General features: G+C 32.6%; 53 protein-coding genes (2 of these 53 cut by a window edge). 24 read left to right on the forward strand and 29 right to left on the reverse strand.

The annotated features are described in order from the left end of the window. The 3 genes in view from fmt to PQF96_RS14020 are tightly spaced (at most 4 nt apart) and all read right to left on the reverse strand, a layout consistent with a single transcriptional unit that may run on beyond the window. Positions 1-620, reverse strand: the 5' portion of a protein-coding gene (fmt, locus tag PQF96_RS14010) for a methionyl-tRNA formyltransferase (RefSeq protein WP_271766903.1). It extends 328 nt beyond the left edge of the window; the window shows 620 of its 948 coding nt (coding positions 1-620); its start codon is at positions 618-620; the stop codon falls past the left edge of the window. 4 nt (positions 621-624) lie between these two features. Further along, positions 625-2,526: a RecQ family ATP-dependent DNA helicase gene (locus PQF96_RS14015; protein ID WP_333924824.1), complete on the reverse strand. Its 1,902-nt coding sequence runs from the start codon at positions 2,524-2,526 to the stop codon at positions 625-627. 1 nt (position 2,527) lies between these two features. Beyond that, on the reverse strand, positions 2,528-3,085 hold the full coding sequence (locus PQF96_RS14020; RefSeq protein ID WP_109437876.1) for an AAA family ATPase: 558 nt from the start codon (positions 3,083-3,085) through the stop codon (positions 2,528-2,530). Positions 3,086-3,361: 276 nt separating this feature from the next. Here PQF96_RS14020 and PQF96_RS14025 point away from each other — a divergent pair, with 276 nt between their 5' ends. The 7 genes from PQF96_RS14025 to murA all read left to right on the forward strand — a co-directional run bounded on the left by PQF96_RS14025 (position 3,362) and on the right by murA (position 10,313). Further along, positions 3,362-3,823, forward strand: coding sequence for a (2Fe-2S)-binding protein (locus PQF96_RS14025; RefSeq protein ID WP_109437760.1), 462 nt, complete (start codon positions 3,362-3,364; stop codon positions 3,821-3,823). 20 nt (positions 3,824-3,843) lie between these two features. Continuing rightward, the gene (locus PQF96_RS14030) at positions 3,844-5,997 is read left to right on the forward strand and encodes a xanthine dehydrogenase family protein molybdopterin-binding subunit (RefSeq protein WP_271766904.1); all 2,154 of its coding nucleotides are present in this window, start codon (positions 3,844-3,846) and stop codon (positions 5,995-5,997) included. 7 nt (positions 5,998-6,004) lie between these two features. Further along, positions 6,005-7,066: an XdhC family protein gene (locus tag PQF96_RS14035; protein WP_271766905.1), complete on the forward strand. Its 1,062-nt coding sequence runs from the start codon at positions 6,005-6,007 to the stop codon at positions 7,064-7,066. Further along, positions 7,044-7,661 carry a nucleotidyltransferase family protein gene (locus PQF96_RS14040; RefSeq protein WP_271766907.1) on the forward strand — a complete coding sequence of 206 codons (618 nt, stop codon included), beginning with the start codon at positions 7,044-7,046 and terminating at the stop codon, positions 7,659-7,661. Before PQF96_RS14035 ends, PQF96_RS14040 begins: the two co-directional genes overlap by 23 nt. Positions 7,662-7,736: 75 nt before the next feature. Next, a complete protein-coding gene (locus tag PQF96_RS14045) occupies positions 7,737-8,021 on the forward strand; it encodes a DUF493 family protein (protein ID WP_109437756.1) in 285 nt (94 codons plus the stop codon). 282 nt (positions 8,022-8,303) lie between these two features. Beyond that, the gene (locus PQF96_RS14050) at positions 8,304-8,954 is read left to right on the forward strand and encodes a DUF4290 domain-containing protein (RefSeq protein ID WP_109437755.1); all 651 of its coding nucleotides are present in this window, start codon (positions 8,304-8,306) and stop codon (positions 8,952-8,954) included. 45 nt (positions 8,955-8,999) lie between these two features. Then, on the forward strand, positions 9,000-10,313 hold the full coding sequence (gene murA / locus PQF96_RS14055) for a UDP-N-acetylglucosamine 1-carboxyvinyltransferase (protein WP_143916500.1): 1,314 nt from the start codon (positions 9,000-9,002) through the stop codon (positions 10,311-10,313). 112 nt (positions 10,314-10,425) lie between these two features. Here the strand turns inward: murA and PQF96_RS14060 are convergent, their stop codons facing one another. From PQF96_RS14060 to PQF96_RS14075, 4 genes are all read right to left on the reverse strand, one after another. After that, positions 10,426-11,277, reverse strand: coding sequence for a hypothetical protein (locus PQF96_RS14060; protein ID WP_271766908.1), 852 nt, complete (start codon positions 11,275-11,277; stop codon positions 10,426-10,428). Between the two features lie 64 nt (positions 11,278-11,341). Next, a complete protein-coding gene (locus PQF96_RS14065) occupies positions 11,342-13,945 on the reverse strand; it encodes a hypothetical protein (RefSeq protein ID WP_271766909.1) in 2,604 nt (867 codons plus the stop codon). 100 nt (positions 13,946-14,045) lie between these two features. After that, complete coding sequence (locus PQF96_RS14070; RefSeq protein WP_109437751.1) at positions 14,046-14,831, reverse strand: DUF805 domain-containing protein; 786 nt, start codon at positions 14,829-14,831, stop codon at positions 14,046-14,048. A gap of 319 nt (positions 14,832-15,150) precedes the next feature. Then, on the reverse strand, positions 15,151-17,031 hold the full coding sequence (locus PQF96_RS14075; RefSeq protein ID WP_271766911.1) for a sensor histidine kinase: 1,881 nt from the start codon (positions 17,029-17,031) through the stop codon (positions 15,151-15,153). 261 nt (positions 17,032-17,292) lie between these two features. Here PQF96_RS14075 and PQF96_RS14080 point away from each other — a divergent pair, with 261 nt between their 5' ends. From PQF96_RS14080 to PQF96_RS14130, 11 genes are all read left to right on the forward strand, one after another. After that, positions 17,293-17,868, forward strand: a complete 576-nt coding sequence (locus PQF96_RS14080) for a Crp/Fnr family transcriptional regulator (RefSeq protein WP_109437749.1) — start codon at positions 17,293-17,295, stop codon at positions 17,866-17,868. Positions 17,869-18,042: 174 nt separating this feature from the next. Continuing rightward, entirely contained in the window at positions 18,043-19,857 is a 1,815-nt protein-coding gene (locus PQF96_RS14085) for an acyl-CoA dehydrogenase (protein WP_271766913.1), read from the forward strand. A gap of 34 nt (positions 19,858-19,891) precedes the next feature. Further along, positions 19,892-20,668 (forward strand): SDR family NAD(P)-dependent oxidoreductase, encoded by a 777-nt coding sequence (locus PQF96_RS14090; RefSeq protein ID WP_271766915.1) that lies wholly within the window; start codon positions 19,892-19,894, stop codon positions 20,666-20,668. Positions 20,669-20,724: 56 nt separating this feature from the next. Beyond that, positions 20,725-21,948: an acyl-CoA dehydrogenase family protein gene (locus tag PQF96_RS14095; RefSeq protein ID WP_109437746.1), complete on the forward strand. Its 1,224-nt coding sequence runs from the start codon at positions 20,725-20,727 to the stop codon at positions 21,946-21,948. A gap of 85 nt (positions 21,949-22,033) precedes the next feature. Then, a complete protein-coding gene (locus PQF96_RS14100; protein WP_271766917.1) occupies positions 22,034-23,086 on the forward strand; it encodes a phosphotransferase family protein in 1,053 nt (350 codons plus the stop codon). Between the two features lie 36 nt (positions 23,087-23,122). Beyond that, positions 23,123-23,782, forward strand: a complete 660-nt coding sequence (locus tag PQF96_RS14105; protein WP_333968018.1) for a transglutaminase-like domain-containing protein — start codon at positions 23,123-23,125, stop codon at positions 23,780-23,782. A 56-nt stretch (positions 23,783-23,838) separates the two neighbouring features. Continuing rightward, positions 23,839-24,594, forward strand: a complete 756-nt coding sequence (locus PQF96_RS14110) for an SDR family NAD(P)-dependent oxidoreductase (RefSeq protein WP_109437744.1) — start codon at positions 23,839-23,841, stop codon at positions 24,592-24,594. Positions 24,595-24,624: 30 nt separating this feature from the next. After that, positions 24,625-25,632, forward strand: a complete 1,008-nt coding sequence (locus PQF96_RS14115; RefSeq protein WP_271767093.1) for an NADP-dependent oxidoreductase — start codon at positions 24,625-24,627, stop codon at positions 25,630-25,632. 20 nt (positions 25,633-25,652) lie between these two features. Continuing rightward, complete coding sequence (locus tag PQF96_RS14120; RefSeq protein WP_271766921.1) at positions 25,653-26,630, forward strand: NADPH:quinone oxidoreductase family protein; 978 nt, start codon at positions 25,653-25,655, stop codon at positions 26,628-26,630. 22 nt (positions 26,631-26,652) lie between these two features. After that, complete coding sequence (fabG, locus tag PQF96_RS14125; protein ID WP_271766923.1) at positions 26,653-27,390, forward strand: 3-oxoacyl-ACP reductase FabG; 738 nt, start codon at positions 26,653-26,655, stop codon at positions 27,388-27,390. Positions 27,391-27,424: 34 nt separating this feature from the next. Continuing rightward, positions 27,425-27,889 carry a MaoC family dehydratase gene (locus tag PQF96_RS14130; RefSeq protein ID WP_109437740.1) on the forward strand — a complete coding sequence of 155 codons (465 nt, stop codon included), beginning with the start codon at positions 27,425-27,427 and terminating at the stop codon, positions 27,887-27,889. 90 nt (positions 27,890-27,979) lie between these two features. Here PQF96_RS14130 and PQF96_RS14135 read toward each other — a convergent pair whose 3' ends face one another. The 6 genes from PQF96_RS14135 to hutH all read right to left on the reverse strand — a co-directional run bounded on the left by PQF96_RS14135 (position 27,980) and on the right by hutH (position 35,604). Next, entirely contained in the window at positions 27,980-28,171 is a 192-nt protein-coding gene (locus tag PQF96_RS14135) for a cold-shock protein (RefSeq protein ID WP_103068606.1), read from the reverse strand. Positions 28,172-28,368: 197 nt separating this feature from the next. Continuing rightward, positions 28,369-28,845, reverse strand: a complete 477-nt coding sequence (locus PQF96_RS14140) for a hypothetical protein (protein WP_109437739.1) — start codon at positions 28,843-28,845, stop codon at positions 28,369-28,371. Positions 28,846-29,616: 771 nt separating this feature from the next. Next, the gene (hutG, locus tag PQF96_RS14145) at positions 29,617-30,570 is read right to left on the reverse strand and encodes a formimidoylglutamase (RefSeq protein WP_271766924.1); all 954 of its coding nucleotides are present in this window, start codon (positions 30,568-30,570) and stop codon (positions 29,617-29,619) included. Between the two features lie 30 nt (positions 30,571-30,600). Then, positions 30,601-32,604, reverse strand: coding sequence for a urocanate hydratase (locus PQF96_RS14150; protein WP_271766926.1), 2,004 nt, complete (start codon positions 32,602-32,604; stop codon positions 30,601-30,603). Positions 32,605-32,715: 111 nt separating this feature from the next. Beyond that, on the reverse strand, positions 32,716-33,963 hold the full coding sequence (gene hutI / locus PQF96_RS14155; protein ID WP_271766928.1) for an imidazolonepropionase: 1,248 nt from the start codon (positions 33,961-33,963) through the stop codon (positions 32,716-32,718). A 60-nt stretch (positions 33,964-34,023) separates the two neighbouring features. After that, positions 34,024-35,604, reverse strand: a complete 1,581-nt coding sequence (hutH, locus tag PQF96_RS14160; RefSeq protein ID WP_271766930.1) for a histidine ammonia-lyase — start codon at positions 35,602-35,604, stop codon at positions 34,024-34,026. 92 nt (positions 35,605-35,696) lie between these two features. Between hutH and PQF96_RS14165 the strand changes: the two genes are divergently transcribed. Beyond that, complete coding sequence (locus PQF96_RS14165) at positions 35,697-36,575, forward strand: LysR family transcriptional regulator (RefSeq protein ID WP_271766932.1); 879 nt, start codon at positions 35,697-35,699, stop codon at positions 36,573-36,575. A gap of 57 nt (positions 36,576-36,632) precedes the next feature. Here PQF96_RS14165 and PQF96_RS14170 read toward each other — a convergent pair whose 3' ends face one another. The 6 genes from PQF96_RS14170 to PQF96_RS14195 form a co-directional block, all read right to left on the reverse strand. Next, positions 36,633-36,998, reverse strand: a complete 366-nt coding sequence (locus PQF96_RS14170; protein WP_271766934.1) for a SnoaL-like domain-containing protein — start codon at positions 36,996-36,998, stop codon at positions 36,633-36,635. An 86-nt stretch (positions 36,999-37,084) separates the two neighbouring features. Further along, entirely contained in the window at positions 37,085-38,392 is a 1,308-nt protein-coding gene (locus tag PQF96_RS14175; RefSeq protein ID WP_271766935.1) for a cryptochrome/photolyase family protein, read from the reverse strand. 2 nt (positions 38,393-38,394) lie between these two features. Then, positions 38,395-39,093 (reverse strand): SDR family NAD(P)-dependent oxidoreductase, encoded by a 699-nt coding sequence (locus PQF96_RS14180; protein WP_109437732.1) that lies wholly within the window; start codon positions 39,091-39,093, stop codon positions 38,395-38,397. A gap of 10 nt (positions 39,094-39,103) precedes the next feature. After that, positions 39,104-39,598: an SRPBCC family protein gene (locus PQF96_RS14185; RefSeq protein ID WP_109437731.1), complete on the reverse strand. Its 495-nt coding sequence runs from the start codon at positions 39,596-39,598 to the stop codon at positions 39,104-39,106. 78 nt (positions 39,599-39,676) lie between these two features. Further along, positions 39,677-40,039: a hypothetical protein gene (locus PQF96_RS14190; RefSeq protein ID WP_109437730.1), complete on the reverse strand. Its 363-nt coding sequence runs from the start codon at positions 40,037-40,039 to the stop codon at positions 39,677-39,679. Between the two features lie 87 nt (positions 40,040-40,126). Next, positions 40,127-40,786: an MIP/aquaporin family protein gene (locus PQF96_RS14195; protein ID WP_109437729.1), complete on the reverse strand. Its 660-nt coding sequence runs from the start codon at positions 40,784-40,786 to the stop codon at positions 40,127-40,129. 120 nt (positions 40,787-40,906) lie between these two features. Between PQF96_RS14195 and PQF96_RS14200 the strand changes: the two genes are divergently transcribed. Beyond that, positions 40,907-41,749, forward strand: coding sequence for a DUF2911 domain-containing protein (locus PQF96_RS14200; protein WP_271766937.1), 843 nt, complete (start codon positions 40,907-40,909; stop codon positions 41,747-41,749). A 153-nt stretch (positions 41,750-41,902) separates the two neighbouring features. Here the strand turns inward: PQF96_RS14200 and PQF96_RS14205 are convergent, their stop codons facing one another. Both PQF96_RS14205 and PQF96_RS14210 read right to left on the reverse strand, forming a co-directional pair. After that, entirely contained in the window at positions 41,903-42,892 is a 990-nt protein-coding gene (locus PQF96_RS14205) for a hypothetical protein (RefSeq protein WP_271766939.1), read from the reverse strand. 155 nt (positions 42,893-43,047) lie between these two features. Further along, positions 43,048-44,016 carry a Gfo/Idh/MocA family protein gene (locus PQF96_RS14210; RefSeq protein WP_271766941.1) on the reverse strand — a complete coding sequence of 323 codons (969 nt, stop codon included), beginning with the start codon at positions 44,014-44,016 and terminating at the stop codon, positions 43,048-43,050. Positions 44,017-44,293: 277 nt separating this feature from the next. Between PQF96_RS14210 and PQF96_RS14215 the strand changes: the two genes are divergently transcribed. Further along, complete coding sequence (locus PQF96_RS14215) at positions 44,294-44,629, forward strand: hypothetical protein (protein WP_109437724.1); 336 nt, start codon at positions 44,294-44,296, stop codon at positions 44,627-44,629. Between the two features lie 15 nt (positions 44,630-44,644). Here the strand turns inward: PQF96_RS14215 and PQF96_RS14220 are convergent, their stop codons facing one another. The 3 genes from PQF96_RS14220 to PQF96_RS14230 form a co-directional block, all read right to left on the reverse strand. Then, positions 44,645-46,345 (reverse strand): sodium:solute symporter, encoded by a 1,701-nt coding sequence (locus PQF96_RS14220; RefSeq protein WP_143916480.1) that lies wholly within the window; start codon positions 46,343-46,345, stop codon positions 44,645-44,647. 205 nt (positions 46,346-46,550) lie between these two features. Further along, a complete protein-coding gene (locus PQF96_RS14225) occupies positions 46,551-49,049 on the reverse strand; it encodes a PIG-L family deacetylase (protein ID WP_271766943.1) in 2,499 nt (832 codons plus the stop codon). Positions 49,050-49,161: 112 nt separating this feature from the next. Next, on the reverse strand, positions 49,162-51,336 hold the full coding sequence (locus PQF96_RS14230; RefSeq protein WP_271766945.1) for an endonuclease MutS2: 2,175 nt from the start codon (positions 51,334-51,336) through the stop codon (positions 49,162-49,164). An 88-nt stretch (positions 51,337-51,424) separates the two neighbouring features. Here PQF96_RS14230 and PQF96_RS14235 point away from each other — a divergent pair, with 88 nt between their 5' ends. After that, positions 51,425-52,090 carry a uracil-DNA glycosylase gene (locus PQF96_RS14235; RefSeq protein WP_109437720.1) on the forward strand — a complete coding sequence of 222 codons (666 nt, stop codon included), beginning with the start codon at positions 51,425-51,427 and terminating at the stop codon, positions 52,088-52,090. A 490-nt stretch (positions 52,091-52,580) separates the two neighbouring features. On the opposite strand, the gene PQF96_RS14240 is transcribed toward PQF96_RS14235, so the two are convergent. Further along, the gene (locus tag PQF96_RS14240; protein WP_109437718.1) at positions 52,581-53,432 is read right to left on the reverse strand and encodes a substrate-binding domain-containing protein; all 852 of its coding nucleotides are present in this window, start codon (positions 53,430-53,432) and stop codon (positions 52,581-52,583) included. A gap of 149 nt (positions 53,433-53,581) precedes the next feature. Between PQF96_RS14240 and PQF96_RS14245 the strand changes: the two genes are divergently transcribed. After that, on the forward strand, positions 53,582-53,728 hold the full coding sequence (locus PQF96_RS14245; protein ID WP_160114270.1) for a hypothetical protein: 147 nt from the start codon (positions 53,582-53,584) through the stop codon (positions 53,726-53,728). A 54-nt stretch (positions 53,729-53,782) separates the two neighbouring features. Here PQF96_RS14245 and PQF96_RS14250 read toward each other — a convergent pair whose 3' ends face one another. The 4 genes from PQF96_RS14250 to PQF96_RS14265 are packed head-to-tail and all read right to left on the reverse strand — an operon-like array spanning position 53,783 to position 56,901. Beyond that, the gene (locus PQF96_RS14250) at positions 53,783-54,655 is read right to left on the reverse strand and encodes a nucleoside phosphorylase (RefSeq protein ID WP_271766948.1); all 873 of its coding nucleotides are present in this window, start codon (positions 54,653-54,655) and stop codon (positions 53,783-53,785) included. A gap of 1 nt (position 54,656) precedes the next feature. Next, on the reverse strand, positions 54,657-55,595 hold the full coding sequence (locus tag PQF96_RS14255; protein WP_109437716.1) for a DUF1835 domain-containing protein: 939 nt from the start codon (positions 55,593-55,595) through the stop codon (positions 54,657-54,659). A gap of 16 nt (positions 55,596-55,611) precedes the next feature. Next, on the reverse strand, positions 55,612-55,941 hold the full coding sequence (locus tag PQF96_RS14260; RefSeq protein WP_109437715.1) for a translation initiation factor: 330 nt from the start codon (positions 55,939-55,941) through the stop codon (positions 55,612-55,614). Positions 55,942-55,950: 9 nt separating this feature from the next. Further along, entirely contained in the window at positions 55,951-56,901 is a 951-nt protein-coding gene (locus PQF96_RS14265; RefSeq protein ID WP_271766950.1) for an isopenicillin N synthase family dioxygenase, read from the reverse strand. A gap of 257 nt (positions 56,902-57,158) precedes the next feature. Here PQF96_RS14265 and PQF96_RS14270 point away from each other — a divergent pair, with 257 nt between their 5' ends. Beyond that, positions 57,159-57,671: the 5' portion of an alpha-ketoacid dehydrogenase subunit alpha/beta gene (locus PQF96_RS14270; RefSeq protein ID WP_109437713.1), read on the forward strand. Its footprint extends 1,494 nt past the window's final position; 513 of the gene's 2,007 nt are visible here — the first part of the coding sequence; it begins with the start codon at positions 57,159-57,161; its stop codon lies off the right edge, out of view.

Raw genomic sequence — 57,671 nt, forward strand, 5'->3', positions numbered from 1 at the left:
AGTTTATAAGCGGTCTTAAAATCGGTGTCTTTAGGTTGTGGTTTTACAATTATTGTATCACTTTCTATTGCTTTTATAGTAGTTAATACCAATTTAGCTCCCTTTGTCATCAACTTATCATGTAGTGATCCCGCAGAATCATTATTTTTTATGGTTACCTCTTCCTGAAAAATAACATGACCTGTATCTATCTTTTCATCAATAAAAAAAGTAGTTATCCCTGTTTTTTTCTCTCCATTAATAATTGCCCAATTAATCGGAGCAGCTCCTCTATAATCAGGAAGAAGGGATGCGTGTAAATTAAAAGTGCCATATTCTGGCATATTCCACACGACTTTTGGTAACATCCTAAAAGCTACCACAATATTTAGGTTGGCATTTAATGATTTTAGTTCTTCAATAAAATGCTCGTCTTTTAAATTAGTTGGTTGCAATACCTTTAAGTTTTTTGATATGGCATATTCTTTCACCGCAGAAGCTTTAAGTTTTCTTCCTCGTCCGGCAGGTCTATCAGGAGCGGTAATAACTCCAACGACATCATATTCGTTTTCTATAATAGTTTTTAAGGTTTCAACGGCAAAATCCGGTGTCCCCATAAATAGGATTCGTAAGTTTCTCATTATTTTATACTAATTGATAGTTGTTATCGTGGTTGATTTTTATAATACTATGTTCATTCATTTCCCGCAATACTTGTAAAATTAATTTTTCGGGATATGTTAAATGGGATATCAAATCTCTTGAAGATAAGTCTTTTCCTTGTAAAAGAAGGATAATATCATCTTGTATTTTCTTAACATTTATAGGTGATACATTCTTTTTCTTATTGGTACAGAAGTTACATAATCCACAATCTACAGTATTTTCTTCTCCAAAATAACTTAATAACAGCCGACTACTACATTTACTTTTATTTTCTGTAAACTTTAATATAGCTTCTACTTTTTTAATTTTAGAAGTATTTTGATCAATAAGATGTTTGCTAACTCTATTGATTGTGCGATCATCTTCTCTGGGTACTAAAAAAATAATTTCTGCATCAGAAAGAGTATGAGTAAATTCAATTAATTCAGCATCTTTTAGCTTATTTAGAGTTTCGATAACTACTGTTTCTGAAGTATTTACTTTTGAAGAAATTAATGGTATGTTAATAGCTATTTCTTCATCAAAAATACCGCCATACGTTCTTAAGATTGCTTTAGTAATGTATTCATATTCTGTATTGTTTTTTAAAAAATCCAGAAGATAATTCCCTGTAGTAAGAACCTGAACACTGCTTTTTTTGGTAAATCTTTGTGTGAATCTTATTACTCCGCAACGATCCAGAAATTGTAATGCGTTATACGTGATTAGTGTATGAAGTTCATATGTTTTGCAGAATGTGTTAAAATCAAAATCATGAACAGTTTGCTCACCTTCTCCGTAAGGAATTCGGAAATAACTACAGAGTTTTCGATATACAAGCTTAACTGCATTGACATCGGGTAATATTTTTATAAATTGATTGTGTAAACGATGAGTATCATTTTCGTTTTTTAAAAGAAATGCTAATGAAGGTAAGCCATCACGACCAGCTCTTCCAGCTTCTTGAAAATAACTCTCTATACTTTCTGGGACCGTATAATGAATTACGGTTCGTACATTTGGTTTGTCAATTCCCATACCAAATGCATTTGTAGCTACCATTACTCTGATTTCCTCATTCAACCATTGATTAAAACGTTTTGTTTTCTCTGTAGCGTCTACACCACCATGATAATATGTTGAAGAAAAACCGCTAGCATTAAGAAAATCACTAATCTCAATTGCAGATTTTCGATTTCTTACATAGACTATAGATGTTCCAGGATGTTTTTTAAGAATCTGAGTAAGTTTAAAATTCTTGTCTAATACATGCTCTATTAGATATCCCAGATTAGATCTAAAAAAAGATTGTTTAAATATCTTTGGTTGAAAAAGATCCAATGAAGTAATGATATCATCAACAACTTCTACTGTTGCAGAGGCTGTTAAAGCTATCATAGGTACAGCAGGATGAATTGTTCTAAGAATCTCTATTTTTTTATATGAAGGTCTAAAATCATTTCCCCATTGTGAAATACAATGAGCCTCATCTACGGCAATGAGGTTTATATTCATTTGTTTTAATCGTTCTTGAACGATATCTTGTTGAAGACGCTCTGGGGACAGATATAAAAATTTATAATTGCCATAAATACAGTTATCAAGCAAAGTGTCAAGTTCAGAATATTTAATTCCGCTGGTTAACGCTATTGACTTAATACCTTTTTTCTGAAGATGTTGTACCTGATCTTGCATCAATGCAATTAAAGGAGAAATTACAACACAAATACCTTCTTTTAGTAGGGCAGGTATTTGAAAACAAATTGATTTTCCTCCTCCGGTAGGTAATAAAGCAAATGTATCGTGACCTTCTAGTACCGAATTGATAATCTTTTCCTGAAGAGGTTTAAAAGTATCATATTTCCAGTATTGTTGTAATATTTGAAGAGGAGATTTTATCAATCTATATGCTTTTTTTAAGAATAAAGTCTAAACGTTCTTTAACACTTCCAAAAGGAACTTCTATACAATCATACCCTAATCGATTATAAACATCTTTTAAATGATGATGAATTTCTTGTGCTTGCTCATAACTTTCATATCGTTCATCATCAGAGATATAAATTTCTTTCCATGGAGGTAATAGAAAAATAATATCATACATGTGATGTTTACATGCATTAACGAAATCGTCATTATAGGATTGGTCAAAATAATCCATATAGGCTAAAACATCTGGTATTCCTCTATCATAAAAAAGAATATCATCTTTTTTTGATGTTGCATCTGTGAATTGTTGTATTCTGCCTTTAAGAATTTGCAGGTTAAACTCATGAGGGTCAGATACAGATACAATTGGATTTGAAGCAAAGGTAGTTGATTGATCTTTTTCTTTTGCTTCTTGGGTCATTGCTCTTATAACTTCATGAAAGCAAAAATAATTAGCTTCTTCCAGTTTAACGATAACAGAAGTTTTTCCTGTACCCGGACCTCCGGTAATTACAATTCTTTTTTTAGCCAAATCAATATTTTTATACAAATTTCGGAATTATAAAAGGATTTTTAAAAGAAGTTCTTCAAAGTTTTTGTAGTTGTATGTAACCGTACTTTATAATAAATGGATAAAACACATCATTCCAAACCGATATTAAGATCCAAATCTTTAAGGTTATTAATATTAATATAAAGGTCTGTTAAAGTTGATTTTGTCAAAGCTAATTTTTAGTACTTTCAATAGCAATTCATGTAATATTGCTTTATTTAGACTAGTTAAAAACAAATCCTAAAACTTAAACTCATGCCAGTTTATAATTTAAAAGTAAATGGTCAGTCTCATACTGTTGAGGCAGATCAAGATACACCTCTTTTATGGGTGTTAAGAGATCACCTGGATATGGTTGGAACCAAATTTGGCTGTGGTATTGGCCAATGTGGAGCATGTACCATACATGTCGATGGATCTGCAACAAGAAGTTGTTTGCTTCAGGTTTCGATGGTTGAAGATATGGAAATTACTACAATTGAAGGGCTATCTGATGATGCTTCACATCCAGTGCAACAGGCATGGAAAGAAGTTGATGTTCCACAATGCGGTTATTGTCAAGCGGGACAAATGATGTCTGCCGCAGCTTTTCTATCTCAGAATTCTAACCCAAATAAATCTGAAATAAGAGATGCTATGAGTGGTAATATTTGTAGGTGTGCATCATACAATAGAATTGAAAAAGCCGTAGAGGTTGCTGCTAGTAAACTGAGTTAACCCATTTAAATCTTCACAAAATGAAAAATAATATATCACCTTCCTTTAGTAGAAGGTCTTTTATAAAGACTTCAGCATTAGCTGGAGGCGGAATGTTAATTGGGTTTAATCTATTTCAGTCATGCAAACCTGAAGCAACTCCACCAGTAGATATTTCTCAGCTAAATTTTAATGACTTTAATGCCTTTATCAAAATAGCAGATAATGGTATGGTGACTATTTTTTCTCCAAATCCAGAAATAGGTCAAGGAGTTAAAACATCCATGCCGATGCTTATTGCAGAAGAATTGGATGTTTCTTGGGAGAATGTTCATGTTGAGCAAGGAGCTCTAGATACCAAGAATTTTACTCGACAAGTGGCTGGAGGAAGCCAATCCATACGACATGGATGGGAACCATTGCGCCAAACAGGAGCAACGGCAAGACAGATGTTAATTAATGCAGCTGCAGCACAATGGGGAGTTAATGCATCAGAATGTAAAACAGAAAATGGAGTAATTAGTAATGCAAATGGTGATAAATTGGGCTATGGAGAAGTAGTTAAAGTTGCTGCTACTCTCGAAGTGCCAGAAAATGTCACGCTAAAAGATCCTAAGAATTTTAGTGTAATAGGAAAAGATACTCCTAATGTAGATATTGATAAGATTACTACAGGAAAACCACTTTATGGATTAGACTATAAGGAAGAAGGAATGGTATATGCTTCTGTATTAAGACCTCCTTCTTTTGGCAAAAAGCTTGTAGATTTTGATGATACTAATACCAAAGCGGTATCAGGAGTGCAGGATGTAGTTAAATTTGGGGATAAAATTGCTGTTTTAGCAACTTCTACCTGGGCAGCGATGAAAGGTAAAAAAGCTTTGGAAGCAAATTGGACATCTGATTCAAAATTAGAAAGCACAGAAGAGCATGATAAAATCTTAAAGGGCCTTTTAGAAGGTTCTGAGTTTAATACATTAAGGGCGGATGGAGATGTAAAAAAAGCATTTGCAGAAGCTGACCAAGTAATTGAACGAACTTACGAATCTCCATTTTTACCACATAATTGTATGGAACCTATGAATTTCTTTGCAGATGTTACTCCAGAGAAAGTTCGCTTGGTAGGACCTATACAAACTCCTGCAGGAACGGCAAAAAGAGTTGCAGATTTGTTAGAGCGAGATGTAGAAGATGTTTCTGTAGAAATGACTAGAATGGGAGGTGGTTTTGGTAGAAGATTATATGGCGATTTTGCACTGGAAGCAGCAGAAATATCTAAAATTTCTCAAAAACCTGTTAAAGTAGTATACTCCAGAGAAGATGATATGTCAGCTGGGATATATAGACCTGCCATAAAATATAAAATCAGTGCATCTGTTAAGGATAATAAAATTACAGGTTATCACCTTAAAGAAGCCTCTATTAATTCGAATATGTATGGATTGATACCTAATTTTTTCCCTGCTGGAGCTGTTGAGAATTATCAGGTAGATGTAGCAAATTATGATAGTAAAATTACTACAGGAGCCTGGCGTGCGCCATATACTAACTTTTTATCTTTTGCAGAGCAAAGTTTCTTTGATGAATTGGCAGAAGTATTAGAAGTTGATCGTATACAACTTCGTTTGGATTTATTACAAAAAGTAAAAGGAACCACAGATGAAAGGATTCAATATTCTCCAGAACGATTAGAAAATGTAATTAAAGTTGCTGTAGATAAATCAGGATGGGGCAATAAAAAGGAAGGTGTTTATCAAGGGTTTAGTGCGTATTATTGTCACAATACACATGTTGCAGAAGTAGCAGATGTTGTATTAGAGAATGATACTCCGGTAGTCAAAAAAGTTACTTGCGTAGTAGATTGTGGTATTGTCGTTAATCCTCTAGGAGCAAAAAACCAAATAGAAGGTGGAGTAATTGATGGAGTAGGTCATGCCATGTATGGAGACTTTTCTTTCAAAGACGGAACTCCCCAGGATACGAACTTTAATACATATCGTTTAATTCGTATTAATGAAACTCCAGTAGTTGAAACTCATTTTATAGAAAGTGATATCGCACCAACAGGATTAGGAGAACCTACGTTACCTCCTGCAGGAGCAGCAGTTGCGAATGCAATAAAAGCAGCTAAGGGAATACGGTTATATAAGCAACCTTTCATTAAGAATATGAATACCAAAGCTCCTTTGGGATAGTACTTTTATGACACACGAATTTAAAGAAATAATAGAATGCTACTATAAAGCCAGGCAGCAGGGTATTCCTGCTGTTATGGCAACTGTAGTTGATGTAGAAGGTTCTTCATATAGAAGGCCAGGGGTTGGGATGCTTATACTCGAAAACGGTACAGTGACTGGAGCTGTAAGTGGTGGATGTGTGGAAAAAGAAGTATTGCGACAAGCACAATCTGTATTTAAAACAGGATCTCCCAAAGTAATGACTTATGACGGGAAATATCGTTTAGGTTGTGAAGGTTTGTTGTATATTTTGATAGAACGTTTTGAAATGACCAATTCTGGTATTGAAGCTGTTCAAAAACATTTAAAATCCAGAACACCTTTTGAAATAAAATCAATGTATTCAAAAGCAGAACAAAATCTCTCTATGATGGGATCTGTTGTTTTGTTTAAAGAAAATCAAGAATTTGTTTTTTCAAATAAAGTAAATACGAGAATAGATGTATCTCTTGATTTTTTTCAAAGGGAAATACAACCATGTTTCAGGTTAGTGATTATTGGTACAGAGCATGATGCGGTTAAATTAGGTCAATTAGCATCTATGACAGGATGGGAGGTTGAAATTATAGGTTCTCCACATCATCCTAAATATCTTAAGGATTTTCCTGGTGTGACACGAGTAATTAATGCTACACCAGAAGAGTTGTGTCTTGATAATATAGATGATCAAACAGCTATTGTCTTAATGACTCATAACTTTGCTAAAGATTTGTTATACCTTCAAGCGATAAAAGATACTCAACCAGTATATATTGGATTATTAGGTCCTGCAAGACGTCGGGAGAAATTACTTTCTGCATTTATAGAATATTTTCCAGAAGTTGCTGATGAATTTCTGGATTCGATCCATGGGCCGGCTGGTTTAAATCTGGGAGCAGAGACACCACAAGAAATAGCAATTTCAATTATTGCTGAAGTTTTAGCTACAATAAGAAATCAAACTCCAATTCCATTACAAGAAAAAAAAGGAGCAATTCATGATGATCCTAAAAGGAAAAGTATAAATGTCGTTTCTACTCGAATCTAAAATAGCTCATGTTATACTTGCTGCAGGATCTTCTAGTAGGATGGGAGAACCAAAACAATTATTAGTTTGGGGAGAGACCACATTGATTGGGCATGCTATACAGCAAGGAATGATGTTGGAAAACGTAAAAACATATGTTGTTTTAGGAGCATATTATGATCAAATCTACCCAACGGTTAAAGAATTTCCGATAAGTATACTTAAAAATGAAAATTGGCAATTAGGGATGGGAAGCTCTATTCGTTTGGTAATTGAAGCTCTCGAACGAGACATTTTGACATATTCAGCCATTTTAATTTCCCTAGTTGATCAGCCTTTACTTGATGCAAAACATCTTAATAGATTGATCATAGAATTTAATCAAAACCCTAATATGATTATAGCTACAGATCTAAATGAAATAATAGGAGTCCCAGCGATTATTACAAAACAATATTTTAAAGAATTATTACAGTTAAAAGAGGATTTTGGAGCACGATATATAATCAAAAAACATATCAATAATGTACAAACTATTTCTGCTCGTGGTAAAGGGTATGATGTTGATACTCAAGAAGAATATAACACCTTGTTGAAAAGTAACTTCCCTTCTTAAAAATGAAGTGGAAGAGTATTCTTTTTGTATGTGATAAACTGTATCTTTGGCCTGAATTTTGCATTTAAGCAGCATATGAAAGATCAAGAAGAATTTTACAAAAAATTGAAAGTGCAATTGGCGGATACAGCACTTTGGCCAACCGCTTATTTATATAAGTTCATTGTACCAACTGACACTATAAAAATAGGACAAATTGAAACCATTTTTGATAACCTTGGAGCTGTAATTACTACAAAAAAATCTAAAAATGGAAAATATACAAGTGTATCGATTAATGTACGAATGAAAAACCCAGATCAGGTAATTACTAAATATAAAGAAGTTGCTGTTAAAGTAGAAGGTGTAATTTCACTTTAAGAAATATGGTTTCCTGTTAAGTTTAAATTAAAAAGGAGATAAAAATTCTTAAAGTAGATTATAGAGCCTGTTATCGGTAAATAAATTTAGTATTGACCATAACTTACTTGTTTTATTTTAGTATTTTGCGGAACAAAATATAGAATAGTCTATAAAATAATCAATTGTCAAATAGAAGTTTATATGTGTATTACATATAATTACTCTTCAGGAAATCTAGATGATATCACTTATACATATTGATTTTTAAAACTATTTCTACGCAATTTTTACATACATTTTATGGATATTAACACTTTAGAATATAACACCGAGCGCGAAAAGCTCATTATACCAGAATATGGTCGTCATTTACAAAAAATGATCAATCATGCAATTGCTATTGAGGATAGAGAAGAACGTAATAAGGTTGCTAAGTCTATTATAGCAGTAATGGGAAACCTACAACCACATCTTAGAGATGTACCAGATTTCCAACATAAATTATGGGATCAATTATTTATAATGAGTGATTTTAAACTTGATGTTGATACTCCTTTTCCTGTACTAACAAAAGAAAAATTACAAGAGAGACCAGAACCTCTTAAGTATCCTCAAAATTTCCCTAAGTATCGTTTTTACGGAAATAATATAAAAAGAATGATCGATGTTGCGAATGGTTGGGAAGAAGGAGATTTAAAAAATGCTCTTACCATGACTATTGCGAATCATATGAAAAAATGCTATTTGAACTGGAATAAGGATACTGTCGAGGATAGCGCGATTTTCAACCATCTTTTCGAATTAAGCGAAGGTAAAATCAATTTAAAAGGAAGTAATGAAGATTTAACAGATTCATCTAATCTTTTAAGAGGGAAAAAGAAAAAACATAATACCAATAGCGGTGGTAAAAAGAATTATCGAGGCAATAATCGCGGAAAGAAACGCTACTAAATCTTTACCAACTACCAATTATTAACCACTAATTATTACAAGTACATGGGGACTTTTCAGATCGAAGGAGGCCATCAGCTTAAAGGGGAAATTACACCTCAAGGAGCAAAAAATGAAGCCTTACAAATTCTTTGTGCAGTATTATTAACTCCAGAAGAAGTTATAATTTCTAATATACCTGATATACGAGATGTCAATAAACTTATTGAAATCCTAAGAAATCTTGGTGTAAAAATCAAAAAACTGGGAAAAGGAGAATACTCCTTTAAGAGTGATGAACTTAAGCTTGAATATCTAGAGAGTGAACGCTTTAAAAAAGAAGGAAGTGGGCTAAGAGGATCTATTATGATCGTTGGACCTTTACTAGCTAGGTTTGGTAAAGGATATATTCCTAGGCCAGGTGGTGATAAAATAGGAAGAAGACGATTAGATACTCATTTTGAGGGGTTTATTAACCTCGGGGCAGAGTTTAGATATAATAAAGAAGAACGATTTTATGGTGTAGAAGCGCCAGAAGGTTTAACAGGGACTTATATGTTACTTGATGAAGCTTCTGTAACCGGGACAGCAAATATTGTAATGGCAGCTGTTTTGGCTAAAGGAACGACAACGATCTATAATGCTGCTTGCGAACCTTATTTGCAACAATTGTGTAAAATGCTGAATAGCATGGGAGCAAAAATCGAAGGAGTAGGTTCGAACTTACTAACCATCGAAGGTGTTACAGAAATGGTTGGATGTACCCATAGAATATTACCTGATATGATTGAAATTGGATCTTGGATAGGTTTAGCAGCAATGACCAAAAGTGAGATTACAATTAAAAATGTAAGTTGGGATAATCTTGGATTGATACCGAATACGTTTAGAAAATTGGGTATTACTTTAGAACAAGTAGGAGATGATATTTATATTCCGGCACATAACAATGGATATCAGATAGAAAGTTATATAGATGGATCATTTATGACAATTGCTGATGCACCATGGCCTGGATTTACACCCGATTTATTAAGTATTGTATTGGTTGTAGCTACACAGGCTAGAGGAGAGGTAATGGTACATCAAAAGATGTTTGAAAGTCGTTTGTTCTTTGTTGATAAGTTAATCGATATGGGAGCAAAAATTATATTATGTGACCCTCATAGAGCGACAATTATTGGTCATGATTTTAAGTCCACATTAAAGGCTACAACTATGGTTTCTCCTGATATTAGAGCTGGAATTTCTTTGTTGATTGCAGCGCTGAGCGCAAAGGGAACATCAATAATTCATAATATTGAGCAAATAGATAGAGGGTATGAGAATATTGATGAACGTTTAAGAGCAATTGGTGCAAAAATCACCCGAATGGAATAATAAATTATAGTTCAAAAGATAATAAACAACATATCCCTTTTTTATAGCATTTAAAAAAGGGATATGTCGTTCTATCCAAATGCTGGAAATCTATAGAATATTCTTGAAAAGTTTAGTTTTCATATTTGTGTATAAAATGATATTCTTCTCCATTGGTATATGAACCATATATAGCATTAAAACTACCATTTGAAACCCCTTTTTCCTCAGCTAACCTATTTTTATCATCATAAGTAGAAAGATAAAATTCAATTAAATGATTGTTTGCTGCTCTAACTTCCATTTTTATCAGGTTTTTATTAAAATCATATTCTCTTGAGATGTTATATTCACTTTCTCCTGCTCTAAAATCTCTATGCACCTCTTTAAGAGTTAGTCCTTTTTCTATCTCATAAGTATGTTCAGATAATAGATTACCATTTTCATTAACATCTTCAATATTTACAACTTCATCGGCATGATTATAGGTTTCTTTTCTAATGGCAATTAAATTGTTGTCACCGTCATAGATTTTGATTTCATTACATTTGTTAACCGTATCATATTCAGAAAATTGGCTCTCAATGAGTTTTTCGTTTTGATAAAATTTACTCACATAATTTTTTCCCTTAGTTTCAGTTACCAATCTATTTACTTCTTCTCCGTCTTGATAGGTTGTTTTTACATGTCCAGATTCTGAGTATTCTGTGATAACTTTTTCATATAGATCAGTTCCAAAGAAGAAATTTCTTTCAGTATTTCTTCCATTTTTATCATATATAAGTTCTAATCTGTTTAATTCATTACCATCACTAAGATCAATTTCTTCGACAAGTAGACCTAAATCGTTAAACGTTATTTTTTTCTCTGCATGTGGATTAGCTTGGTAATCTTTATAATAGATAACTTCATTCTTGGAGTTGTATAGTTCTTCGTAAACGAGAGTTTGTTCATCTTCTATAACTTTGTATGTGAGTTTTTTCATTAGATTTCTGATTATGATGAGTAACTTAAATTAAGTGTTTCTTTGATTATAGGTTGCTATAATTTTATTGATCTTTTTTTTCTGTTTGAGTCTCTTCTTCACTGCTAATTTCGTCCTCATTCTCTTTTTCAATGATTTCCTCTCCTTCAGCATTATATTTTTTATCTAAATAGTATAAACCATTCATATCTGGTTTATAGTACAATTCGGCAGCGCCATCTGATGCTTCAATCGGTTCTTTATTTTCATCATAGTATTTAATACTATGAATAAGACCAGAAATAGCCCTGTTATATTCATATATAGCCACCCCATAACTATTAGATTTTAGTGCATTATCGGTTCCATACATACTTTCCTTGGTAATAAAATGTGAATCATCAAAGATATATTTGATACTATGGTATCCATCAGGTCCTATAACAGGCTTTTGATACTTGTTAAAGTAAGAGAATTTTGTAATATAACCAGCTTGATTTAAAACTCTTTGTTCTGAAAAAACACCTTGCCAATCGTTTGTAGGGCGATCATATTGATTGTAATTACGGTATCCAATGTACCGATGAAGATCATCATATAAATACTCAATTGCACTTACACCATTATAATTATTTGTTCTTCTATTTTTGGAGTTATAGTAAATTCTTCGAATTTCTTTACCATACTCACTATACTTTGAAACTGTTTTTGACACACCATTAATAGGCTGATTTCTGATATTAAATCCTAGTACTAATGTGTCTTTACCTTTTTTATCATAATAAAATCTTGTTCTAAATACCTCGTCATAAAGAGTAGGTTTCATATGTTTATCGTAATTTAAACGCTCAACAAGCATATTGTCTTTGTTAAAATTGAAAAGTTTATAGGCAACATTTTGCTCTCCATTTGCTAATTGATCATTTACATTATAATAGGTGGTTTTTGTTCTATTATTTTGATTATCGTATTCCCAACGCACTATTGCTATATCTTTACTAAATGGTTTTAGGTTACCAATAGAATCTAATCCTGTTTTTTTAATTAAATTCCCTCTATTATCATAAGAATAAGAAAGTGTTTCGATTCCTTCTTCAGAAGTAGCAAAACATTTTTGCGAATCCATAAAAACCTCTTTTATGGTATGACCGCCCTTATTTGTATGTCTTTTTGTTACGGCGACACCATGGTCATTGTTAAAAATATTATTAAATGCATCTGTATTGTAAGTATAGTAAATAGAGTCGTTATCATATTCATATTTTAAAGCTCCATTTTTAACATCGTCAAATACTAGTACATAATTAGGATGGTATTTAGCTTTAAACAGAATTCTATTTTTTGTATCATAATCGATTACTTCATGAAAATAATCATCATACCCTGTAGTTGGTAACTCATTGGCATTATATCGTTTTACACTTGTGGTATTGTCATTTAAATCGTTTGTATATTCATAAGTACAAATACTATTTTTATTTTCAATAAGATCTCCATTTTGATCCAGGTTGACTGATTTTTCTAAATTCCCTCGTTCATCATATATATAATGTATGTTGTATTCATCAAGATGAGTTGCAAAGTTTCCTTCTTTATTGTATAATCTTACCCTTTTTATTTTATGATATTCATCAAGAACGTAATCATAAACAGAGATATAATCTTTGTCATTTATAGGATTGTTTTTATCATCAAAAGCCTCTATTTTTACCGTTCTTCCTTGAGTGTCAAATGCTCTTCTTTCGTGATGAGCTCCATCTCTATTTTTAATATGTTTACCATCAATATCATAATATGTAGCATATAAATTATTGTTTTTTGGGTTTCTTTTCCACAATATTTTATGTACAGCTTTATAAATGACAGGAGTGCTGTTTGAATCAAAATAGGAGATTGTCATATCCTTATTAATATTCCAATGTACCTTGCTAATGGTGCGTTTTAATTTAGTATTATAACTACGATCAGCATTATAATAATGCATCTCCAAAGAATTATCTGTTGGGCGAGTGATTTTGGTTATTGCAGTTTCAAAATATCCTCCATTGATTAATTTTCCATTGCTGTAAAATTTTATAATTACTTCATTATCTTTTCTGATTACCTGGTAACATTTACCATATTTACGATTTATATCACTAACAGGATATGCAGTGAGAGTTTTATGTTCTAATGTATGGTATATGTGTTTAAAATACTCTGTGTCTTTTTTGATATAATTTTGATAGCTTAGGATATCTGGATTTTGATAATATGCTGTCTGACGAAGAAGGTCATCAATTTTTAACTCCCAATAGCGTTGCTGTTGTTGATTTGTGTTGTGTTCTGAGATACTATCATATACTTCTTGCATACTATCTCGTTTAATCTCATATTTTTCGTAGATACGATTTAACTCTGATTTTGATATTTTTTTTTGCCTTTTTTTTACAATTTCTTTACGCATTAATCGAGCATAATATTCTGTTATATTAAAATGATATTGCTCATGCTTTAACAATTGTTGGTCATATAAAGTATCTAATAGCCGTTCGGATTGATTGGGATCCATATATGCATATACTTTAGAATCTGTTGATGTAATTCGATTTGGACAATAAATCTCCGAATAGACAGAAGCATCAAAACCGTCTTGCATATCAGATACAATTTCAAAATCTGTCCATACCAAATTGCGATCAGACCACATAATTGATTCTTTTAAAACAATCCTGTTGATGTAGCCAAAAAAAATAATTAACCCAAGTAATAATAAAGAAGTATAAGAGTAGTATTTTGGTTTCAAATGTTCAATATTTTATAATTTCTGAATTGTTTCTTTCGTCATTACTAACTTCATTTTTAAAATATCGAGGATAGATCAAAAAAGGAATGTATGTGATTCCCGTAATTAGGAGTATAAGAAAGATTCCGGATACAATAGTATCAACACTGAAATCTAAATTTAGAAAGACCAAATTATATAGTTGAATAAGAACATAAATGATAATTGCGTACATCACTCTATGTCTAAAAAGATAAGGCTTTAAATTAGGTAAAGCACTTCTTTTATGACTAAGAACTAACAATAGGAAGTAACATGGTATAAAAGAGAATCCAATGAGTAATAACCGAATTCCTTCTAATTGTATGTAATTCTTAATAATTATAGCGAACAGAGTGTTAAGTAAAGCTATACATAATAATTCATTACCAATATCAAGGATAGTTCTGTTTTTGGGTAAGGCAACTTTAAATTGAAAAGGTTTTTTTGGAGTAGTAGGAATATGGTTTTCTTTTGGGTTATACCCATATCTATTATTTCCATCTTGTCCCTCTCCAAAAATCATGATCAGTCCATAAAAAGGAATTAATTGAAAAAAGCCACTACTACCGAGGTCATGACAACGTTTAGTTCCTTGTGCAATTATAAACCAATACCCAGGTAAAATAATTAAGAAGAATAAAGACTCTGCTTCATCAAAAACTTCAATTATCATTCCCATCATAAAAAAAGCAGCCAAAAATATAATATAACTCAAACCATATTCGAGTCTACGGATTCTTCCCGAGAAGGAAAAAGGATTTCTAAACATAAACTAAGGGCATTAGGTATATTGCGAATATAAAATTTTCTTTATAAACATAAAATCAACGAATTAGCTATTTACTTTTGATAAGGAGAACTTATAAAAGTATACAAGTATGTGTTGTAAAAGAATAAAATGTTACCATGCCTCTAATTTTATATGTACTGATTTTATAATTTTCTTTTCTAAAATATTTGAATTTCAATACATATGAATCTTTGTATTATGAAGTGACGGCTATAATATCCTTGAGTTATTACTTTTTTTGAAGGATAATTTAACCTAAAGTTTTTGAATTAAGTAGTACGGTTTTTTTAAGTATTATTCAATTTTTGGAAAAAGGGATAGTGAAGTAGAACGTAGAACCCATACCTTTTTTGCTTTCTAACCAAATTTTACCGTCCAACATTTCAACATAAGCTTTTGCAATTGATAATCCTATACCAGCACCTTCTAGAGCATAACGATCTTCTTCTATATCTGCTTGAACGAACCGATCAAAAATTGCTTTTTGACGATTTTTAGCAATACCAATACCCGTGTCCTTTACATAAAAAAGTAAATTTTCACCTTCTTTATGGTATCCTAATTCGATACCACCTTCACTAGTATACTTTATTGCGTTCTTCATCAAATTGTTTAAAACTGTATGAAGTTTTTCATTATCTGTATTGATGCTGGCGTCTTCTGTCGATAGTCCATTGGATAGTGATAAAATAATACTTTTTTTATCTGTTAATGGTTTAAAGGCGGTATATAATTTATGAGTTTGTTCGTTGATATTAATAGTATCAATAGATATTTTTACCTGACCGGCTTCTATTCTAGAAATATCAATAATATCTCTAATGATGTTTAGCATTCGGGCCCCACTTTCTTTGATTAAATCTAAGTAGAGTTGTTGTTCGTCACCAGATAATTTAGGTTCATTTAGTAGTTCTGCAAGACCGAGTATACCATTCATTGGTGTACGGATTTCATGGCTCATGTTTGCCAAAAAAGCAGATTTAAGCCTGTCACTTTCTTCTGCTTTATCTTTTAATCTGCTTAATTCGAGTTCATATAATTTAATCTCAGTGATATCGGTTATTGTTCCTACGTATCCAATAATTTGGTTATTCTCATTATATTCTGGAATCGCTTGGCCTAATACCCAAATAACAGAGCCATCAGGTTTAAGAAATCTATATTCTGCGTCAGAAGCTTCTCTTTTATCAGCAGCGTTATACCAGCCTTTTTTTAATTTTTTTCGATCATCAGGATGAACGGCATTTAACCATCCATCATCCAATGCATCTTTTTCCGATATTCCAGAGATATCGCACCATTTTGGATTTACAAACGTAGTTTTACCATCAGCAAGAGTCATAAAAATACCTACAGGGACAAGATTAGTTAATGTGTGATACCTACTTTCTGTAAGCTGAACGGCTTTTTCGGCTACCTCAAATTTCTGTTTATAAGTTAGAGAATGAAAAATATCTTTGAAAGTTATATAATTAGTTTGATACTCTTCTTTTTCAAAATATTTTAAATAAATCGTAAAAATGATACTATAAAAAATTGCCATGAAATTTTTGGAGGCGAGTCCAGAATATAAAATCTTTTCAATATCCTTAAAAAACCTAAATGATCCCAAGGTGAAAAAGATAGCATCAAAACTTAAGACCAACACCATTGTTATTAATATCCGAAAGAATAGATTTGAAGTACGTTTAGAGATATATTCAAACAAAAAAATAATCAATATAGAATCTAGATAAAGTATACCTGTCCCAATGAATAGTACAAGCACACTGGTATAGAAAAAATCAGTAGAAACGTCAAAAGGATTATAATTGTTGGCGCCTTCAATATTCATTCTAAAGGAAAGTAAAAGAAAGCACAACACAGCATTGGCAATAACTAAAGCATATATTAATTTTCTGGCAGTAATAGCATCTTCTTTGATGTAAATTAGCAGTATTGAAAAAAGTGTAGCAGAAAATAAAACCGATGAACCCGGTGAAACTACAATAAGATCTGATATTTCAAAATAGAGTGTACTTGCCAGAAAAACTTGTATAAATTGAAATAATCCTAGTGAAGTAAATAAAATCCCTAAGCCAATCATAGTTCGTAACCGAAACAGAAGTAAAATAAGGAAAGCAACAACAAACCCTTGAAATAGAAAAATTAATATTTGATAAAAATTAAGTGTATCCATAGGGGGTAAGCACTACATGGGATGGGGTATTTGATATCCTTCCTTATGCTGGTGCATATAGGTTTTAATTAGCTACCCTAAAGCTACGAACAATTGTTAAGTTTTTTTTACGGTAAAACCGTAAAATTGACTACATGGATAGAGCGGTCTTATGTTAGGTTTTTAAACATTACTCTAATATTTAATTTATCTAATAGATTGGTAGTTTACTTTTGCAAATCAATAAATATTTTGTTCTTTCGTTGAAGAGATAATAATAATTTGGAAGACTTAAAAAAGAAAATAAGATCATTTACAGAGGTATGCGATTCTGATATGGAGTTTGGACTTCGGTTTTTTAGAAAGAAAACTTTTAAAAAAGGCGCGTTTCTATTAAAACCAGATCAATATATTGGAGATTTTTATTTTATGAAAGAAGGTTGTGTCTCTTATTATACAGTAGAACAGGGTACTACTAGAGTCATGGAGTTTTTTACCGAAGGCTATTTCTTTACTGATCTATATGCTTATATACAAGAAATTCCTTCTGTAGCTTATCTAGAAGCATTAGAAGATATCACGGTATATACCATTTCAAAAACAGATCAACAAAAGGTGTTTGATCATTCACATCAGCTAGAGCGTTTTGGTAGATTGTCAATGCAACGAACATTCGTAATTAATTTTCAGCGTATCAATCAACATAGAAACCTTACTAATCAGGAAAGATACTTGGAATTATTAAAAAAACGCCCTACACTTTTCCAAAGAGTCCCACAATATTTAATTGCCTCATACCTTGGACTAACACCAGTTGGACTTTCAAAAATAAGAAAGCGATTAAGCGAGAAAGGGTAATTTTTTAGTTCATAAGCATTAAGATGGTCTTATTCGTAATAAAATATTAGATATGGTATAAAAAGTTAAGAGTATCTAAAATTTGATATTTATTAAACAGGTTTAATTAGAATTTCTTAAATATTACCGAACTTTAGTGAAGTATTAGTATTCAATTTCTAAAAACTTCACACAATGGCTAATGAATATATTGATATAGAAACGCTTAAGTATCTTTTATATGATGTACATGAATTAGAAGATGTAGTAAGACAAGATCGCTTTAAAGATCATGATAAAGAATCTCTAAATATGTTTATAGACTCGGTTAAAGAGTTTTCTGATAGAGAATTATTTCCATATATCAAAGAGATGGATGAACATCCTGCCTATTATGAAGATGGTAAAGTTATCGTTCATAAGCAGGTGGATGTTATAATGAAAAAAGGTGGAGAAATGGGACTTATCTCTGGGACTTTTGATTATGATGCAGGTGGGTTACAATTGCCAATGATGGTATATACAGCTTCGGCTTTTATTCAAGATGCTGCTAATAATCATTTACCAGGATATTTAGGTCTCACTATAGGCTCTGCTGAGTTAATTGTACATTTTGGTAATGCTAATCTTAATGAGATCTATGTGCCTAAGATGCTTTCTGGAGCGTGGGGAGGAACCATGTGTCTTACAGAACCACAAGCTGGAAGTTCTTTATCTGATGTTGTGACTAAAGCTATACCATCTGAAAAAGGTCATTATAAGATTTCTGGACAAAAAATATTTATCTCTGGAGGAGACCATCAATATGCAGAAAATATGGTGCATTTGGTGTTGGCTAGAATAGAAGGAGCTCCTCAGGGAACCAAAGGAATATCATTATTTGTTGTTCCTAAAAAACGACCAGACAAAAACGGTGATCTTACACCAAATGATGTAACGACAGTGGCAGATTTTCAGAAAATGGGTCAACGAGGATATTGTACAACTCATCTTGGTTTTGGTGATAAAGATGATTGTCACGGTTGGTTGGTTGGAGAAGCACATCAAGGATTAAAATATATGTTTATGATGATGAATGCAGCTCGAATAGCGGTCGGTAGAGGAGCTGCTGCGATTACAATGGCGGCATATCAAGCTTCATTACAATATGCAAAAGAGCGTCCGCAAGGAAGAAAATTAGCAAGCGATGGAAAGAAAAACCCAGAACAAGGACAAACCTTAATTATAAATCATCCAGATGTACGAAGGATGTTATTGTTACAAAAGGTTGTTGCAGAAGGTTCTCTAAGTTTGGTGCTTCTTGCTTCAAAGTATTTTGACCTTAAAGAAACACTTCAGGATAAAGACGAAAAAGAGAAATATGGATTACTATTAGAGTTGATTATTCCTATGGTAAAGACATATCCATCAGAAATGGGAGCACAAGCCGTATCTAATGGAGTACAAGTATTAGGAGGATATGGATTTTGTTCAGATTTTATATTACAACAATACCATAGAGATATTCGTATATTTTCTATCTATGAAGGAACCACAGGAATTCAGTCACAAGATCTATTAGGTAGAAAACTACTTATGGAGAATGGTAAAGCCCTCAAATTATTAACTAATGAGATTATGCAAACCATAGAGCAGGCTTCTAAATATGATGAACTAAAAAAGTATGCTGCAAAACTTGGAGATAAATTACAATTGGCACAAAAAGTAATAGGGTTCTTAATAGGTTTTGCTCAAAAAGGAGATTATGAACGTTTCTTGTCTGATGCTACCCCCTTTATGGAATTCTTTAGTAATATAACAATGGGATGGGTATGGTTAGATATCGCATGTCATTCTAAAAATGCATTAATAACGGCTCAGAAAAAGTATACTGAGGAATTTTATGAAAGTAAGATTCATACTATGAAATTCTATTTTAAATATGAATTACCAAAAACTAGTGGTCTTGCAGATATTCTTATGAATGAAGAAATTCTCACTATAGCAGGAGAGCAAGAAGTTTTTAATTAAGTCGTTTAATTTTTAAGTACCATAATAACCCATAATGGATAGTATAAAAAAATCATTTCATCTAGAAGGGAAGGTAGCTATTATAACTGGTTCTAGTAAAGGAATAGGAAAAGCTATAGCACAAGGTTTGGCCCAGCATGGCGCTAAGGTCGTTATAAGTAGTAGAAGTCAGGATGCTGTAGATGAAGTTGCATCAGAATTTAAATCGGCAGGTTTAGAAGCAATAGGAATAGCATGTCATATAGGAAAAGCAGATCAAAGAGAGCATCTAATTCAAAAAACAACAGCGCATTTTGGAGGTGTTGATATTTTGGTAAATAATGCTGCTATAAATCCAATATATGGACCTATTGAAGATGCAGAGGAAGGTGTTTTTGATAAGATTATGGATATTAATGTCAAAGCGCCATGGGCATTATCCAATTTGACCTTACCTTCTATGAAAGAAAGAGGAGGAGGGAGTATTATCAATATAGCCTCGGTAGAGGCCTTACATCCGGGCGCAGGCCTAGGGTTGTATAGTACCAGTAAAGCAGCTTTATTAATGTTGACAAAGAATCAAGCAAAAGAATGGGGACAATATGGTATTCGTGCAAATGTAATTTGTCCGGGACTGATTAAAACCAAATTTAGTGCAGCATTATGGCAAAATGAAAAATTGCTTCAAAAAATAGAAAAGACGTTACCTACTTCTCGGATGGGTATGCCAAATGAAATGTCGGGAATAGTATGTTTATTGGCTTCAGATGCAGGATCGTATATGACAGGTAGTGTTTATAATGCAGATGGAGGATATATGATAGCAGGTTGATTGCCAAATATTCTTTCCGAAAAAGAAGGATCTTACCCATTTAAATATTGTAAAGCATGAATTTCGAGTATTCAGAAAAAATAACCTCACTTCAACAAAAACTTACTGCTTTTTTTGAAGAGCACATTCTCCCAGTAGAAAAGGAAGTGAGCACTTTTGTTTATGACCCGAATAACCGTTGGCAACGTTGGTCAGGCATGAATGAATTAAAAATAAAGGCCAAGGAAGCTGGGTTATGGAATCTTTTTTTACCAAAAAATTATGGGAGCTTAAGTCCTGGTTTATCCAATTTAGAATATGCACCTTTGGCAGAAATCATGGGGCGCGTTCTATGGTCATCAGAAGTATTTAATTGTAATGCTCCTGATACAGGAAATATGGAAGTCTTGGCAAAATATGGTTCTTCTCATCAGCAAGAACAATGGTTAAAACCTTTAATGAACGGAGATATTCGCTCTGCTTTTCTGATGACAGAACCACAAGTGGCTTCTTCTGATGCCACAAATATTGAAACTTCAATCAGGCGAGATGGAAATGATTATGTGATTAATGGTCGTAAATGGTGGTCCTCTGGGGGGATGGACCCTCACTGTAAGATTGCTATTGTAATGGGTAAAACAGATCCGGAAGCAGCAAGGCATCAACAACAGAGTATGATTTTGGTTCCTATGGATACTCCGGGATTAAAAATTATTCGACCTCTATCTGTATTTGGATTTTATGATTCTCCAGAAGGACATGCCGAAATTTTACTTGAGAATGTAAGAGTGCCTAAAGAAAACCTGATTCTTGGTGAAGGAAGAGGTTTTGAGATTGCCCAGGGGCGTTTAGGGCCAGGTAGAATTCATCATTGTATGAGGTTGATAGGAATGGCACAAAGAGCTTTAGAGTTGATGTCAAAAAGAGCTTCAGAACGTATTGCTTTTGGTAAGACATTTAAAGATTATAGTAGTATACGTCAAGAGATTGCACTATCACAATGTGAAGTAGAACAGGCAAGATTATTGACTCTTTCTGCAGCTGATAAAATGGATAAAGCAGGAAATAAAGTATCAAAAGACTTAATTGCAATGATCAAAATTGTAGCACCCAATATGGCATTAAAAGTTATAGATAGAGCTATGCAAATTCATGGTGGTATGGGAGTTGGGCCTGATACTCCATTAGCACATTTCTTTGTAGCAGCACGTATGCTTCGCCTTGCAGACGGCCCTGATGAGGTGCATATGTATCAACTGGGTAAAAGTGTGATCAATACCTATGCAGAAAAGAAGATATAGATTTAAAATGATATACAAATAAAAAACCAAATTGTTAGTCTAAAGCAAAAGCAGCATGTCGAATACCTTTAATTAATCTAACACAATGCAAAACGTACGTAAAGGAGAAGAATTAAACGAGAAAACGTTAAAAATGTTTCTTCAGAAAGAAGGGCTTATAGATAGTCATCAAAGCGATTGGCAAGTAACTCAATTTACACATGGGTATTCTAACCTTACTTATTTGTTACAAATTGAGAGTAAAGAATATGTACTACGTCGCCCTCCTTTTGGAGCCATAAAAAGAGGTCATGATATGGGACGCGAATTTAAAGTGCAATCGGGTATCTACGCGACTTTCCCCAAAGTTCCAAAAATGTTTGCATTTACTGATGATGAAAGTATTCTTGGAAGTCCATTCTATATTATGGAAAAAGTAGATGGTATTATCCTTAATGTTAATGAAGCTAAAAAAAGAAATATTTCTCAAGATAGTTTTAAGACTATTGCAGATTCTTGGTTAGATACGTTTGTGGCACTTCATGCGATAGATTGCAAAACTGTCGGACTTGAAGATCTTGGAAAACCTGATGGATATGTACAACGTCAGGTCTTGAATTGGGGGAAACAATATCTAAAAGCAGCTACCGATGATGTTCCCGCAGCCGAAAAAGTAATGCGATGGATGGAGGAAAATCAGCCAAAAATATATCGACACAGTTTAGTTCATAATGATTTTAAGTATGATAATGTTGTTTTTAAAAATGATAGCTGGAAAGAAGTAATAGCAGTGTTAGATTGGGAAATGGCTACCCTTGGTGATCCTTTAATGGACTTAGGAACGTCGTTAGGGTATTGGACAATGGCGACAGATCATCCTTTTGTTCAAAAAGGAATTCCGTCACCAACAATTATGGATGGTAATCCAGGAAGAAGTGAGATTGTAGCACTATATATTCAAAAAAGTGGAAGAGATGTGGATCACTTAGTGTTTTACTATGTATTTGGCCTTTTTAAAATAGCAGTAATCGCACAACAGATTTATTACAGATATAACAAAGGTTTAACGACAGATCCTCGTTTTGCACAATTAAATAAGGCAGCCGAGTTACTTTGTAATCTAGCCTTACAAGCGATTCAGAAAAATAAAATAGATTAATAAGAATATTAACTTTATTGATGTTACAACCCTTAGATGAAGTTTAAAAAAGAAGAAGAAATGGATTATTTAGCTTCTACATATTATTTTGATTATGAAACTGATGAAATTCAGGAGCTAGTCAAAGAATTTAAAACTGATACGTTAACTCCAAAAGAAAAAGCTATTGGACTATATCTTAAAATAAGAGATGAATGGAGGTATGATCCCTATCAGATAAGTCTTATAAAAGAAGGGTATATAGCAAGTAATATTGCACAAAGACCAAAAGGCCATTGTGTGGATAAATCTATCCTTTTGATAGCGTGTTTGAGAGCAGTAAAAATACCAGCAAGAATTCACCTGGCAAAAGTGAAAAACCATATCGGAGTAGAACGATTAATAGAAAAATTCGGAACAAATGAATTGACTCCTCACGGAATGGTAAATGTATTTCTTGATGGTAAATGGTTGAAAGTATCACCCGCTTTTAATAAAGCATTATGCAGAAAATGTAATGTAGCTCCTCTTGATTTTGATGGAGAAAATGACTCTATGTTTCAGGAATTCAATAACGCAGGAAATGTTTTTATGGAATATCTTGATGATTATGGTCATTTTGAAGATGTACCGCTTGATTTTATTTTTAATAATATGAAAGAACATTATCCTGCAATTATAGATCAATATGAAGGGTTAGAAGAGATTAAATTATAAAAGTATATTGCTGTAAATGTTTAAATAAAAAGACTATTGATTTTAATTTTAAGGATATGGAAGTAAAAGATAAAATAGTAATTGTGACCGGTGCAGGTTCTGGTATTGGTGCTGCAACGGCTAAACATTTTGCCAAACATCAAGCTATAGTCGTAGTTTCTGATATTAAGGAAGAAAAAGCACAAAAAATTGCCAAAGAGATCCTTCAACAAGGAGGTGATGCAACAGTAATAGCAGCAAATGTAGCTCAGATTGATGAGGTAGAACAACTTATTACCAAAACCGTATCAAAATATGGACGATTAGACATAATGGTAAATAACGCCGGGATTGGCCCAAAACATATGACGAGAACAGCAGATTATACCTTAGAAGATTGGGATAGCGTGATTGCTGTGAACCAAACTGGAGTTTTTTATTGTATGAAATCAGCATTAAAACAGATGGTAAAGCAAGGAGGGGGAAACATTGTAAATATAGCCTCTTTAGCAGGTTTAAAAGCTTCGCTTAATAACCTGTCATATTGTGCAAGTAAATTTGCAGTGGTTGGTATGACAAAATCTGCTGCCTTAGAATATGCAACAAAGAATATCCGTATTAATGCTGTATGTCCTGGGTATACAGAATCTGCTTTATTAGATAAATTGCTTTCTGTTCGACCAGATATGGATCAACGATTAAAAAGTGTAATTCCAATGAAACGATATGGTCAAGCAGAGGAAATTGCTGATGCCGTAGTTTGGTTAGCTTCGGATAACACAAAATTTATTACAGGACAAACAATAACCTTAGACGGAGGAACTTCATTATAAAAATATACTTGACTAACTACAAAAGAAAAAATTATGAATAAACAATTGATATTTAAGAAACGCCCAGTAGGTCTTCCTGCTTCTGATACTTGGGAATTACAATCTAATCCCATTCCAGAACTTAAAGAAGGAGAAGTGCTTATTCAGCAACATTATGTATCGTTAGATCCGGCGATGCGTGGTTGGATGAATGATGCCAAATCATATATAGAACCTATACAAATTGATGATGTTATGAGAGCTGGCTCTGTGGGTAAAGTTATTAAAGTAAATAATCACCCAAAGTACAAAGAAGGAGATTATTTAACTGGTTGGGGTGGTGTACAGCAATACGTAGTAACGAATGGTGAGAATTGGTACCCTGTAGATCCAAATTTAGCTCCTTTGCCTATGTATATAGGGACGTTGGGAATGCCAGGAATGACAGCATATTTTGGAATTTTGGAGGCAGGGAAAATTAAAGAAGGTGATATTGTATTGGTTTCAGGAGCGGCAGGAGCTGTTGGAAGTATTGTTGGGCAGATTGCTAAAATAAAAGGATGCCGTGTTATTGGTATTGCAGGAGGTAAAGAAAAATGTAAATATCTTATTGATGAGTTGGGGTTTGATAGTGCTATTGATTATAAATCAGAGAATATATACGAGGCCCTAAAACGTGAATGTCCAAAAGGGCTTGATGTGTATTTTGATAATGTTGGAGGAGAAATTTTAGATGCAGCTTTAAGTCGATTACGTCTTAATGCTCGTGTCATTATCTGTGGGGCTATTTCACAATATAATAATAAAGAAGCTATAAAAGGACCAGTGAATTATTTATCGTTATTGGTTAATCGAGCAACTATGCAAGGGATATTAGTAATGGATTATGCTAAAGATTATGCTAAAGCCGCTATGCAAATGGGAGGATGGATTGCACAAGGAAAATTAAAAAGTAAAGAAGATATTTATGATGGTATAGAAAACTTTCATGAAACGTTTTTGCGATTGTTTTCTGGAGATAAGAAAGGGAAATTAGTATTAAAGGTAATTGAAGAATAGAGGTTATAAAAATAAACTAGATGAAAGCTATTGTTTGTAAACAATTCGGTCCTCCTTCAGCATTAGTATTTGAAGAATTAGATGATTTAACTCCCAAAGAAAACGAAGTTATTGTTCAGGTAAAAGCTTGCGGAGTCAATTTTCCAGATACATTAATTATTCAAGGGTTATATCAATTTAAACCAGAGTTACCTTTCACTCCAGGAAGTGATATTGCAGGAATTGTAAAAGAAGTAGGAGCAAACATCACTCATGTAAAATCAGGAGATGAAGTTTTTGGATTTGTAATGCATGGTGGATATGCAGAAGAGGCAGCTGTTCCTGGAAATGCATGTTTTAAGAAGCCACCTATGATGGATTTCCCTATTGCCGCTTCTTTTATGATGGCATATGGCACCTCTTATCATGCATTAAAAGACAGAGCTGATCTTCAATCAGGAGAAACACTTTTAGTATTAGGAGCCTCAGGAGGTGTGGGTTTGGCAGCGGTAGAATTAGGGAAGCTTATGGGAGCAAAAGTAATTGCAGCGGCTTCTAATGATCAAAAACTACAGTTGTGTGAAGCATATGGAGCCGATGAAATTATAAATTATACAGATAAAGACCTGAAATTAAAAATTAAAGAATTAACAAACGGAAAAGGAGTTGATGTCATATATGATCCGGTTGGAGGAGAATATTCTGAAATGGCTATTCGAGGAATGGCTTGGGAAGGGCGTTATTTGGTAGTAGGTTTTGCTGCAGGAAGTATCCCTAAGATACCGCTTAATCTTGCTCTTTTAAAAGGTTGTTCAATTGTAGGTGTTTTTTGGGGGAGTTTTGCTGTAAAAACCCCTAAAAAGAATATGCAAAATACTATGGAACTTATGCAGTGGCATGCAGAAGGTAAGCTAAAACCTCATATTCATAAAATTTACCCTCTAGAGGATTCGTCAAGTGCATTAAAAGCAATGATAAATAGAGAGGTTAAAGGTAAGATAGTTATACAATGCTCTTAGTATGAGTTAAAAGATAATAAAAATGAGATTAAAAAATAAAGTAGCAATAGTTACAGGAGGAGCTAGAGGAATAGGAAAGGCCGTTTCTGATTTATTTGCAAAACAAGGAGCAATAGTAATTATTTGGGATCTGTTGGCAGATGGTGAGAAAACGGCTAAAGAAATTAGCGAAAAAGGAAATACAGCCGAATTTACTAAAATTTCGGTAACAGATAAGGTTGCGATAGAAAAAGAAGCCGAAAGGATTTTTAAGGCTTATGGTAAGATTGATATTTTAATTAATAATGCTGGTATTACCAAGGATCGTACATTACATAATATGAGTGAATCAGAATGGGATGCTGTGATTGAGGTGAATTTAAAAGGCGTTTTTCTTTGTACTCAAGTTATCTCAAAGTATATGAAAGACGCAAACTATGGTCGTATTGTTTCTGCTGCTTCTAATGTAGGTTTACGAGGTAATTTTGGACAAACAAATTATTCGGCTACAAAAGCAGGTGTCATTGCGATGTCCAAAACTTGGACTGTAGAGCTTGGAAAATATGGTATTACCGCCAATGCGTTAGCCCCGGGTTTTACACTCACAGAAATGACAGAACAAATTCCTGAAGAGCATCTGGAAGGAATTAAAAAGCAAATACCATTACAAAGAGCAGCTACTCCAATGGATATAGCGCATGGATATTTGTATTTGGCATCAGATGAAGCTTCTTATGTTTCAGGTATTTGTTTGACAATTGATGGGGGAGTTTCAAGGTGATTTGAAACTAATGTTCTTCAAGTAATTCAATAATATGGGACAATTAAAGTGTAAAAATTTCGAAGATTTTAAAAAGAATGAAGGCAAACCATTACCAACAGGTAATTGGGTATTAGTCACTCAAGAAATGATCAATACTTTTGCAGAAGCCACCCAGGATTTTCAATGGGTACATGTTGATGTTAAAAGAACAGCAAAAGAATCTCCTTTTAAGAAACCAATTGCCCATGGATTTCTATCTGTCTCTTTGCTTTCAAAAATGCTTATGGACCTTGTTATTGTAGAAAGTTTGGTTATGGGAGTAAACTATGGTCTAAATAAAGTACGTTTTCCTCACCCGGTGCCTGTTGATAGCCGTTTACGACTGCATAGTAAAATAACTAAAATTGAAGCGTATGGTACTAATGGGTTGAAAATCACATGGGGGTGTTCAGTCGAAATTGAGAATATAGAAAAACCAGCCTGTGTTGCCGAATTTGTATCACTTATGTTTGAATAAGTTAGGTATTTGATAGAAATAAATCATTTAGAATAAAAAAACCTGTCAAATCAGACAGGTTTAATACTTTAAAAAATCAAATAGTATATCTTATAATACTTTCACGTTTACCGCGTTCAATCCTTTTTTACCTTCTTGCAAATCAAATTCAACTGCGTCTCCTTCACGAATTTCGTCAATTAATCCTGAGATGTGTACAAAATGTTCTTTGTTTGAATCTTCTTCTGTAATGAATCCAAACCCTTTTGCATCATTGAAGAATTTTACTGTTCCTTTGTTCATTGTGATAATTTAAATTAGTTAATAAGAGACAAAGATAATACCAAATACTTAAATGATCATTACTTAATGCTCTTTAGTTGTTAATTCTAAACACAAATCTAGATCATTTATTATTTGTAACATGATAAAAATGAATCATTTTAGAAATAATTGATGATTACACTTAACAATTGTATGGTTAGTGCTCTGTGTAATATTTAGAAGTAAAGATTCTGCAATTCTAATTTATAATCATATTGAAGATCTTCATGTAATAAGGTTATTTTTTTTTTGATCGATGCTATTTCTCGGTTATGAATATTCATGAGAACAGAATTGCTTGTTATAGAAGGTTCGAAATCTTTGAGTTTTTTACAGAAATAAAGAAGTAGTTCTATTTCGGTTTCTTTATTCTTTGAGTATCGAATATATTTTTTAATTGTACGTAAAATTTTACGAACGCTTTTTTTGATAAAATAATATGATGTTATATTGATTATTGTGAATTGTTCATCTACCTCATTTTTCACATTCTCGATATATTGATCCTCATTTCCAGATTCAAATAATAAATAAGTAAGTAACTCTTTATTTTCTTTTTTAAATCTCGATAGCCTAAGACATAGTTCTATCAGATCTTGGTGAGAACATTCATTTAGTTCTGTTTTAATCTCTTTAACGGTGGCAGATTTCATGTTTGCAATTTAGACAAAAGTTTGAATTTGTTTATAAATGCTTTTTTACACTTTTTTGTTAACTGATTGATTTGTAAACCCTTGATGAGCAGTAGTTAACGAGGTTATCAACATAGTTATTAACATTAAAAGTAAGTTTTTACCTTCTAATATTTTTATTTTTGATAATAAAAATGTTTTTTATCGTTGTTTTATTTAATTTCAACAAATTATTAACAAATAATAAACATTTTTCTTGTATTATTGTTAATAAGTGGTTATGTTAGTGCTAGTTAACCTTAAATCACATCGTCATGAATCACTTTTATTCAACATTCGGGCTCAATTTTATGAGTATCGTTAATTTTTTGAAAGAACTTCCCCAAGCTTCTAGCTATGCGATTCGTAAGTAATAATAAGAATAGATTTTTCTTAAATAAGCTTATCGTACTTTGCTTTGGTACCGTTTATAAGCATTTTTAAGATACAGTAGAAAGTTTTGTTTTTTTTGCCCTAAAAACCCTTCATCTCGCATATTTGAAGGGTTATTTTTATATGAAAAAGGAGTAGGTGGGAGAAGATTAATAGATGCCCTACTATTTGATTATATGGTAAACCAATCAATATCCCAATGCAGTATTGGTATCTTCTTTAAAAATTAGATATAAGGCATGTTTTTCTCCAATATATTTTATTTGAGTTCCTGAGATTTGAAATTCGGTATTAGAGAGTTGTTTGTGTAATTATTTCTCTTCGGTCTTTATTGCTTTTGGATAGTCTCTGTTGTAAAAATTATTCATCAATCATACACTCTATAATATGATTAACTAACCTGGATGCTAATCGAGCAGTACAATTATCAATGTCATATTTTGGATTAAATTCTACAATATCGGCACTAATTAGTTTTGTAGAGTTACAAATCCATTTTATAGTTTCCATTGCGATATCAACAGAAAAACCAAATGGAGAAGGTGCACTAACTCCAGGAGCAAGAGCAGAAGAAAAACCATCTAGATCTATAGTAAGATATATGTAATCCACTTTTGCAATAAAATTTTGAACTACTGTAGCTATGTTATTTTTGTTTTGAATTGTATATTCTGTGTTCTCTAGATATTGAACATTTAATTCGTTAGCAATTTTATAAAGCTCTTTGTTATTTGAGGCTTTTTGGATTCCCAGGCACAAATAATTGAATGAATCATTTTCTTTTGAAATTTGATAGAAAGGAGTTCCAGAAGTGCCTTGATTTGTAGTTTTTCTAAGATCGAAATGTGCGTCGAGATTTATGATTCCAATTTTTTTATTTGGAAATTGCTTTTTGATTCCATTATAGTGGGCATAAGCTAAATCATGACCTCCTCCAAAAATAATGGGAAAATTTTGAAGTTGTAAAAGTGAAGTAATAATGTTTGAAGTCTCTAGTTGTGTATCTTCAAGATTTCCTTGTTCACAAGTAATATTGCCTACATCGAGAATATCTATTTGATCATTAAAATGATTAGAAAGTGTTGCCAACATCTTTCTTATATGATCAGGGCCTTTTACAGCGCCAATTCTTCCGTGATTTCTTTTGATTCCTTCATCGCAAGTATATCCTAAAAGAGTAAAAGATTGTTTCTTGGGTTTTGATAGTATCTCGTTTTCAAGGTTAACACATTTTATTTTTTCATGTAGGTATAATTGATCATCAGAGATACGACCGGTCCAAAGTGTTGTATCAGTTTTTTGGTAGTTGTTCATCTTAAGTTTCATTATAGTTTGATCAATTTTTTATATAATATCAGATAGTACTTCGTCTTCGACAATGTTGGGTAGTGTAACTTTCAGTTGTGGAGTACGTTTCATTTCTCTTTTTATAGCAAATAATGCTTCTTCGTTACGCGCCCAGCTTCTTCTTGAAATTCCGTTATTTACATCATAAAATAACATACGCTCTAATTTTTCTGAAGCTTCATTAGATCCATCCAGTAATAGTCCAAATCCTCCATTAATAACTTCTCCCCAGCCAACACCACCACCGTTATGAATAGAAACCCATGTGGCTCCTCTAAAACTATCTCCAATTACATTATGAATTGCCATATCTGCGGTAAATTTACTACCATCATAAATATTACTGGTTTCCCGATATGGAGAGTCTGTACCACTAACATCATGATGATCTCTTCCCAGAACTACAGGTGCTGATATTTCTCCAGTTTGTATTGCTGTGTTAAAAGCTTGAGCTATTTTGATCCTACCTTCTGCATCTGCGTATAAAATACGAGCTTGAGACCCAACCACAAGTTTATTTTGTTTTGCTTCTCTTATCCATGTGATATTATCTTGCATTTGTTGTTGTATTTCTGGAGGAAAAACTTTTTTAATAGATTCCATTACAGTAAGTGCAATCTGATCAGTTTTGTCCAGATCTTCTGATTTGCCCGATGTACATACCCATCTAAATGGACCAAATCCATAATCAAAGCACATGGGTCCCAAAATATCCTGAACATAAGAAGGGTATTTAAAATCAATACCATTTTTTGCCATGACGTCAGAACCTGCTCTGGAGGCTTCAAGCAAGAATGCGTTACCATAATCAAAGAAATAAGTTCCTTTGGAGGTGTGTTTGTTTATCGCTTCAGTATGGCGACGTAATGATTTCTGAACTTCGGTTTTAAAAGCTTCAGGATTAGTGCTAATCATCTCATTAGCATCGTTATAACTTAACCCCGCAGGATAGTATCCTCCAGACCATGGATTATGTAAAGACGTTTGATCTGAACCTAATTGGATATGAATGTTTTCTTCATAAAACCGTTCCCAAACATCAACAACATTGCCTTGATATGCAATAGAAACGATTTCTTGACTATGTATAGCTTTTCTTGTTCTGGTTACTAAATCAGTCAGATCATCAATAATTTCATCTACCCAACCTTGTTCATGACGTTTTTTTGCAGCTTTTGGATTAACTTCGGCACAAATCGTAATACAACCTGCAATATTTCCTGCTTTAGGTTGAGCACCACTCATGCCTCCTAATCCTGAGGTCAAAAATATTTTGCCTGCGGGAGTTTCATTGGGTTGTAATGTTTTTCTAAATGCATTCATTACAGTAATGGTTGTACCGTGAACGATCCCTTGCGGACCAATGTACATATAGCTGCCTGCTGTCATTTGTCCATATTGAGTTACGCCAAGAGCATTATATTTTTCCCAATCATCGGGTTTAGAGTAATTAGGAATCATCATACCGTTAGTAACAACCACTCGGGGAGCATCTTTAGAAGAAGGGAATAATCCCATAGGGTGACCAGAATACATATGCAATGTTTGTTTCTCGGTCATGGTGGCGAGGTATTGCATAGTCAGTACATATTGAGCCCAATTTTGAAAAACAGCTCCATTACCACCATAAGTAATTAACTCATATGGATGTTGTGCTACTAAAGGGTCTAAGTTGTTTTGAATCATGAGCATGATTCCGCTTGCTTGTTTAGTTTGTGCGGGATATTCATCAATGGGACGGGCATGCATCGCATATTCGGGAATGAAGCGATACATATAGATACGACCAAATTCATTTAACTCTTCTAAAAACTCGTTTGCCAGTTCTTGATGCCAATGATTAGGGAAATATCGCAGCGCATTTTTAAGAGCTAGCTTTTTTTCTTCTTTAGATAGGATTTGCTTCCGTTTTGGAGCGCGACTAATGTTTTGATTAAAAGACTTTTTAGTAGGTAATATCTTTGGAATTCCTTGAAGTACTTGTTCTTTAAAAGTTGCCATGATGTATTCGAATTAGATGTGCCGTGATATTTATAAAAGTAGAAATATGATATGCTTTATTATAAGTATTCCTCAATTCTTCTAGATATCGACCTCACATAAAAATTAAATTTATTGTTGATATACTAAATCACCTCTTTTCCATACTTGGGACGGAGTTAACTTACCTTGGTGATAAAAAATTTCATTAAAATGATCCGTCTTAAACAGGTTAAAATCTGCCAACATACCAGAAACCAACCTTCCTCGATCTGTTAGGTGAAGTGCTGCTGCTGCTCTTGAGGTAATCCCGGCAAGAAGTTCTGCATTGCTCAATTTTTCAAAAGTACCAAGAATACAGGCTTGCATTAATAGGTCTCCCATAGGTGCCGAACCAGGGTTCCAGTCACTTGCTATTGCTAAAGCTCCTCCTGCATTCAAAATCTTCCTTGCAGGAGTGAAATCACATCCAAGACCAATAGAAGCTCCTGGTAGAGCAACAGAAATAACATTGCTTTTTGCCAACAGATCAATTTCTTTTTGAGTACTTGCTTCTAAATGATCAGCACTAATGGCACCTGTTTTTATAGCAATTTCACTACCTCCGGGAGTAAACTGATCAGCATGAACCGTGATGTCAAAATTCATATCCTTAGCTTTCTTAAAGTATGCATAGATGTCGGTAGATGTGAAAGCACTTTGTTCGACAAAAGCATCAATTCGATTTGTAAGTTTCTCTGATTTTAATATCGGAAATAACGAATTACTAATTTCTTCAAGGTATGCACTATGATTACCATTAAAATCTTTCGGAAGTATATGTGCAGCAAGACATGTAGAGATTAAATCAGCTTTAGTAGTATTATTAGCATTTTGTATAGCACGTAACATTTTTAATTCTTCTTCGATAGATAACCCATACCCGCTTTTTACTTCAACCGTAGTGATTCCGTTTTTTAATAAACTATTAGCTCTCTTTATTACTCCATCTGTGAGTTCTTCTTTTTTTGCTAATCTTGTTTGAGTTACAGTGTCCCATATACCACCACCAGTTTTGGCGATTTCTAAATATGACTTTCCAGAATTTCTCATAGCATAATCTCTGGCTCTAGAACCAGAAAAACAGATATGAGTATGACAGTCTATAAATCCAGGAACACAGATATAATTTGAAGATAACTCTATAATTTCAGTACCTGATGCGTTGATTTCGTTTTTTAGATCAGAAAATGGGCCAATAGTATCAATTTTATCTCCTTTGATTAGGATTCCGGCTTCCTTTATAATAGTAAGATTCTCATCTTTTATTGGGCCTTTAAGATTAGAGTTTTCCAAAGATATAAGTTGAGTAAATGGACCTATTAATTTGTATTGCTTCATATTTTTTTTATTGTATACATTCTTGTTTATCATGTTATAAAACAATAAGAATATATATGTTTAATATACTTCAAATTCGTTAGAAAATGGGGTCTCTAATGATAATTTTTCTTTTTGTGAAACTTGATTAGAAACTTCAATTATTGTTTTGTTTTTAATCATTTCAATTCCTTTTTCAATATCATCGGCAAATACACGGTCTTTATCAGCAAAAGGGACTATAGTTCTTATTTTTTTGTGAATTTCATCTAGGATTATTCCAGATTTTAGTGGTTTTCTAAATTCAAATGCTTGTGCGGCTGTTAACAATTCTATGGCTAATATTTTCTCTAGATTATCAAGTACCCGTAACGCTTTTCTTCCTCCAATTGATCCCATGCTTACATGATCTTCTTGCCCTAGAGAAGTAGGGATGCTATCTGCACTAGAGGGAAAACATAACCCTTTATTTTCACTTGCAAGAGCAGCTGTAGTATACTGTAGTATCATATATCCAGAATTGATTCCTGTATCTTCCATCAATAATTTAGGAACACCGGGTGAGTTACCTTCTAAAGCCAGATATATTCTTCGATCAGAAATACTGCCAATTTCTGAGGCGGCTAAACAAGCATAATCGATTGCCATAGCAAGAGGTTGCCCATGAAAACTACCTCCGCTTATTGTGAGATCTTCATTTATAATTATTGGATTGTCAGTCACAGAATTTAACTCTACCTCGAGAAGTTCTTTTAGATGCAACCAAGCATTTCTGGAAGCTCCGTGTACCTGAGGTATACATCGTAATGAATATGGATCCTGGACACGATCACAATCTGTATGATCTTCCATAATTTCTGAACCTTTAAGCATTGATTTTACTCTGGAAGCAACATGGATATTACCTTTAAAAGGTCTTAATTGATGTAATTCTTTATAAAAAGGTTTTATAGAACCTTGTAAGCCTTCTATCATCATTGCTCCGATAATATCGGCTTGTGAAAGACAGTTATGTAGTTTTGCTATAACCTGTACAGCATGGGCTGCAATAAATTGCGTTCCGTTTATTAAAGCTAAACCTTCCTTTGGACCTAGGTCAAGTGGTTGTTTTCCAGTTTTTTTAAATAATTCTGCTGTAGATATGATCTCTTTTTTATGCGATACTTTTCCTAAACCAATTAAAGGTAAAAAGAGGTGAGAGAGCGGAGCAAGATCACCAGATGCCCCAACTGATCCCTGACTTGGGACAATAGGAATAATATCATTATCAATATGGTATAATACTCTATCCAAAGTTTCTTCTGCAATACCAGAATATCCTTTTGATAAAGACTGGACTTTTAAAATTAGCATGAGTTTGGCAATTTCTAAATCAATAGGTTCTCCAACGCCAACACTATGACTTTGTAGAATATTATTTTGCAGAATATTGGTCTCTTCTTTTGAAATTTTTGTCGTACATAAAGGACCAAAACCAGTATTAATACCATAAACTGGATCTCCTTTTTCAACAATATTTTCGACTACACGTCTTCTTTGTTGGATTTTTGCACGAGATGATTGTGAGATTATACCTTTTATTTCTCCTTGAGCAATTTTTATTGCGATTCCTGCTGTTAGGTAATCTTGTCCGTATGAAAAATGGTGTTTTGTATCTGACATAGCTATATTTCTAAACGTTATAGATAGATACTACTAAATTAATATCTATTTTTGATAATTAGAAATACTTATTTAATCAATGATTAATAACCATGAGTTATCAATTAGAAATCCGTCATTTTACTTATTTTTTGGCTGTTGCCGAAGAATTACATTTCAGAAAAGCTGCTGATAGATTGTTTATTTCTCAGCCTGGATTGAGTAGACAGATCAAGCAAATGGAAGAAATCATTGGAGTTGCTCTTTTTATTAGGAATAAAAGAAAAGTAAGTTTAACAGTTGCTGGTCAATATCTTAAAAAGGAACTAGATTATATTTTTAATCATATTGATTTTACGATTAAACAAACTCGTCTTATAGATAAAGGAAGTGATGGTGAAATACGTATTGGTTTTCTTGGTTCTGCTATGCAAACTGTAATTCCGGAGTTATTGATACGGGCTAATGCTACGTATCCGGATATACAATTTAGTTTAGAAGAAATGTCTAATCATTTTCAAGTGGATGCTATAGAAAAAGATCAATTAGATCTAGGTTTTGTTAGACTAGCCAGGGTACCTAAAGATATAGAGATGAAAACAGTACATACAGATACTTTTTCATTAGCTCTACCAATACATCATAAATTAGATACTAAAACGTTCACAAGTATCAAGCAAGTATCAGACGAACACTTTATTCTATTCTCATCTGATTATAGTTCATTGTATTATGATAAGATCATGAGTATTTGTGAAGATAAAGGCTTTACGCCTAAAGTTTCCCATAAATCAGTGCACGCACAAACAATATTTAAGTTAGTAGAAAGTGGGCTAGGAGTAGCTATTGTTCCTACTTCATTACAGCAAGGTTTTAATTTTGAAGTGAAGTTTCTTGAAATTCCTAAGATATCACAACGAGCTGAACTTTCTATTATTTGGAAGAAAGATAACCGAAACCCAGCGTTAAAGCGTATTATGAAGTTTTTATAAATCAAAAAGGCCAAACTTGATCATGTATGACCTTTTTGATTATTGTAATGCGGTTGCTTAGTTTGGTATTGAATAAAAAAACTGTTCTTCTGTAATTTTGCCATTATCAACTTGATAAACACATACTTCTTCAATTTGCATACGCCCTTGTTCTTTAAAGGTGCAGTCCATTTTCATAGAACAACTAAAATGATTTTCTGCAACAATAGGATCTGATATTTCTCCACCATGAAATTCTTCAACTGAAGCATACCAGTCTTCACTTTTTTTAAGTACTGCATCTATACCAGAGGTTATAGAGTTTGGCATTCCTTGCATTTCTTTACTCACAACATTTTGAGCATACAATTCATTAATAGCTTGCATATTTTCTCCTAGTCTACATAGTTCGACCAGACGAGTGGCTACTTGCTGAGTATTCATTGGTATAAAGTTTTAAGGTTATTAATAATAGAATAAAATACAAAAAACTTTTATCCAAAGGTTGTAAAGAAATGTTATATTTAGTTTTAGCCTACGGCTTCTTTGTAAATTTTTAAACAACGTTCACGAGCCACCTTATGATCTACTATAGGTGGTGGATAGCTAAATTCATTAAGATCTTTTACCCAGGTATTAATATACATAAGTTGTTTGTCAAATTTGGTAATTTGAGTAGTGGGATTAAAAATTCTAAAATAAGGAGCAGCATCTACGCCAGATCCCGCAGCCCATTGCCAATTCCCTACATTAGCAGACATATCATAATCCAACAGTTTTTCTGCAAAATATGCTTCTCCCCAACGCCAATCAATTAGCAAATGTTTGCATAAAAAACTAGCAACAACCATTCTAACCCGATTGTGCATATATCCAGTGGCGTTAAGTTGACGCATTCCTGCATCTACAAGAGGGTACCCTGTCTGTCCTAAAGTCCAACTTTTAAACTCTTGTTCATTGTTTCTCCAATCTATTCGATCATATTTGGATCTGAAAGCGGCATCTTTAGTGTGAGGGTAGTGCCAAAGGATTTGCATAAAAAACTCTCTCCAAATTAATTCTGACCAAAAAATTTCATTCTCTTCTGCAATTGCTTTTTGGATAATGGTCCTAATTCCAACGGTTCCAAAACGTAAATGAGGACCTATTTTTGATGTCCCATTATGATTTGACGGGAAATTTCTGGTAGCTTCGTAGTTTTGAATTAAGTTTGAAGAAGTATCATAATCAGGTACTATGATTGATGATTTTATAAACCCCAATTCTTCTAGTGTTGTATTGGGAAGATTGGTATGTTTAACCAGATTATGAAGATAGTTTGTTGTATTATGAATTTTTAGTCTAACTGGGTCAAATACTTCTTTCCATTTGTTCTTATACGGGGTGTATACTACATATGGCTTACCATCAGCCTTTACAATTTCATCTTTTTCAAAAATTACCTGATCTTTATAATGGTAGAATTTGATATTGTTACGCTGTAAAATATTTTTAACATCAGTGTCTCTTTTTTTTGCATAGGGTTCATAATCTTCATTAGAGAATACTTGTTGTATGTCATATTGAGCAATTAATTTTTCAAAAATGATTTTAGGAGTACCCATATAAATAGCCAAAGAACTTTTGTATTTATCTTGAAGATCTTGTCGTATTTTTTGTAAAGTTTCAAAAATAAAGGTGACTCTAGCATCATTTTTTGGTAGTCGCTCTAATATATGTGTATCAAAAATGAAAATTGGTAAAACTGGATAATCACTTTTTAACGCTTTAAGAAGTCCAATATTATCATCTAATCTAAGATCACGTCTAAACCAAAAAACAGCAATTTTTTTGTTCATTATTAATGTATATTTAAAGTAGACATACCACCATCTACACCAATGACTTGACCAGTAATCCAGCTGCTATCATCGCTCAATAAAAACCCAGCGATATTTGCAATATCTTCAGCTTGACCAACACGTTTCATAGGATGCCTGTTATCCATTAACTCTTTCTTCTTTTCATTTCCTAATAACCGCTTAGCCAATGGAGTGTCTGTAAGAGAGGGAGCAATGACATTAACTCTAAATTGCGGAGCATATTCTGCGGCTAAAGCTTTTGCAAATCCTTCTATAGCCCCTTTTGCAGCAGCAATACTAGTATGAAAAGGCATACCAACTTTTACAGCTACGGTACTAAAGAATACTAAACTTGCCTGTTCAGAGTTTTTGAGTTTTGGAAGTATGGTATGTATGATTTTAACTAAAAACATGAAATTAATTTGCATATCCTCCTCAAAAACTTTTGGAGTAAGCATTTTAAAAGGTTTTAGGTTTATACTACCTGGGCAATATACAAATCCGTCTATCCTATCAGGAAGAACGGTAATATCAATTTCATCGGATGAAGCGTCATATGGAATATGAGTTACCTCTAAATTCCCTAAGTTTTCTGAGGTTCTTGAAGCAATAAAAATGTTATGTTGATCATACAGTTTTAGAGCTATTTCGAAACCAATTCCATGACTTCCTCCAATAAGTAAAATATTTTTTCTCATTATTTTGGTTTTAAGCAAATAAGATTTGAGTAGTGTTTTCTGTTTTTAGAGATCCAAATAATTCAATTAATTTCTTTTCTCGATATTTAAAAATCTCTTCGAGTTTTGGTTTTACTAAAAATGGATGTACAAGTTGGCCTAGTATACCAAAAGGTACTTTGTAATCGATAATATCTTCCATTTCTACGCCACCAGGAATTTCTTTAAGAAAATGTTTGTGATGCCATAAAGCATAGGGACCAAAACGTTGTTCATCAACAAAGTATTGTTTGTCTTTTACATGAGTTATTTCTGTGACCCATTTATTTTTTATTCCAGAGATAGGAGTGACTATATATTGAATTATTTGCCCAGAATACATTTGGCGGTCGGCACCAGACAAAATTTCAAACCCCATGTAATCAGGAGTAATAGTTTTAAGATTTCGCGGATCTGATAAAAAATCCCAAGCTTGTTCTATAGAGATGGGAAGGTTTTGTTTTGCTTTTAGGGTATAAATTTTCATAGTAGTACAATTATTACATTGTAAAAGTACGATGATTTTGTTTAATAAAAAACCCTAAAAAGTTAAACAAAATTAAATTTAGTTTATAAAATAACCTTCAGCCCAAGATTTTGCTTCTTCTAAAGTGGTGAAAAAAGCAAATGATTTATCATATAACTTTTGTTGTATAAGTGCTATATCACGTTCAGTTTTTTCTTTAGATACAATTGCCAACCCTCTCATATTTGAAGGTTGCCCTTGCCGAAATACTTCATCAGAAACTTCATGACGAAACTTCCTATTAGTAATCATAATGAAATCTTTAGATTTATAATAAGATTTAATTTCTTCCCGAACAATATTTGCTTTGTCTAGGGTAAGGAGTACATCTTTAAAAATGGTAACAATCACAAAAGAATTGTAAAATTCCAGCTCATAAAACTTTTCACAATTTAAACTCATCTATATATTTACTTCACTTTTTGGTAAAGATATGCTAAAACGAATTAATTTGTGTTAGGTGGTATATGCTAAAATAAGAATTAGGGCTTAACAATCACTACAACAATTATCGGGTTTTACTAATTTACAGGTTAAAACGGCAAGTAATGCGCCAAAAACGGGTGCTATAAAATAGAGCCATTGATGCTCCCAATGTCCTGATAGTAAAGCTGGGGCTAATGATCTTGCTGGATTCATAGAAGCATTAGTTATTGGCCCCGCAAACATAGCCTCTAGTAACACAACACCTCCAATTGCCATTCCGGCCATGGTTCCTGTTTCTTTTGAACCAGTAGAAACATTGATGATAACCACCATTAGAAAATAGGTAAGTAACAATTCTAAGATAAAAGCTCTAAAGTCATCTATTTTGGGTAAAGTGCCTCCAAGAAATTCACTTTCTGGAAATAGAAACGCCAAAATACTACTGGCTATTATGGCTCCTATACATTGTGCGATTATGTATTTTGGAACTTTTTTCCACTCAAATTTTTTAGCATAGGCAAAAGCGATAGTAACAGCAGGGTTAAAATGAGCACCAGATATCTCACCAAAAGCATATATCATAGCCATTACAATCAATCCCCATGTAATTGCTATACCTACATGTGATACATCTCCTCCTGTAACTTCATTAATAGTCATAGCTCCAGTACCGCAAAATACCATGCTAAAAGTTCCTATAGCTTCTGAAATATATTTTCTCATTCTGATCCAAAAATGAAGACAAATATACTATTCCTTATTTTAAGTTTTTGTTAACTTTTTATGTAGGTGTAATTCTTATTTTCGTTATCGGTAATTCTAAAACAAACTAAACTATACACAATGAAAAAGATTGTCTTATTTCTTTCTGCGGCTTTACTATCTTTAGGAGTTGAAGCTCAGGTAAAAGCACCACAACCGAGTCCTACTTCTAAAATAGAACAGGTCATAGGATTAACAGATGTTGCTGTAGAATACTCACGCCCAAGTATGCGTGGAAGAGCTATTTTTGGAAATTTAGTACCTTATGACAAACTTTGGAGAACAGGGGCTAATAAAAATACTCAAATTACTTTTGGTGATGATGTAAAAGTTGGAGGTAAAGAACTTAAAAAAGGAACTTATGCCATTTTTACAAAACCAGGTAAAGAGACCTGGGAGGTAATTTTTTATAGTGATGCTAACAATTGGGGAACTCCTAGAAAATGGGATGATACAAAAGTAGCAGCAAAAACTTCAGTAAAAGCAAATACCATCCCGATGAATGTAGAGACATTTACAATCATGTTTAGTGATTTTAAAATGGATTCTGCAGTCATTAATTTTATTTGGGAAAATACAGAAGCAGCAATTACTATAGAAACTCCTGCAAAGGCACAAACAGTTGCTAGTATTGAGAAAACTATGGCTGGTCCTACTGATGGAGATCATTATCAGGCGGCTACGTTCTATAAAGAAACTGGAGATGTTGCTAAAGCTAAAGAGCATATAGAGAAAGCAATTTCTATTCGTAAAGAGCCTGCTTTTTGGTATCACAGACAACAATCTTTGATCTATGCTAAAGGAGGAGATAAAGCGGGGGCAATAAAAGCAGCTAAAACTTCGTTAGAATTAGCAGAGAAGGCAGGAAATGCCGACTATGTAAAATTAAATAAAGACTCCCTTGCAGAGTGGGGAGCTAAATAAACACTCTTTTTTACACACAAATCATTTAAGAAGCGTTCCGTATTTTCGGAACGCTTTTTTTAATCTATATGAATTATAAGAAGAGGATATCTTCCATATTTTTTTTGAAGAGTTGGGATGTTTTTAGCGCTAATATATTTTTAGCTCCTGCTTTTATCTTATAAACTCCATATGAGCCATACGATTACCTTCAGAAATGATCATTTGTGTATTAGACACTTTATTTATTTTAAATGCAGCCAATTTTTGTTTTGTATTCTCTTTTTTTTCAAAAATTGTTATATTTTGAGTTTCTGCATTATATTCCCAAAAAGCTTTCTTTTCAGTTCCATTGATAACTAATTTTAAGGCTCCATTAGTTTCAAATTGATATTGTTCTCCTGAATGAGAAACTAATACTCGATTGTTTTCAATAATTTTTGTAACCTCCCAGGTGCCAACTATATTTGATTTGTTGATAGTTTTTGAAGGATCATTTTTAATGGATTGCTTAGGATGAGCTTCTCTTTCGAATAAAGCATGATATTCTTTGTTTTTAACACCTAATTGTGTTTTTACCCCTTTTTCTCCTCGATATAAAATAACATCAACTTTTTGGTTTTTTAGAAATGGTATGCTAATACTTAAGATATTACTTTGAGGATCGAATTTCCATTGACTTTTGTATAAAGTTTCTTGTTCGCCTATGTTTCCAATACTAACATTGCCATTAATAGATAAATCCATCCATATGTTTGTCAATTCAGATTCTGATTCTTTAAGTATCTTCCAGTGACCGACGAACTCTTCTTTTTTTGTAATTCGGTTAAGAATCCACTTGCCTCGCTTTCCAGGTTTATTAAACTGCATTTGATTTTTAGATTGCTCCAGAATTTCATAATAATTTCCATCTTCTTTAGCATCCAACGATTCTTTAAAATATAATCGTTCTAATTTTGAATTGTACTCCCAAAACATTTCTTGACCATCAATAAAAACTTTTCCTGTGTCCAGGAAGAATAAAGTATTCCAAAATTTCATTTCTATTTCTTCATAGTCTTGAGGTAATGACATTTTCCATATCCCAGTAAAATTTTCTTTTTGTGAAAATATAGTTAATGATGTAAAGCAAATGAATAATGTGAGAATAGTCTTTTTTGACATGGTATATTATTTTTTGATACGGACAGTTTGAATATATCCTTGTTTCAAACTGGTCAAACAAATATGAAATATTTTATCATGTCATTAATCACGATTTTCCGTAAAAAAAATACCCTGAAAACAGGGTATTGATATGGTATAAATATATTTCTGTTTTAATCATAGTGTAATCCGATTTTGTTCCTGACACTGTCTAATAGTTTAATGAGTTGAAGACTTTTTTCAAAAGTCATTACTGTGCTTTCTATTCGATTTTGTGCTAACATTTCCTGTACATGTATAGCTTCAAAACTATAACCATTGGTATCTCCAGGAAATTCAATCGTTTTTGTAGTTCCATTTTTGGTGATAGAAACAGAAGAAGGTTCATGAAACCTGCTATTAATACTAATCGTTCCTTGTTCAAATTCTAAAATTGCTTCTGTGTTGGTTTGTTGTGTTATTGCACTGAATAAGGATGCGGTTACATTGTCTTTATAATGAAGTTGTATAGTACAGGTATCATCAACATCTGTTTCTCCAAAGGTTGCTTTGGCATCGATTTCTTCAGGATATCCTAAAATACTTAATGCGGCAAATAAAGGATAGATACCAACATCAAGAAGGCTTCCTCCTCCTAATTTTTTATTAAACATTCTACCATTAGGGTCAAAACTACTAACAAAACCAAAATCTGCTTTTAAGCTCTTAATAGTACCTAATTCTTTAGATTTTACAAGATCTAATACATATTGATAATGGGGAAGGAAGTAGGTCCAGAGTGCTTCCATAAGGAATACTTGATTTTCTTTTGCTACAGTAATCATCTCTGTTACTTGAGCAATATTCATGGCAAATGGTTTTTCACATAAAACCGCTTTTTTATGATGAAGACACATTAAAGTATTTTCAAAATGAAAAACATGAGGAGTGGCAATATATATAACGTCAACATCAGGGTTTAATACCAATTCCTCATAGCTTCCATAACAACTAAATGCACCATAGGTCTTTCCAAAGTCTTTGGCTTTTACCAGATCGCGACTTGCAACAGCATGTAATACTGAATTAGGAATCGTGATTAAATCTTCTGCAAATTTATGTGCTATTTTTCCACAACCAATAATTCCCCATTTTATACTCATATCTTTACTTGTATGATTTTTATATTAATCTAATTAAGTTCAAAAATAATTAAAACACTTCACTTTATTTTTATTTATTACGTATTGATTTTTAAGAATAAGAATTTGAAGATTTTGTATTAAAACTTGCACGAAACTTTCTTTTTTTTAATTTAACGTAATTATGTTTTATTTTTTTTGAAGTAAATGTAAATATCTTATAATGAGGGTTTTTTGCTAGGTTTTTTAACTTCATTTCTCTATATTTAGAGAACTCTCTAATTAAAACCTGACCTTTATGAAAACCCAAAACTTTACAAAAACACGTTCAAGCAGACAACCACATTCTTCAAGATTAAATCTTTTAAAAAGTGAAGTGTCCAGAACACTTTCTAAATTACATTCTTATCGTTGTGAACCCTGTACTCCTGATATGCATGAGCAATATTTGGAACTCAATGACAGCGGAAATAAATTAAAGCAAGCAGTTGATAAAATCGAATTATTAGTTGAGGAATCTGCTGTACGTTTTTCAATAGAAATAGGTGATGAAATTAATAGTGTTATGAAAAAATACAACACTTTCGAAAAAAAATTCTCTTCGTATTTGACAGAGTCAGTTCTTCATCATTAATTTTTACTTTTTTAATTATTCGTGTGTAGGTGTATTATTTGTTGGAATAAATAATTGAAGTATTATGGCTAATAACATTACTATACCACAACCAAGGGCGTTAAGCCAGAGAAATGGAAGCCAATCTTGCCACCATACAAATATGATTACTATTTGGGTAATCAATGCGGCTATAAAGGTGGCGTTACTTTTTACGAATTTTATAAAGAATGCTAATAAGAATATTCCTAATACATTGCCATAAAATATAGAACCAATAATATTTACTAATTGAATTAGATTATCAAATAAGCTAGCAAAACATGCTACTATGATGGCTAAAAGACCCCAGGTTAGTGTGAAAAATTTTGAAGCAGATACATAATGTTGCTCGCTTTTTTCTTGCTTTACATTTCGCTTATACAGATCAATTGCCGTAGTAGAAGCTAAAGCATTGAGTTCTGAAGCTGTAGAAGACATAGCTGCTGATAGAATAACTGCAAGTAAGAGTCCTATTAACCCTCTAGGGAGGTTATTTAATATAAAATGAATAAAGACATAATCTTTATCATTTGTCTCAACCGTTACATCTGCTTTTTTTATTAGTTCTTTTGCGGCTTCACGAGTTTCTTTTTCTGAAATGTTAAGCTCTTGAATTAATTTTTTATGACCTGCATTTTTTGTGTTTCCAGATTCTTGATCTGCAAGATATCCTTTGATTATAGCATCTTTTGAATCATGAATTTCTGAAAGCTTATTTTCTAATTGAGTGTACTCCTCTGCATATTGAGAGTTTGTGATGGCTTCTTTACTTTTAGGATTAAAATTAAGAGGAGACGCATTAAACTGATAAAAAACAAATACCATAATACCAACAAGCAAAATGAAAAATTGCATTGGTACTTTTAAGAGGCCATTAAACAATAGTCCAAGTTGACTTTCTTTGATAGATTTACCGGTTAAATATCGTTGTACTTGACTTTGATCTGTCCCGAAGTAGGAGAGGGCCAAAAATGTTCCTCCAATAATTCCGCTCCAAAATGTATATCGATTATCAAGATCGAAAGAAAAATCAAGAATTTCCATTTTACCACTGGCACCTGCAATATCAAGAGCATTAGAGAAGGTAATTCCTTCGGGGAGGTAACTGATGATAATAAAAAAAGCAATCAGCATACCAATAAAAATAATACCCATCTGTTGTTTTTGAGTAATATTAACAGCCTTGGTTCCTCCAGAAACAGTATAAATAATAACTAAAATACCAATTATAATATTTAAAGTAGTGAGATCCCATCCTAATACAGATGATAATATGATGGCGGGAGCAAAAATAGTTATCCCTGCAGCTAAACCTCTTTGAATTAAAAATAATATAGCAGTTAGACTTCTTGTTTTTAGGTCAAACCGACTTTCTAAATATTCATATGCTGTGTAAACATTTAATCTATGATAAATAGGAATAAAAACCATACAAATTACGATCATAGCAATAGGTACCCCAAAGTAAAATTGAACAAACCCCATACCATCATGAAAAGCTTGTCCAGGAGCAGAAAGAAAAGTAATAGCACTTGCTTGAGTGGCCATTACAGATAATCCTATGGTCCACCAGTGTGCATCATTACCACCGCGTATGTAATCTTTTACATTTTTACTGCCTTTTGTTTTCCAGGCTCCATATAATACAATGAATAATAAAGTTCCTAGTAGTACGATCCAATCGACGGTTTGCATAAAAATTGATTGATTAAATTAGTTTGAATTGATGAAGTTGCTCTTAATAGAGAATTATGATGAATACATATTTGTAATGAGATAGAACAGTATAATATAAATTGCATTAGCAATAAGTACTGCTGTATACAATTTTTTCCATTTTGCTTTTTTTGTTGTTTCCTCCATATCAATTTTTCTTAATTTTATGGTTGTAATTTGATGCTTATTTTCCTAATGATAACATATTAGCAAAAAGACGATATGCACCAGATACTCCTGCTGGAAATTCTCTAAAAAAGCTTAATCCAGTATATACATAATATCCCTTTCCGTATTTTGCAACTAATAAAGGGCCTTTCTTTTCTGACTCTCCTTTATCATTAGCCGAAAGGATTGCAGTATATTCTTTTGACCATTCATTAGGGAAGTATAACCCACGTTCCTGTACCCAACCATTAAAATCTTCGGAAGTAATTTTATTTGGTGAGTTTAAAACTTGATGATCTGGTGCTAAGAATGTAATTTTTGCATTTTCATCGGTTACCCGATCTCTAGATAATTTTAAAGGATAAGGACCTAGATTGTCAGTTACTTTTAATCTTCGGTTTGTATTATATTGAATAACAAGATTCCCTCCATTTTTTACATAATTTAATAAATGCTCTTGCTTGAATTTTAATTGATCTATAGTATTATAAGCTCTAATTCCCACAACAATGGCATCAAATGATTTTAATGCTTCTGCAGATATAGATTCAGGGTTTATAGTAGTCACTTTATACCCAATTTGTCTTAAACTCTCGGGAACAACATCACCTGCTCCTTCTATATATCCTATATTTTGCCCTTTCTTTTGTATATCTAAACGAACAACTTTAGTCTCAGAAGGCATTACAACAGTTTGTTCAGGAATATGTTCATATGATATAGTAACTATTTCATTACTATATGTGGTTCCATTTACCTTAACTTTTGGTGAAATATATCCCTCGCTTTGATTTTTAGGAGCAGTTAATGTAAAAACAACGGTTTTTTCTTCTCCTTTTTGGGTTAAACTAAAGTTTATTGTTTCAGGTGATACTTGCCAACCTTCGGGGTAAGAAAGAGAAACGACACCACTAATATTAGGTGCTCCTGTTTTTATAGCTACAGGAATTTGTTTTGAAGGTCCATTTGCATAAATGATAACTTTATCCTTAATACTTGCAGAAACCGCAGGGATAATTTCAAAAGGTTTGTATACTTCACCTTTTACAGGATCATTAGTTTTAAAAACAATATCCTTCTCATATGCGATAGCAACTCCATTAATTTCAATGTTGAAAACTGCCTTAATTTGATGATTCGTTTCTGGTGTACCAATTAATTTTTGGTCAGTAACAGTATACATGCCCAATGAACCTTTTTCTTTCAACCAATACGCACTGGTGTATTTGGCATCTGCAGTAACTTTTCCATCTAATTTGTACGTTTTTCTTATATTGTTTTCTAAACTGATTCCGGGAGTTTCTGTAATCCCTAATGTTGCAATTTTTATAGATTTTAATGCAATTGGAGCCGAACTACGATTAATAGCCTCAATGTCTATTGTTATCTTACTGTTTCTTGTAGCGTTAGATTCTTTTGAAACTGCCTCTAGATAGAGACCAGAAACACCTGCTATAATATCCTTTATTTCTTTGGATTTAATTGATTTCCAATGAGTATCTTCTAATTGTTCTATTAATTGATATGCTTTTACTAATTGTGAAATTGAAGCAGAAGGGTTATTAAAATCAAACTTGTTTTCAACTTCATATAGAATATCACCTATAGCTTTGCCTCCCTTAACGCGATTCCAGGAAGTATCAATTCCTTCAAAAATATTGGTTTTGTCTTTTGGTAATTCTCCTTTTATTAATTCTATATATTCTGTTTGACTTCCTCTGGTACCTGTACTTCCAAACCCTTGAGATTTATGTTGACTTCTACTTAAAGAAGCAATTTCTGGATTAGAAAGGCCTAATGTTGGATAATACACTCCAGTTTCAAAATCTAATAAATTAGTTTTGTCTGCTTTTTCAAAGTTCTCTCTACTTCCATAAAACCACCAGGAAGTATTAAAAAATAACCGTTTAGGTTGCCATGTACTTACATGTTCTAATTGATCAGGATATACAGTTTTATCAGCAACCAAATCAAAAGCTTCAACACTTAACATTGCAGAAGAGGTGTGATGACCATGTGTTGACCCAGGGGTTCTATGGTTAAAACGATTAATAATTACATCTGGTCTGAATTTACGCATTGCCCATACTACATCACTTAGTACTTCTTTTTTATCCCAGATGGCAAGAGTCTCGTCGGGATGTTTTGAATATCCAAAATCATTTGCCCTTGAAAACATTTGGCTTCCTCCATCTGTTCTTCGTGCAGCTAATAATTCTTGTGTTCTAATTACACCTAGTAATTCTCTTATTTCTGGACCAATAAGGTTTTGACCTCCATCACCACGAGTCAGTGATAAGTAAGCTGTACGCGCTTTTACCTTATTTGACATATAGGAAATAAGTCTTGTGTTTTCATCATCTGGATGAGCTGCAACATATAATACAGAACCTAAAAAGTTAAGTTTTTTAATAGCTTCATGAATTTCTACTGCATTGGGTTTTTTAGGTTGTTGCGCTATGGCAAGAAGAGGGAATGTAATACTAATACTGATTACAAGAAGTAATTTTCGCATGATTATGGTAGCAATTTTTAACTAATAAATCCAAATATATAAAGATAAAATTCTCAGGATTGTGGTTTAAGGATACTTTAACAAGGAGAATGACTTTAGATAGGTTATGGTATCATTTCTTTTTTCGTTCTACAAATTCTAATTGATCGACGGCAACATTGGTGGTGAAAATCCCATAATTCACTACTGCTTTTCCCTTTTCTAAAGTGTCAATTGTACCTACAGATTTGCCATCAATCATTCGTACTCTATCACCAATTTTCAAAGTAATTTTAGGTTTTGATTCAAGTATTTTTTCTTCCTTTTTTTTCTCTTCTTTTTTTCTTTCCCTAATGACTTTAACCTTTTCTTTTACTTCTTTGACTACCTTTTGTTCTTTTACTTTTTCTATGTGTCTTTGTTTGGAGCTTTGTTTTTTTCGTTTGGAATTTTCTACTTCAACGATTTTTATAAATTCATTAATGAGTTCCTTTTTTTTCTTGTTGTTAAAGTATTTTTGGTTTAAATCATCTATTTTCTGACCTAAATATATCATACGTTGATTACTATCATATAATTCCTGATAACTTTCGAGTTTACGTTGGATACGATCATTGATCTTTTCTAAACGTTCTTTTTCTTCCTCAGTCTTTTGTTCTTTTGTTTTAAGGGTAGAAGTTGTCTTTTGTAATTTAGATCTTTCTTTTTGAAGATTAGCAATACTTTTGTCAAAACGAATTTTGCCTCTTTCTACTTTTTTCTTTGCTTTATTAATTAGGCTATAAGGAATTCCGTTTTTTTGTGCGACTTCAAATGTAAACGAACTTCCTGCTTCACCAAGATATAACTTGAATAGAGGTTCTAAGGTTTTTGCATCAAACAACATATTGGCATTACTCATATTTGGTAACTCATTGGCAAGCATTTTTAAATTTGCATAGTGCGTTGTAATGATTCCAAAAGATTTTTTTTCATAAAAAACTTCTAAAAAAGCTTCAGCCAAAGCACCTCCTAGTTCAGGATCACTTCCTGTACCAAATTCATCAATAAGAAATAAAGTTCTATCGTTACATTTTCGAAGAAAATAGTTCATGTTTTTTAAACGATAACTATATGTACTAAGGTGATTTTCTATAGATTGATTATCTCCAATATCGGTTAAGATAACATCAAATAAACACATTCTACTATATTCATGAACAGGAATAAGCATACCACTCTGTAGCATAATTTGTAATAAACCAATGGTTTTTAAGGTAATACTTTTACCACCTGCATTAGGACCCGAGATTACAATGATCTGATTGTTTTGATCTAGAGAAATGGTCTGGGGAAATGTTTTTTCTCCTTTTGTTTTGTTGTTGATATATAATAATGGATGATAGGCATCTTTAAGTGTTAATTCGCGATCATTGGTTATTTTGGGTAAAACAGCATTTAATCTTTCTGCATATTTGGCTTTTGCAGATACGATATCTACATCACTTAGATATTCTTGATATTCTTGTAATAATTCTATAAAAGGCCGTAATTTATCGGTAAGACTTTTCAATATTTTTACGATTTCTTCTCGTTCCTCATATTTTAGATTGCTAAGTTCTCTACTAAACCGTAACGTTGCTTCTGGTTCTATGTAAACAATGCTTCCGGTTTTTGAGTTCCCCATAATAGCACCTTTGACTTTACGACGATACATGGCAGTTACAGCAAGAACTCTTCGGTTATCTACAACACTTTCTTTAATCTCATCAAGATATCCCAGACTATTATATCGAGATAGATCTTTACCAAAACTTCCATTTAATTTTCCTTGAACGCTGTTAATCTCCCTTCTAAGCCCTAAAAGGGTAGGAGAAGCATTATCTTTAATCTCACCGAATTTGTCAACCACAACTTCGATTAGATTAATTATTTCTTTAGTTAATTGTATTTGTGAAGATGTTTTGTGAAGAGATGGATATAATTCTGAATATTTTTTAAAAAAAAGTAATAAATCATTTACAGTAGTACTTATAGAAATAAGTCTTTTTAGATTTAGCGCTTCTAAAAAAGTATTTTCTATACTCAACAATTGAATCTCTTTGTTGATACTATCAAATCCATGATTAGGAATACGAGCATCATTTAAGAAAGAAGCTTTATATTCTGATACTTCTTGCAAAGCTATATGAAGTTGTTCTTTGGTTTTTAAAGGGACAATTTGCAATGCCTTTGATTTACCTAAATCAGTATTACACTGTTCTTCAATATGATTGAGAACAGTATTGAATTCAAGATCGTCTAGTGTTTTTTTAGAAATACGAATCATACTTTTTTTTACCCGATTTTTGGGTTATCTTCCATCGATTTTAAAACGAAGCAAAAGTACACATTTGCAATAATTTTTTAATGACTATATGAATGTAAATATTGAAAAGGGCTGGAATGATGAATTAAAAAGCGAATTTGAAGAGCCTTATTTTGTAGAATTAGCAAATTTTGTAAAAACAGAATATAAACAATATACATGTTACCCTAAGGGTTCTGAGATTTTTGCAGCCTTTGATCATTGTGGATTTAATGATGTTAAGGTGGTTATTATCGGTCAAGATCCTTATCATGGAGTTGGACAAGCTAATGGTTTATGTTTTTCGGTAAATAATGAAGTTGCAGCACCACCTTCATTAATTAATATTTTCAAAGAAATTGAAACTGATTTAGGTATACCTTTTTCATCTAATGTTAATTTAGAACGCTGGGCAAAACAGGGGGTTTTGCTTTTAAATGCTACATTAACCGTAAGAGCTCATCAGGCTGGATCTCATCAAAATAAAGGTTGGGAGAAGTTTACAGATGCTGTAATTCAAAAGATATCTGATAAAAAGGAAAATGTTGTTTTTTTGTTATGGGGAGGGTATGCTAAGAAAAAAGGAGCTAAAATTGATAGATCTAAACATTGCGTTTTATCCAGTGGTCATCCTTCTCCATTAAGTGCAAACAGAGGGTATTGGTTCGGAAATAAACACTTTAGCTCTACTAATGCATATTTAGAAAATACCAATCAAAATAAAATTAATTGGTAAATTTTATTTATGCGGCGTTAGGTATTTTAGAAGATTCCGACTTATCTGATGGTTGATCAGATATTGAATTAATCTGAACTTTTTCAGTTCCAGATTTCTTTTTGTCTGATCCAGTTGAATGTGTACTTAACTTAAGTAGAATAAAGTTAAATGTAACAAGAGCTGCTAATATTATTAAAAAAGTTACCATAAAAGATTTGTTAGTTAACTATTAGATACATGAAACCTTAAAAGGTTGCGTGCACATTAATAATTAGTTCATATCATTGGGGTAGGCTCGGCAAATGTACAAAAATATTTTATGTAAGCGTGTGCTCCCCATATAGTTATTTAATATTTCATTATTTTCTAAATATTGATAAAGTATTTAGTGTATCCTTTATTTTAAATCTTAATTCTTTAAAAGATTCTTTATTTAGTAACGTTTCATTTTTATTAAACCCTACTAGGATTATCTTAAAAATGTCAAAATAACTGTTAATATATCTATTTATATACTGTATAGTAGTTCTTCTGGGGTGTATTTTTTGTCAATAATACCTAAACTAAGTAAATGATTTTGGATTTTTAATAGTGTATCACTTTTAATGTTAGATTGACTCCATTCTGTGATTTGAAGCCATTTTTGGATGTCTTCCAGTTTTTGATCATACCTAAGAGCAAGGGTTTTATCAATACTTGGAATATGTTTGAAATCTGTAGTAGTAGTATTTATAATATCGAGAATAGTTTTTATCTCTTCTTTTTTTGAAGTAAGTATTTCTTCTCTAACGGCAATCACAAAACAAGGCCAGGGAGTAGGGCAGTCTGCAATTCTCCTAAAAGTTCCGTTGTCGACCAAAGGTTTTGTGGTAAAGTGTTCCCACATAAAATAATCAGCACTTCCTTTAGTTAATGCTTCTACAGCGCCTTCAAGATTTTTTATAACTTCAAATTGAAGATCAGAAGTTTCCCATCCTTGATTTTCGGCATTTACATAGGCCATTAAATGCGAGCCAGAACCATATCGGCTAATAGCTGCTTTCGTGTTTTTTAATTCAGAAAGATTTGTGTATTTTGAATGAGCACCCACATGAATTCCCCATATTAGAGGAGTTTGTATATAGGTTTGTACAATCTTACTGGGATTACCAGCGATAATATCTTTTATAATACCTTCTGAGAGGATAATGGCAATGTCTATGTCTTTGTTTCTGAGTGCTTCACACATCGCGCCTGTGCCTCCTGGGTAAGATGTCCATTCTAGATCAATATTTTTTTTCGAATAACTGTTATCTTCTATACTTAGATGCCAAGGTAAATTAAAATGCTCAGGAACACCTCCTATTTTGATTGTATTCATATCTCTTAAAAAATTGAAAAATGTGTATTTTATCGATTTTATTTGTTTTTTAACGATAAAACGAATTCTATTTTGTATGTTTGTTCTGTTGTTTTTCCAGAGAAAAATATATTTGAATAAGTTTTAACCCAAAATAAAACAATATTGCTATGAAAAAGAATTTTTTAAAAAATAAAAATGCGTATGTAAAGGTTGCAAAACTAAAAAATAATTCTTTAGAGAATGGGATTGTAGTCTTTATTGCGGTATTGTTACTTACCAATTTATTAATTAGCCTCAAAATCTTATTTGGTTAAATACTTATGAAAAAGAATTAAAAAAAAGGGAAGATATAGGTCTTCCCTTTTTTATTACATCGTTACCAGCTTATTTAGTGTATATTGTATTAATTCATCAACAATCTTTTTCGGATTTTGGCTGAACTCTCCTGTAGCTCGATTTGCTAATATAGCGTTCATAGATACTGCCTTGTGACCTAATAGTTTAGCCATTCCGTAAATGCCAGCAGTTTCCATTTCTAAATTGGTTATTTTTTTATTTTCATATGAAAAAGAAGCCATTTTATCATTGAGCTCCTTATCTTGAATAGGCAACCTTAAAATTCTTCCTTGAGGTCCATAAAAGCCTACATTGGTAACTGTAACCCCTTTATGTGCTAAATCACTTGCCATATGATTTCCAAGTTTTTCATCAAACGATACAGTATAAGGTAGTGATTTGTTTTTATCCCAATGGAGATGTTTTATTAATGCTGTTGAAATTTCTGGTGATTGAATATGGTGACTATCATAAAAATGCAATAAGCTGTCAAATCCAACGGCTATTTCAGAAACTATAAAACTGTCTATGGGGATATTTGATTGTATAGCTCCCGAAGTTCCTATTCTGATTATTTGTAATGCTTTATGTTTTTTCTTGATTTCTCGAGTATTAAAATCTATATTGACCAAAGCATCTAATTCATTAAACACAATATCAATATTATCTGTGCCAATACCTGTAGAGATAACCGTAAGTCTCTGACCTTTATATACTCCTGTTTGCGTATGAAATTCTCGTTTACTGACTTTATGTTCAATTTTGTCAAAGTACTTGGTAACATGTGGAACTCGATCAGGGTCCCCAACGGTAATAATTGTGTCAGCTATATGCTCGGGTTTTAAATTTAGATGGTATATACTACCATCTGGATTGAGAATTAATTCAGATTCGGCTATTGCCATATTATAATTTTAAGAGTGTATGTGATTCATCGTTGTATAGGTAGTCATATTTTTTAACTCCTCCGTAATGCCAATCTAATATCTGTGTATTATAAAAATTCTTTTTATGTTGTAATGCCAGTTTCCCTCTTTCTGATAGTAAGAGGCGATCTTTTGTTTGATCTAAAAATTGAAAAAGTCTTGCGAGTACACGTTTCATTTGCATATCTCCATACCCATAATATCCTTGGTATTCTAAAGCATACCCCATGAGTTGCTTAATGTTTTTGATTTGATACTGATCTATCATTTCAAGAATGTTATGCTCTAAAACGTTAAGACCTGTAAGCATATTTGGGAAGCGTTGTAAGTGTGCTCTCAGGCATATTGATAAATACTCAAAAGAAGAGTGTTTTTTGATTTGCCCAACTATTTTTTGGGGTTTTGACTCACAATACAAAGTCCATATGTGAGAAGCAAGCTCTAGGTCATCTTCATTTAAAAGGACTTTATTTTGGTAATGTTTTTTCAGTTGTATGTCAGGCAATTCGCAGAGTCCAAATAATTTTTTTTCATGCTCGATTCTTCCGCTACAAACTAAATATACAGGAATGTTGTGAACACCTTTTCGAAGTAATAAACTAATTGCAGCAATCATATTGATATGACAAAATAGATCGTATTCGAACCATAAAATTATTTCATCATATGTTGTTAATTGATCTGTTTTTTTTAGTTGAGAAATGAACTTTTCTTCGTATTCAGAAGAATCAATTCGATAGTATTTTTTTAAAAAAGCTTTCCGTTTTTTTATAGACTGTTCTGTTTCTATTTCTATAACTGTTGGTCCTTCACAAAACATCTCACGCCAGGTTAAAAAATCTCCTGTCACAAGGTTTAGTTCCTTCATTCTTTGGGTAAGACTATCCCCGTTAGTAATATGTAATGTGTTTATGCTCAAAATAGTTAGTGTTTTATTATCCTCCTACACGTTTTACCTTAAACCCTTTGTCTTTAAGGATACTCATAATTTGATCTCTATAATCTCCTTGTATGATAATAGCATCATTTTTAAAGCTTCCACCAACGCTTAATCGAGTTTTTAATTCCTTTGCAAGTTTTTTAAAATCTTCATCAGCACCAGTATATCCTTCTAGTATAGTAATAGGTTTACCTTTTCGTTTTTCATACTTGCATATAATAGGATCTTCTTGCATCCAGATTTGATCCTTGTCATCCTTAATTATTTCTTCTTTTTCTGGTTGATGATCAGGGAATAAATTTTTTAATTGATCTTGTAAATCCATGTAATGAAACTATTTTTTTATGAGACCAATCTCAACTAATCTCTGATGTAAGAAATCACCAGCTGTGATATCTTCATATTGCTTTGGGTTATCTTCAGTAATACATTCTTCAAGGCAATTCAATTTCATGTCGCTTCTAGGATGCATAAAGAAAGGAATAGAATACCTTGGGTTACTCCATTGTTCTTTGGGAGGGTTTATTACCTTATGAATTGTAGAGCGAAGTTTATTATTAGTATGTCTTTCTAGCATGTCGCCGACGTTAATTACCAATTCGTCTTCTTGAGGAATGGCATCAATCCATTCTCCATCTTTACGCTGTACTTGGAGTCCACCAGTTGATGCTCCCATTAATAAAGTTATTAAATTAATATCTCCATGCGCACCTGCTCTAACTGCTCCTTTGGGTTCTTCTTTTATTGGAGGGTAATGGATAGGTCGTAATATGCTATTGCCATTACTGGCCCAATGATCAAAATAATACTCGTCCAATCCGATATATAAAGCTAATGCTCTTAAAACATAAATTCCGGTTTTTTCCAGCATTCGATATGCTTGCATTCCGGTTTCATTAAAATTTTTAAGTTCATTGACTGTTACATTGGGAGGGTATTCTTCGGTTAAGTTAGCATCTGCATCTGGTTCTTGTCCAAAATGCCAAAATTCTTTTAGATCACCTTCCTTTTTCCCTTTAGCATGCTCTTTCCCAAATGAGGTATAGCCGCGTTGTCCACCTAAACCTTCAATTTCATATTTTTCTTTAGTATCAATGGGTAGAGCAAAAAAAGCTTTAACTTCTTTATATAAATTCTCGACAAGCATTTCGCTTAAAAAGTGATTTTTTAAGGCTACAAAACCTATTTCTTCGTACGCTTTTCCTATTTCGTTGACAAATTTTTGTTTACGTGATGGATCATCAGATAAAAAATCAGCCAAATCTACACTTGGTATATTATTCATTGGATTTAATCTTTGTGTCTTAATAGTACTAAAATAGTTGTATTTGGTTAAAAATACCTAATAGTACTGCAAATTTATTTACAGTTATAAAATATCGGTCAAATTAATTAATTATGTCTGTGTAATCCCTAATTCACAGTAAATTTAATTAATTCATAGAACTGTTTGAACGAAATTAACAACTACTTAATAATATTGTAATACTGATGAGGGTTCTGAAATAAAAATAATTACATTTACCTAACAAATTTTCTTTTATGGAGCACATTTCTGAGGAAAAACAAGAATTGAATTTCGATAAGAAAGCATATAGTGATGATATTCTTATTTCATTGTATTTTAGAATGCTTAAGCCAAGACTTATTGAAGAAAAAATGCTGGTATTATTACGGCAAGGTAAAATATCCAAATGGTTTAGTGGGATTGGTCAGGAAGCAATATCTGTTGGGATCACAGCAGTATTAGATGATGATGAGTATGTGTTACCGATGCATCGTAATTTAGGAGTATTTACAACAAGAGATATACCGCTATCTAGATTGTTTAGTCAATGGCAGGGAAAATCAAATGGATTCACTAATGGTCGTGATCGTTCTTTTCATTTTGGTACTCAAGAATATAATATTGTAGGGATGATTTCACATCTGGGGCCACAAATGGGGATTGCTTGTGGAATTGCTCTTGGGAATCTTTTGAAAAAAAATAATAAAGTTACTGCTGTCTTTACCGGAGAAGGAGGGACCAGTGAAGGAGATTTTCATGAAGCCCTT

It is taken from the genome of Aquimarina algiphila, assembly GCF_947494415.1.
In the GTDB taxonomy this organism is placed as follows: Bacteria; Bacteroidota; Bacteroidia; order Flavobacteriales; family Flavobacteriaceae; genus Aquimarina; species Aquimarina algiphila.

Coding starts and splice junctions, on each gene's coding strand:
- PQF96_RS14025 (WP_109437760.1), top strand. CDS start 3,362: ATGCCAGTTTATAATTTAAAAGTAAATGGTCAGTCTCATACTGTTGAG.
- PQF96_RS14030 (WP_271766904.1), top strand. CDS start 3,844: ATGAAAAATAATATATCACCTTCCTTTAGTAGAAGGTCTTTTATAAAG.
- PQF96_RS14035 (WP_271766905.1), top strand. CDS start 6,005: ATGACACACGAATTTAAAGAAATAATAGAATGCTACTATAAAGCCAGG.
- PQF96_RS14040 (WP_271766907.1), top strand. CDS start 7,044: ATGTCGTTTCTACTCGAATCTAAAATAGCTCATGTTATACTTGCTGCA.
- PQF96_RS14045 (WP_109437756.1), top strand. CDS start 7,737: ATGAAAGATCAAGAAGAATTTTACAAAAAATTGAAAGTGCAATTGGCG.
- PQF96_RS14050 (WP_109437755.1), top strand. CDS start 8,304: ATGGATATTAACACTTTAGAATATAACACCGAGCGCGAAAAGCTCATT.
- murA (WP_143916500.1), top strand. CDS start 9,000: ATGGGGACTTTTCAGATCGAAGGAGGCCATCAGCTTAAAGGGGAAATT.
- PQF96_RS14060 (WP_271766908.1), bottom strand. CDS start 11,277: ATGAAAAAACTCACATACAAAGTTATAGAAGATGAACAAACTCTCGTT.
- PQF96_RS14065 (WP_271766909.1), bottom strand. CDS start 13,945: ATGTGGTCTGATCGCAATTTGGTATGGACAGATTTTGAAATTGTATCT.
- PQF96_RS14070 (WP_109437751.1), bottom strand. CDS start 14,831: ATGTTTAGAAATCCTTTTTCCTTCTCGGGAAGAATCCGTAGACTCGAA.
- PQF96_RS14075 (WP_271766911.1), bottom strand. CDS start 17,031: ATGGATACACTTAATTTTTATCAAATATTAATTTTTCTATTTCAAGGG.
- PQF96_RS14085 (WP_271766913.1), top strand. CDS start 18,043: ATGGCTAATGAATATATTGATATAGAAACGCTTAAGTATCTTTTATAT.
- PQF96_RS14090 (WP_271766915.1), top strand. CDS start 19,892: ATGGATAGTATAAAAAAATCATTTCATCTAGAAGGGAAGGTAGCTATT.
- PQF96_RS14095 (WP_109437746.1), top strand. CDS start 20,725: ATGAATTTCGAGTATTCAGAAAAAATAACCTCACTTCAACAAAAACTT.
- PQF96_RS14100 (WP_271766917.1), top strand. CDS start 22,034: ATGCAAAACGTACGTAAAGGAGAAGAATTAAACGAGAAAACGTTAAAA.
- PQF96_RS14105 (WP_333968018.1), top strand. CDS start 23,123: ATGAAGTTTAAAAAAGAAGAAGAAATGGATTATTTAGCTTCTACATAT.
- PQF96_RS14110 (WP_109437744.1), top strand. CDS start 23,839: ATGGAAGTAAAAGATAAAATAGTAATTGTGACCGGTGCAGGTTCTGGT.
- PQF96_RS14120 (WP_271766921.1), top strand. CDS start 25,653: ATGAAAGCTATTGTTTGTAAACAATTCGGTCCTCCTTCAGCATTAGTA.
- fabG (WP_271766923.1), top strand. CDS start 26,653: ATGAGATTAAAAAATAAAGTAGCAATAGTTACAGGAGGAGCTAGAGGA.
- PQF96_RS14130 (WP_109437740.1), top strand. CDS start 27,425: ATGGGACAATTAAAGTGTAAAAATTTCGAAGATTTTAAAAAGAATGAA.
- PQF96_RS14135 (WP_103068606.1), bottom strand. CDS start 28,171: ATGAACAAAGGAACAGTAAAATTCTTCAATGATGCAAAAGGGTTTGGA.
- PQF96_RS14140 (WP_109437739.1), bottom strand. CDS start 28,845: ATGAAATCTGCCACCGTTAAAGAGATTAAAACAGAACTAAATGAATGT.
- hutG (WP_271766924.1), bottom strand. CDS start 30,570: ATGAACAACTACCAAAAAACTGATACAACACTTTGGACCGGTCGTATC.
- PQF96_RS14150 (WP_271766926.1), bottom strand. CDS start 32,604: ATGGCAACTTTTAAAGAACAAGTACTTCAAGGAATTCCAAAGATATTA.
- hutI (WP_271766928.1), bottom strand. CDS start 33,963: ATGAAGCAATACAAATTAATAGGTCCATTTACTCAACTTATATCTTTG.
- hutH (WP_271766930.1), bottom strand. CDS start 35,604: ATGTCAGATACAAAACACCATTTTTCATACGGACAAGATTACCTAACA.
- PQF96_RS14165 (WP_271766932.1), top strand. CDS start 35,697: ATGAGTTATCAATTAGAAATCCGTCATTTTACTTATTTTTTGGCTGTT.
- PQF96_RS14170 (WP_271766934.1), bottom strand. CDS start 36,998: ATGAATACTCAGCAAGTAGCCACTCGTCTGGTCGAACTATGTAGACTA.
- PQF96_RS14175 (WP_271766935.1), bottom strand. CDS start 38,392: ATGAACAAAAAAATTGCTGTTTTTTGGTTTAGACGTGATCTTAGATTA.
- PQF96_RS14180 (WP_109437732.1), bottom strand. CDS start 39,093: ATGAGAAAAAATATTTTACTTATTGGAGGAAGTCATGGAATTGGTTTC.
- PQF96_RS14185 (WP_109437731.1), bottom strand. CDS start 39,598: ATGAAAATTTATACCCTAAAAGCAAAACAAAACCTTCCCATCTCTATA.
- PQF96_RS14190 (WP_109437730.1), bottom strand. CDS start 40,039: ATGAGTTTAAATTGTGAAAAGTTTTATGAGCTGGAATTTTACAATTCT.
- PQF96_RS14195 (WP_109437729.1), bottom strand. CDS start 40,786: ATGAGAAAATATATTTCAGAAGCTATAGGAACTTTTAGCATGGTATTT.
- PQF96_RS14200 (WP_271766937.1), top strand. CDS start 40,907: ATGAAAAAGATTGTCTTATTTCTTTCTGCGGCTTTACTATCTTTAGGA.
- PQF96_RS14205 (WP_271766939.1), bottom strand. CDS start 42,892: ATGTCAAAAAAGACTATTCTCACATTATTCATTTGCTTTACATCATTA.
- PQF96_RS14210 (WP_271766941.1), bottom strand. CDS start 44,016: ATGAGTATAAAATGGGGAATTATTGGTTGTGGAAAAATAGCACATAAA.
- PQF96_RS14215 (WP_109437724.1), top strand. CDS start 44,294: ATGAAAACCCAAAACTTTACAAAAACACGTTCAAGCAGACAACCACAT.
- PQF96_RS14220 (WP_143916480.1), bottom strand. CDS start 46,345: ATGCAAACCGTCGATTGGATCGTACTACTAGGAACTTTATTATTCATT.
- PQF96_RS14225 (WP_271766943.1), bottom strand. CDS start 49,049: ATGCGAAAATTACTTCTTGTAATCAGTATTAGTATTACATTCCCTCTT.
- PQF96_RS14230 (WP_271766945.1), bottom strand. CDS start 51,336: ATGATTCGTATTTCTAAAAAAACACTAGACGATCTTGAATTCAATACT.
- PQF96_RS14235 (WP_109437720.1), top strand. CDS start 51,425: ATGAATGTAAATATTGAAAAGGGCTGGAATGATGAATTAAAAAGCGAA.
- PQF96_RS14240 (WP_109437718.1), bottom strand. CDS start 53,432: ATGAATACAATCAAAATAGGAGGTGTTCCTGAGCATTTTAATTTACCT.
- PQF96_RS14245 (WP_160114270.1), top strand. CDS start 53,582: ATGAAAAAGAATTTTTTAAAAAATAAAAATGCGTATGTAAAGGTTGCA.
- PQF96_RS14250 (WP_271766948.1), bottom strand. CDS start 54,655: ATGGCAATAGCCGAATCTGAATTAATTCTCAATCCAGATGGTAGTATA.
- PQF96_RS14260 (WP_109437715.1), bottom strand. CDS start 55,941: ATGGATTTACAAGATCAATTAAAAAATTTATTCCCTGATCATCAACCA.
- PQF96_RS14265 (WP_271766950.1), bottom strand. CDS start 56,901: ATGAATAATATACCAAGTGTAGATTTGGCTGATTTTTTATCTGATGAT.